This window comes from Marinobacter sp. DY40_1A1 (assembly GCF_016597815.1).
Taxonomy (GTDB): domain Bacteria; phylum Pseudomonadota; class Gammaproteobacteria; order Pseudomonadales; family Oleiphilaceae; genus Marinobacter; species Marinobacter xiaoshiensis.
Genome location: NZ_VCHA01000001.1, coordinates 1,094,202 through 1,151,872 on the forward strand (window position 1 = coordinate 1,094,202; position 57,671 = coordinate 1,151,872).

The window sequence follows — 57,671 nt, forward strand, 5'->3', positions numbered from 1 at the left end:
GACCAGTTTACTCAGGAGCTGTGGTCTTTATTGGCTTTTGAGCTTTGGTGGCAGCAGTACCAGGTGAGTGCATGACAGTCGAAGAGAGCAAGACAGCAACAAAATCAGCCAGAAAACCGCTGAGGGTACTGCACATTACCTTCAATATGGGGATTGGCGGTACAGAACAGGTTATACGCCAGCTTGTTCAAGGAATGGCCAGTGAAAGCGTCAAGTCTGAAATTCTATGTATCGATGGCCACATAGGGCCGATAGGCGAAGCACTTCAGCAGTCTGGTGTTCCGGTTCATAAACTTGCACGCAAGCAGGGGTTTGACTGGGCGTTGATAAAAGCCATCCGCAATCGCTTGAGGGAAGGCCGGTTTGATGTGGTGCATTGCCATCAATACACGCCCTGGATGTATGGATGGTTAGCGGCACTACCTACACGCGCCAAAGTGGTATTTACCGAGCACGGTCGGTTTTATCCCGACAGGTACCGCTATAAAGCCATGCTAATTAACCCGGTAATGGCACTGTTCACTCCATCTATTGTCGCAATTTCGGAAGCTACCAAGGATGCGCTCGTAAAGTATGAGTTTATTCCGAGGTATAAGATCCAAGTAATCTACAACGGTATTGCCCCGTTGGTGCGAGACGATGAACAATCTGAAAAGGTTAGGGATAGTTTGGGTATCCCAAAAGATGCCTTTGTCGTTGGCACTGTCTCCAGGTTAGACCCTGTTAAAAACCAAGTCATGATGCTTAGAGCGTTTAAGCAGTTCTGTGAGAAACAGCCAGGCAGCTATTTGTTGATGGTTGGAGATGGCCCAGACAAGGAGAAATTGGTGTCATTGGCGGGTGATTACGGGATCAGCGAGAGTGTGATATTCACGGGTTTCATTAATAGCCCCGTACACTATCTAGCTGCTATGGATATCTTCCTCTTGTCATCTCACACAGAAGGCACGTCGATGACATTGCTGGAAGCGATGAGTTTGGGGATACCTGCGGTTGCAACTCAGGTGGGGGGCAACCCTGAAATTATTCAGGATAACGTAACCGGGATTTTGGTAGAGCCAGACATGGCGCACTCTTTTGCAGAAGGTATTGAGCATCTTCATCAAAATTCGATGCTCAGACAGAGTATGGGAAAGGCCGCAAGGCTGAGCTTTGATAAGCGGTTTAGTGCAGACGCGATGGTCTATCAGTACAGTAAAATTTACGGGGATCCTGATCCAACTTCATATTTGCTACACGGCAGTACGGATGAAATAAAGAATGGGTAAGTTTGCACTACTTTTCCTTTTTTTGTTTTTTGCGGGTATCTTCGGAGCCCTATTTTACGCCCCTGTCTTATCCGTGCTCGCTTACCAGTTGGTCTATTTTGTAAACCCGGATAATAGCTGGTGGGCAGCAAGCATTCCTGGCCTGAAATACTCTTTTATAGCAGCCCTATTGATGCTGTTTATGTTAATGATGCGCTACAAAGAACTATCTGAAATTTCTCCGTGGGGAAAGCAACCTGTATTCAAGTGGATGTTTGCGCTGTTAGCGATTTATGGGTTGATGATATTTTTTGCCATCGTTCCAGAAGTCCATAAACCATTCACTTATGATTTCGCAAAATTAATAATTATTATGCTTGCCGTGTACAAACTTGTTAACTCAGAAGAGGCTTTGGATGCGTGCCTTTGGACTTATGTGCTGGGTGTAACATATATTGGCTATGTCGCGTACTCAGTAGGCCGTGATGGGCAAGGGCGAGTAGAAGGTATTGGTATGATAGATACTGGCGGTGATGGCAATATGACCGCTGCAGCAATGGCGCCCGCATTGATTATTTTGACCTACATGGCTTGGCTGGGAAGCAAAAAAATCAAATTCCTTGCGATCCTTTGTGGCGCCTTTATTGCGAATGGCATTGTCCTAATTAACAGTCGAGGAGCATTTCTTGGAGTAGTCTCTGGCGCACTTTTTTTCCTTTGCTTTATGATCTTCTCGAGACACCAGCGCGCAGGCCAGCGCGGTATGGCAATACTAATCATAGTCGTCGGTTTGGTTGGTACAGTCTACGTTACCGACGAAGCTTTTTGGTCTCGAATGGAAACGCTCGAAAATATCGATGATGGTTCTAAAAGCGGCTCCCATCGAATCGATTTCTGGATCGCAACAATTGATGTGTTAGAAGACTATCCAATGGGCGTAGGCATTCAAGGTTATATTGAGCTAAGCCCTAACTACCTCCCCGAACACTATTTCGAAGGTCGAAAAACTGGAAAAGCAGTTCACTCGACATGGTTTCAAGCTCTCGGCGAAGTTGGCTGGTTTGGATTTGCACTTCTATTAATGCTTCTTATTTCGACGTTCAGGCTGTCCAGAAACACAAAAACTTATCTAATAGCGAATAAGAGCTATAACGCGTACTTCAAAATGTTGGCGCTAGAAGGCGCGTTACTAAGCTTCTTGGTTGCGGCGAGTTTTATAAATCGTGCAAGAGCTGAGATGCTTTACTGGCTAATTCTTTTTATAGCAATCGCTTCTAATATTTATTATTTAAGATTCACGGAACCAAAGCGAAAAATCATGAAATCTCGCAGTGCGGTTGGAGGCGGTGAAGATGAATAACTTAGTGTCCGTTATTGTGCCGGTCTATAACCGGGCACACCTCGTGCAAGAAACCATTCAAAGCATTCTTGACCAAACCTACCAATTTTTTGAAATTATTCTGATCAACGACGGCTCTACAGATGGGTCTTTAGCTATCCTAAAGGACTTTGAGCGAAAATTTCCTGAGAAAATACGTGTGATTGATCAGGTAAATCAGGGACAAATCGTTGCTAGGAACAACGGAATAAAAATTGCCAAAGGTAGCTATATTGCGTTTCTCGATAGCGATGATCTTTGGCTAAGGGAGAAGTTGGAACGTCAAATACCTCTATTTGAGCCTGGCGTAGGGTTAGTGTACTCCGGAACAGAAATAATTGACGAAGGCGGCCAAACCACTCGGATCGAGCCTGCGGATGAAAACATGTCAGGTGATATTTACCCCCAGTTATTGGTGAAAAACCGCATGACAGGTGGAACGGTTGTGGTTACAGCAGAAGTCCTGGATCGAGTAGGGGTGTTTTCAACTGAATTTAAAGCTGCTGAAAATTGGGATCTGTGGTTGCGCATATGCAAGATTTCCCAAGCTCGCGTGGTGGCGGAACCATTAGTCAAGTACAGAATTCACAGTGACAACATGTCAGGTGACACACAGCTAATGATTAACGCAAAGCTAAAGATTATTGAGAAACACTGTGACCTGGACTCAAAAGACCCTGTAATTGCCCGCTATTCTCGCTTGGCGCTTGCAGACTATCACTACCGTGAGGGTTTGCATTATTTTTCGGGTGAGGAATTTCGTCGAGCCAGAAAGGAGTTTTTATCTGTCCTGAAGTTTTCATTTGTGTATCGAGATACTTGGATGCGCCTTGCACGTAGCCTACTAGGTCAACGAGGCAACCGGTTACTGCGCGGTCTCAAGTAAGGATTATAAATGTCTAATATCAGGCGTGCTGTGATTTTGTCGTCTCTTGGGCGGTATCTCCTGATGTTTATCGGGCTCGTTAGTTCGATGGTTATTGCTCGTCTATTGACGCCCTCTGAGATTGGCGTTTTTGCCGTTGCCAGTTCTCTAGTTATGATAATGGCAGAGTTCAGGGTGCTGGGAGCAAACGCTTATCTTGTTAGGGAGAAGGAGCTAACTAACGATAAGATCCGGTCATCTTATGGGCTTACCCTGCTCGTTTCATGTTTTATGGGTATTTCGATTGTTGTTGCAGCCTTCCCTCTGTCAGATTTTTTCGAAATAGATGAGTTGGGCGGACTTTTTATGTTGCTTTCTGTGAGTTTTTTTATAGCACCCTATATAAGTATTCCCCACGCTATTTTAAGCCGAAAATATAAGTTCGGTTTAATTTCCAATGTATATATCGCTGCATCGATTTCACAGTTTGCCATAACGGTAATATTGATTTCATTTGGATTTAGCTTTTACTCTTTGGCGATTGGTAACTTGGTGGCAGTGTTTATTCAAGCTGTCTTGTTTCTATACGCTAGTCGTAATGTGAGTGTCTATCGACCAAAGTTCAATAACATGAGAGTTATTGCCAAAGTGGGTGTGTATACATCGTTAGGGCATGTGATTCGAAAAGCCCAGCAAACAGCCCCGGATATGGTTTTGGGGAAAATGGGAACTCCAGCAGAGGTCGGAATGTTTTCGCGAGGACTTGGGCTGATGGTTTTTGTGACGGAAACGATTATGTCTGGTATACATCCTGTGGCGGCGCCTTATTTGGCGGACATCAATAATCGCGGTGACGATGTTGTGAAGGCGTATCTTAATGCTTCACAGCTTATTACCGGTGTTCTATGGCCTGTACTCGCCGTTGGGAGTGTTGCCAGCCTCCCAGCGATAAGGCTGATGTTTGGCGATCAGTGGGACGCTGCGGCACCGATTGCGTCAGTAGTAGCGGTATGGGCGATGCTGAGGGCTCCGCACATTCTTGCACCACAGGCGCTTATTACACTTGGCTATGAAAGCTCAATGTTTGCTAAAGAGCTTATCGTTTTTATTGTGTTTTTAGCAGCAATTATTTTAGGCTACTACAAGGAGGGAATGCAGGGAGCTGCCTATGGTTTTGTAGTAGGTGGTGCTACTGATCTGGTTGTTTCCGCACAGTTTGTAAAAGCTCGAATAAATATTAAATTTTTTAAACACTTTCTTTGTCTGGTTCCTAGTTTGATGGTGACTGTATGCTGTTGGGCTGCTGTTCAGGGAATTGCGCATGCTTGGCCCTTTGAGGAAGTAGCGCCATTTTATTCATTCCTTCAGATAATTATTTTATTACCTCTTGCATGGTTTATTTCTTTGTTTGTTTTCAGGCACCCGTTACGGGCTGAGCTTATAAAGGTGTTCCCTGATCATCTTTTTAAAAAGCAATGATGATATAATGTTAACCCAAGATATATGAGAAACTTTAGGTGAGGTTAATAATTATTAAGCTAAATTGTTTTCTTAATATCCGAGTGAGGTAAGGTATGTCGAACATTAATGTTGATAAACACGAAAACATTTTTCAAAAAATGTATCGTGTGTTTTTGGTTGAAAGACGGCTTCCGATATCTATCGAGCATCGTTACCAAAAACTTTTATACGCTAATCGGCTACAAAAAATCTTACGTGAAATTTCTGACGGACCACCTATAGCGTGTGCTAAGAACGCAGATGCCGAATTACATATGCTAACCTGTGAAAGAGATTTATATATGGCGATAGCTGCCTGTAAATCTTTTTTAAAGTTTTTCCCCGATATATCAGTAGTATTTCACGGTGATGAGTCTTTAGATGAGAGTATGTCTGATTTACTACAATCCGCAATCCCTTCATCAAGGTTCATCAGCTATCAAGGCGCAGAGGATATAATAAAATCAAGCATTGATGTCTTCCAATTAAGGCAAAAGGTTGCTGGAAGATTTGAGCTGCCTCCAGGATATGAGAAGCAGCGCAGAGCTTGGGCATTAAAGGTTTTTGACTTTCATATTCTATCAGATGCAAAAAAAGTAATTGTTATGGATTCTGATACCTTATTTGTTAAGCGGCCGGATGAACTAATTGATTGGATAGAGCCTGAGAAAAGCACTGCATTTTACTCTATTCCACAATTTCCAAACCTGAAGGTAGATCCCAAAAATTTCAGCAGCATTTTCCCAAACGGAACACCTGTTAATAGCTTTAATGGCGGGTTGTATGGGTACAACAAGGAAGATGTCGGTTCTGAATTCTTGATGGATGTTGTGAGAAAGTTGATTTCAGAGAAAGATTATCCAATTCTTGGTGATGAGTGCTTTTGGAGGGCTGTATACTCATTAATTCCATCTGAGCCACTTTCATTTGATGTTTATCCTTTAATTACTCCGTATTATCAGAAAAATAATTTGATGCCCGACTTGAATAAGGCAAAATATATCCATTTTATTTGTAAGCACAGAGGTGGGCTATACGGAAAGATCGCTAAGGAAGTGTTTCGATAAGCGATCTTTAAATCCAATTGCGAACACCAAAGCCTGAATTTTTTTCTGGGTTGGCCGTAGATATTGACGCGCTTCTAAAGCTCGTTGGTCAAGTCATTTTTCTCATATTTTTGATTGAAGAGAAAGCTTTCTAGTACCTGTATAAGCCATATGCGATAAGACTTTCTTTTTACCCCTGTACTCCATGGACCTAGTCTCAGCAGAAGGTGGTGAAGGAAATGCCATTTTATAGTGTTCTCTGGAATATCAATAAGCTGCGCATTGTCGACCAGATTTCTGTTTGTGATAACTTGAGCAGCACTAAAAGGCGATGGTCCGCATGAGGGAAGCGAGAGAGCCAGGGTAAAGTGGTCGTACATTGGCATTGCCGTAATGGCAAAATCCTCGAAATCAATCACAGTGATGTGATCAGTGTCGATAATCAGATTGTTCAGACAAAAATCGCCATGTTGAGGTATCGATGAGCAATCGGGAGTTTGTGAGAGATCATTAATCGCAAGTTCGACGAGCTTTTCGAGTTCGGTATTCCCCGTCTCGCCCGTGCTCTGATATTCCAAAAAGGCTTTACGTAGTTCTTCATGAGGCTTGAGCTTGTTGGTTTTGTTCTCGATCTTCTCTTTCGCCCTAATCGCCGCGTGAAAGTTCGTTAGTGTTTGCCATATTCTCGTTTCGATGCGTTTCCTTTCTTCCTCAGAACGGATTTTTGATTTTACTTGAAACCAGGGGGCACCTTTGACTCCGCGTTGCACATCATACTTTTCCCTGGCATGTTCATAAATCCCCACTGGCTCGGGAACTAGGTTGCCCACTAGGCTATAGAGTTCGTTGTGAATATGGTTGGAGTGGAAAGCATGGGCGTCGTCAAGTTTACGAACTACGTAGGCTGGGTAGTCAGAATTTTTATTGAAGACCAGATAAATTGGCCGACTGGTGCTTACGCACGCAATTGAGTATTTATCCACATGGTCATCCAGCAAGGCAGCGGTGGACAGCAGCTGTTTAATGAAATACATGGCTATTTTATTCCCTGCTCAAAATGAGGCCTAAGCCGCCAATTGCTGGATTGGCTCCGAGAAGCTTCGCAACGACATATCTGATCATTCTTGCCAAGTTAGACTGATCGTACGGCAAAATGTTGGCTGAAACATACAGATCTGCGCTGGTGTGAAGCTCATAAACGCATGCTGGGTAATCCAGTGAGGGATAAATACCAACAAGGTTTGCATTCGTCAGGGGATCTTCGTGAGAAAACTCCTGTTGTATCTTTTTGAGCGCCGCCATGCTGTGGTAAAGCGTTTTGATGGTTTTTAATTTCTGGTTGCTGGTGCTGGTATTAGCAATGATGCAGCAGCGCTCGGAAGTTTTAAGGAGTTGTCGGGCCTTGAGAATAGTTGACTCAGAGTCAGCGAGTTGTAGCATTACAACAGGGCTTTGTAATACATCCTCAAGCTGGGAAAACTGCTCTTCCTTGGCAGTAAAGTCAGGCATAGAAAACTCGAATTAGTGAGGTTTTGAAAAGGGGTAGAATATACAAACTGTTGCTGTCTCGCTGATTCTAGAGATTTATTCACTGTACCCCAGTTCCAGCGGCCGAGTTATAGAAAATCTAAGGAAGGTCTGATTAACGCCTGATTTCTCGCAGAATCGCTTTTCAACTCGAAAAAAAGCCATTCAAAGGCAAATTAGGCACAATCAGCCCCTCTGTTTGTTTGTTTTTTGCCCATTTCCCGCCGTTTTGGCGGAAAACAGGCGCACTGGCCCTACGCCAGCAGGTATTTTTCACCCATCAGCAGGTTGCTGAACGCAGCCAGCAAGTGCAATCGGTTACTGTTTTTGGCCAAGCCGCGATAGCGGACTTTGTTGTAGCCAAAGACCTCTTTAATGTACCGGAACGGATGTTCGACTTTGGCCCGGGCGCTGGCTTTGAGCTTCTCGGCTTTCAGTTTACGGGCGTCCAGTTTCTTCCGACTGCCGGGGCGTTTGGCAATGAACCAGGATACATTTTGGCGATCTCTATGCTCATCCCGCTTTTGAATGCCAAGATAACCGGCATCACCGAACACGCGCTGCTCGTCGCCGTGGAGAAGGTTGCCAGCGGGCACGATGTCGTGGACGTTGGCTGCTGTGGTATCGATGCTGTGGATCAGGCCGAGCGTGTCATCGACGCCGATGTGCATCTTCATGCCAAAGTAATATTGTTTTCCTTTCCTGGTCTGGTGCATTTCCGGCGGTCCGACGACTCGGTCGCGCTGGCCGCTCTCATTCTTGGTGGAGCTTGGGGCAGAAATGATCGTGGCATCCACAATGCTGCCTTCACGCAGCATCAAACCATTTTTCTCCAGGTGCTTGTTCACCTCTTTGAACAACACCTTGCCAAGGCCATGGCGCTCCAAGAAGTGACGGAACTTGAGAATGGTGGTTTCGTCCGGCAAGCGGTCCAGCTTCAGGCCAGCGAAGTGGCGCATGGATTCTATCTCGTACAGGGCGTCTTCCATGGCCGGGTCGCTGAGGTTATAAAACAACTGCATGCAGTGGACTCGCAGCATGGTGGGCAACGGATAGGGTGGCCGGCCAGTCTGGCCCTGCGGGTAATATCGGGCTACCTTCTTCTCCAGCTGCTTCCAGGGAATCAACGTGTCCATCCGTTCCAGAAAGATCTCGCGACGAGTTTTGCGCTTCTTGTTCTGGTACTCGGCTTCGGAGAAGGTGATCTGATCCATGGTGGCAACGAATCCTGTGCGGTTGACGATGGCCGTATTATCGCTGATTTTGAGACTTATTCAGAGTCTCCCTAAAGCCACGCTGGCGCAAGAGAATAGATAACTTCAGTAATATGATGGCAGTACTACCAACTACGTTGGTGTTTGGAATTATTGAACCATTGTATCACATTCATAAATGCATCAAAGTGCCCTATCGAGACGTGCGGGGGGCCGGGCATTCGTCCTTGTCTTTGGGGCACCAGATCGCCTCGGCTTTTTTTGGACAGCGTCAGCAATTCTGCTGTTTCTGCCAAAGCCTTTACCTTCCGCCGCAGCTCGGCTTCGAGTTTTTTGACTCGTTTTTTCTCAGCCTTGGCCGCTTGCCGATGCTGCTTGGCCTGTTCATCAGGCTGGGCGTTGGCGCCCATGCAGGCGGCTTTCCAAGCTTCGATTTGTTCCGGGTAAAGGCCGTGCCTACGGCAATATTCACTGAGTTCCGCTTCCGTCATTGGGGCGGTTTCCAGAACAATGCGGAATTTTTCTTCGCCAGTCCACTTGTCGGGATGAGCTGAATTCGATGGTAAAACGGCACCTCGTCCTCTGGCGGCTTTACGCCAATTGTACAAAGTCGCGGTACTGATGCCTTCCTGGCTGGCCAACTCGGCAACAGTCAGACTGTGAGGTGGGGCCATCTTCTGGAGAATGGCTTCCTTACCTTCCGGTGAATAATGGGGCATGGTTGTCCTCTGAAATATTCAGGCGGGTGAGTCAGCCGAGGGAACTGCCCCCTCAGCTGCTTTCAGAACCCGGCGTGAACCTCTCAGCTCACCGGGCTCCCATTGCTTCAACCGCAAACGCACCACGTCCACTCCAGTGGACAAATAAATTCGGGTGTTTGCGCTTTATACGATCAAGCCATGAGACTGCTCTCATCTTCTTGCCGCGCAAGCGCTTGTATTTCCGCATCGCCCATCGAATGATGGCTCGATCGATGTGATCTGCTACCGGCTGAAATTCAGACCCTCTAAAGCGACAATAATACCGGATCCAACCCCGGACTCGTGGAGCCAAGGCTTTGGCGATCTGGTCTATGGATAACTCGCTTCGAAGATTCAGGTGCCATCGCCTTACCGCCTGCCTCATAGACGTCATCGATTGACGACTTACTGCTGGCGTGAAACCAAGCGAGCTTCTCCCGCTCCGGTTGACGATGCGCCTCGGCCTGAACGTATATCCAAGAAAATCGAACTTAATGTTTTCATGATTTCCTTGTCGCCGACTATCCTTGCAGTACACAACTTTCGTTTTATCGGGATGCATTTCGAGACCGCATTGTCTTAGCCGCATATCTAACTGCGAATGCAGATACTGAGCCTCACGCTCACTTCGACAATGCAGTATTCCGTCATCTGCATATCGGCAGAATGGGATATCCGGATGATGAACCGTCAGCCAACGATCCAATGCATAATGCAGAAACAGGTTCGCTAGAACTGGCGATAACGGGCCACCTTGTGGTGTGCCAACGTTCCGTCCTTCCTGCTTACCATCTTTCGTCTGCATCGGTGCCGTTAGCCAGCGCTTCACATACAGCAGCACCCAGGGTTCAGAACAATGGTGGTCAAGAGCCTTGAGCAATAGCTCATGATCAATATGATCAAACAAGCCACGGATGTCATACTCCAGCACCCAGTCCCTTTCCCAGCACCGCTTTCGCGTGATCGCAAGCGCATCATGCGCGGACTTCCCGCGCCGATACCCGTACGAGTCCACATGAAAGACAGGTTCCAGGATAGGTTCCAGCGTCATCGTAACCACAGTTTGCGCTATACGATCGCTAACTGTGGGTACCCCGAGCAATCTTTCCCCTCCACTTTTCTTCGGAATTGGAACTGCTTTGACGGCCGGTGGGAAATAGCTGCCGGACGACATTCGATTCCAAATTAGATAGAGGTTCTTGCTCAAGTCTCGATCAAAGTCCTGAATCGTCTGGCCATCTACACCGGCCGCACCTCGATTCGATTTAACGCGCTGATACGCTTCCCATACCAGGCGCTTGGAAATATCAAACGGTTTTGCTGAGTTCACAGGCTCATCCTAAAATAAAGTTGGCCATGGAATCAGCCGAAGCAACTCGGCTCCTTCGCTCCGAGCCCATTACAGGCCCATCATCGCTACTACGAACCAATCCGTCCTCGAACCATGCATCGGTACTCTGCATCTTGCTTTTCTTCACTTGATGCTCTCCCTTGGCATCATGGATTCGAGTTCCCACAGTTCCGTTGAAACGCCTGAACCGAGCTCGCGCCATCTCTATGCCGGACACCACCCATCCAGTAAGCAGGTTTCCGATGGATTTATCCCGGGGATAGTTGTGGCCCCCGGTTTTGATGTCAGTTTTCAATTTCGACACCTGAACGATGATTTGCTTGTGCTCGCCTTCTCGATTCCTACCTGACACACCCCATGGGTGAGCCTTTTCTCCTGACGCTTACGACAACGGTCTTCAGCCAATGCCGCTCAGGATGGTTTGAAGCCAGCCCCTGCAGGCAGACTCCGGAGGGTCGGTTCCTCCATCATTTCAACAGCTTCTCATGCTACACATATGACTCCTGTCTTATACTGTGCGCATCGATTGCTGTGGCACACACAACTACTCTGACAGATAGATTACACAATGGCACTATTACAATCTGTGCCGGTCTCTGGATTCATTGAACCACGTCAGACTTATGAACCCCAAGCATTAAGAGACCATATGTTTTGAAAAGGTATCCTTACGCCAGTAACAGCGAGCTCACATCCGGGATGCATCGGAGTGTCCAATCGAGACCACTTCTCCTTGGAGGTGATCCTTTAACAAAATGTTACCAAATCGCGTGGTTCACCATCTCAATGAAATAGTTTTCCGCAATTTGACGCTATTTTACAATATGCTTGCCTGTGAGTTCTCTGTTAGCATTGGTGGTATATTCGCTGGGCACGGCGGCGTCTGATTTTTCTGTGCCCAATACTACATCGTTTGTTGAGTTTTCGGAATCGGGCAAGAATTGGATGAGATAACTCCAATCAAGAGTTCGGCTGAAAGCTTGTTAAAGGAAATAGCTATGTTCGTATTGAAAAAGCACTTCGTTCCGAGGCTTTTAACGTTAGGTTTAATACTGGCATCTCCAGTACTACACTCAGAGGTGGTTTTTGAAGAGAATTTCGATGATCAGCCAGATTGGACGAGTGCGATGCATAGTACGGACACAGAACAACGTGCTGTAACGCACATTATACCGCATGGCTGGAGCGCTATAAGGCAAGATCCTACTTGGGCACCCTCTAAGGGACATCCTTATAAGCACGAGAGTATCGAGGTTTTGGCATCAAATTCAAAAAAATGCCGAGACGGTACTGGTAAGTGTATGGTGAGTTGGAGGGATTCTTATAACCCAGGGTGGAAGCGTTGGACTTCAGAATCAATCATGCTTAAGTATTTACCTGAAGGGTATTCACAGTTATATGTCGAGTTTTGGATACGCTTTGGACCTAACTGGACAAGAACAAATGTAGATGGGGTGCCGTCAGCGGCGTCTAAGCTATTTCGAATTTCTAGTTGGCGAGGGAATGGTAGTGAGTTTCAAGCCTTTCCTGATGGAGATATTGGGCCAATAGCATTATGGGACTACAGCTTAAATAAATACGGTGTGCGTAATACAATTAGCTGGAGAGGCGGCCCTCATGGGGACAATTATAATTATAGGGACGGCGAAATTCCGGGCCTGCCCGCACCACTAATAAATACGGGTGATCTTAATTTAAATTTCTCGGGTCATTTAAAAGGAATGGGTCCCGGCGGTTCAGATCCCAAAGTGTCGGACAGGTTAAATGGGGGGCTCATCGATTTGAATTCGCCCTCCATAGTAAAGCACGATCAAGTTTTCGGCCCTGGTGATTCTTGGACCAAAATAGGGATATTTGTGAAAATGAACTCTGCACCTGGGCTTAAAGACGGCGTTTTCCAGCAGTGGTTGAATGACGAGCAGGTCTTCATATCGACCACAATCCCTTGGATTCGACCATCAGTCACAGAAACTGAAAATGCGCAGTGGAACCTTGTGGCAATTGGTGGTAATGATTTTTTTCAAATATACCCAAATGAAGCTCAACATGAGGAGTGGTATGCGATCGATGATCTCATCATAAGGGATGATGTTCCTCATTATTTAAATACTACCGCTGTTGCTCCCAATCCACCCATCGGGCTTGATGTAAAATGAATCTCTTGTTTTTACAGACCTCTATTGTTGAGCTCGGATTAACTCGTCTTCTAGCCATTAGGCAATATAATTGAGAAAAAAATAGTTTTTCAAGCCCAGAATGGGTTATTGGGCCTATTCTGGGCCTATTCTGGGTCTATTATACTGCGTTCCGTCTTACCTTACAGGCTCGATACACTATCTTTCTGATAGATCAAGGTTTGCACAGTAAAAATACCCTCGAAGTCCGTGAGGTATCTATCGAGACATTTTTTGGATGGCTGCTTTGATTCGTCGTTGCCTTATAGAAAATTAACAATTTCCTGAATTTCTTTGAATCTATTATTCCAATCCTTAATTAATTCAGGGATGAAAGTCTCTATTTCTTCGGTGAGTTCAGCTTTCCTTCTAATGACTTCTTCAATGCTATCTTTTATAGAAGTTGAAGATATCTCTGTGTAAATGCAACCCTTCCTAAAGTACTGACGAAGTGTTTCTGTATTGGATACAACAAAGGGCTTTTTTAGTGCCAAAGCCTCATAGGCTCCACAATTAAGTATAAATTCTTCCTTCGTTAAAACTACAATAGCATCTGAACAATGCATAAGAGATTGATATTCTGATTCAGCTATATATCCTGTTAAGATCACACCTTGTTTTTTAAGTTGATCTCGATCCACCTCGCTGAGTTTTTTAAGGTAGTTTCCCGTAATATAAATCCGATAAAGTGAAGAGAGGTTGATACCTGCTTCTACTATTTCATCTATAGGTTCATCGTCATCAAATGTCGCCACCACCATGATTTTATGAACTTTGTCGTCGAAATTAAACTGCGTGTTTCGATTTTTCATATAATTCATTACAGGAAGCTTGTCCTGTAATATAACTGCTTGGCTCCCGACACTTTCACATAATTTTTTTAAGAATTCATTTGTAACAATAGTTAAGTCGGAGTTTTTAATAGTAAAATTGCTTAACAAATGAAATATTTTCCATTTTAAATGTTTAGACTCTGTGGTGTTCAGTTTAAAGTTTGAATGTCGATCTACCACTAATTTAAAGCCGGTAATTTTTTTTAAAATAACAAGGAGAGTTGTTAGAACTATTGATGGGTTCTGGCAGAAAATCAGTTTTGGTTTTCTAGTTAGAACTAGACGGGCGGTTTTAAAAGATAAAGTTGGATAGCGCAACCATCTGCGATGCTTGTTAGTATGGATAATTAGCTCTGCATTGAATGCGTCTGCTAGCTCTCGAGATCTCCGGTGATTTTCCCAGCTTATCCATATTCGGCTACCTAAAGTTTCCATTGTGTTGGGACTCATTTTAATTATGTGAATTTACTTCGTATTAAATCAAAAATATTCAAAGTTCTAAGGTCTAGCTAATATATAAAGTGGTTTTGAACAACCATCCTATATTTCCCGTTTTTTTCTGGTGGTATTTCATTTACGTATTCTACCGAGATCTCGAGCCCCTCGCCGAGCATTCCTCTTAACTGCCAGAGCATATAGTCTTCAGTTTCTGGATTAAAATCAGATTTTTTTACCAGCTTTACAATTGCGCTTGATGGCTGGTTTTGAATAATTTGTGCATTTTTAATACCTTCCAGATATTCAAAGGCTATAGCAATAGCTGCGGTTGGCACACGTTTGTCACCATTTACAATAACGGCCCCCACCTTTCCATCCAAGTTTTTTAAAATCGCCGTGTTTCTACCACAGTCACAATCTTCGTAGGCTAACTGGCCCAGATCACCTATTCTGTACCTAATCAGGGGCATAGCATCGTTTAGAAGAGTGGTTACAACTAGTTCCCCAGTACCTTCTGAATGAATCGATCCCTCTGAAGTAAGAATCTCAACGATTCCATACTCTGGTTCAATATGCATCTTGCCATGCACGCATTCTGAAGCAAATACGACAGATTCTGCGGAGCCGTACTGATCGAATACCTTACATTGGAACGCAGTTTCCATGGTGCATCGCTGTGCATTGGTGAAATTCTCAGAGCTTGTGCTTATGCCAGTTGGTTTGAACTCCAGCTTTGAGTTATTTCGCAATATGTATTCTGCTAATCGATAGATCGATAGAGGGTAGCCTTCAATCACACGAGGTTTGAATTTATTAAGTTTTTCCAGGTAGTGAGGGAGGTTCTGTTCACTCATATGGTAGGAAGAAAATAGTAGCTGCCTGTCTTTCAGGTTATACCGCCAAAATGGCGGTGTATCATCATCAGGCCTTTGGAGCTTTCTGCCAACGAACGAAGCCTTTTTGTCGCCAATCTCAAACCCCATTCGTGCGTAAAATGCTGACCAGAATGCATAGCTCCGCTGGCGAATCGCCTTAGACACATAAACTTTTAGCGGATTTCCTGTGCTTCCTCCGGTGTATAGGGCGATCAGCTCACTTTCTTTGTAAGATCGGTTTACAAAGTCTTCGGTATTATCTGCTACTGTCTGGCGATCCAAGAGCGGAAATTCACTTAGTTCCAGTTTTTGGATATTAAGCTTCTGATAATAGGGAACCTTATTGATAGCGGTGCTAATTATTTGGTCAAGCTTTCTTTTTTTTATTAGCTCAAGCTCTTCAGTGCGTTTATACTCATTATTTTTTAACTGAAGCTTAAGTGCTTCGTGTTCACCGGTATAGCGTCGTTGGTGCTCCAGATAACCGTATATACTCACCAATACGTTTTGAACCCAGGTAGGGCTCTTGAGATAAATTTGCTCAGGTGAATAGCTTTTCATTATCAACGCTCCCTGCCAATCGGTTCTTGATAACTCGTGCCGGATTACCTGCGACTATATCACCTTTATTTGGAATACTTTTTGCACTGACACTGCCAGCCGCAATTACACATTGGTCTGATACATCTGCAAGCACTGTGGCGTTGTTACCTATCCAACAGTCTCTTCCAATTCTGATTTTCTCAAATTTACCACCCTGCTTTTGAATAGATGTGGTTATGTCATCGAAATTGTGTTGGTTTTTTCCGCTTAATATATGGACGGCACTTCCTAATAAGGTGTCGGCGCAGATGGTGCATTTCCCAATATTACACTGCGGCCCAATATAAACCCCTTTCTCAATCGTCGTATCAGCATGAGAAAATATCGTAAGAAAGCCCACAGAAATCTCATCCGAAGTGTCTGTACAAACAAGGCGGTAAAAGGCTGCACGTATGTAGATGCCAGTTTTCCCAGGGATTAGGCTGATTGCCTGGGAAAATGACATAAATACTGCGTCCGTGTTGCCAGCCAGCCGAAACAATAAATACAGAACGTAAATCGGGAATACCAGTACAAGGAATCCCGTTTTGATGGTTCGCTTTATCAAATGACGGAAGCTCATTGCCGGTTTAGCCTCGCGTCAAGCCAGGCCTTTTCGCGCCCAGGGCTGAATGTGATGATGCCTCTGCCCAAACGCATCAGAATTCTGCTCATCAGACTGGCCCAGTTCAATTGAGTGCTTTTGTTGAAAGTGTCGTTGAGCTGTTGGAGTGTTGAATGGTGTATTGATGGGGCGTTGATATGGGGCCCGTAATTTTGCATGAGAATAACAAGAATTCTTGAATATTCGCACTCGTCGCTGTGTTTAAGGGTTTCGCAGGTTTCTGTAAGCCAGTTCTCTCCGGTGTTTTGAAAGGCTTTTGCCTGGTCTTCTGTAGCAAATTCTGCGGCCTGGAACATAAGCATCGCCTTGCGGATATCTTGCGCTACCCATGTGTGGTTGGGGAATTCCAGTTGCTCTGGGTCAACCAGAAACAGTGACTCATGATTGCGCATCCATTCAGCGTAGGCCATAAAACAATCGGCCGCATGCTGGTAGGAATCGTCCAGCTCATCGTTTGTGCGCTTTACGTAAAGGTAGCGAACAATGGCCGAAAGCAGAATGAGATAAGACCAGCCAGTTTCCACATTCAACAAATTGCGATCAACAATATTGTCTTTTGGGTGAATGGTTGCACGGATCACCGTGTCTGCTTTTGAAAGCCAGCTTTTATTGGGCTCCAGAATTGATGCATCTATAAGGGCTGTCAGGTAATTGCCAGTGCCACGTGTGAAGGGGTAGCGGTGCCTGGTGGGTGATTGCCCCTTTACCAAGGCTTTAAGTTTGGGCAAGTCCTGGTTCTTTATGGTTAGCAGGGCTTCAAGAATGCCACCGGTGCCTTCATGGCTGGCTACCATCCATCCAGCCAGCTTCAAAGCAGCTTCTTTTGAAGAGGCTGCGCCCGTTAGTAAGTAATGATAGAGCAGGCCGGTAGTGTAGCAGTGTTCCGCAGCGGGGCCGCCACCGGTTTGGCCCGGTGTTGAGCTTGTGTCATTGTGTTTCGAAAAGGTTCGGTGGGTAGCCGTATGGGCATCAAGATAATGATCGGTATGCCAGAACAGGCCGTTGTTGTATTCCGCTCGGTCTTCCTCAGTATGATAGATGTCTATGTCTGCAACATGGCTGGCCAGATCATCCATCAGCTCGAACCAGCGCCTGTCGCCGGTTAGCGCGAACTGTCGTGCGAAGCCGTATATGGCATCGTACTGATTGTTGTAATGGGAGATAAAAGGCTCTTCACCCTTGGCTTGGTAGAGCGTTTCATGGTCTGCAAAGATATCCCCAAAATTGCGCCATCCGAACTCATCGATCACTTCTCTTTTAGCGAAGAAGTTAGATTCCCCTTCAAGGCCTTCGGCAATAAGATGGTCTAATGGGCCGGGCTGTGTATTGGCCTTGAACCAGGGGAAAGCTTCAGCTCGCTCGTAGCACTCTGGGGCGATTATTGGTGCCAGAGGTGTGTAGGCCATTGCAGATAGACTGGTGCCTCCCTGGTAGCTCATGAGACAGCGCAGTGTCTTCCTTTCGCCGCCTTGTAGCTCGTAGACCTTCTTGGATTCTTTCGGGAAGAGTCCCACGGTTACTTTGTTCCCTTCTTTTCGCAGGCTTGTTGGGAAGCTCTGCCAGAAGTGCGGTACTGCAAGCTCTAGCTGTCCAGAATCGTGCTGAATGCTCACTAGTGGATTGGCGCGTTTACCTTCGTGTTCGAGTTTGCCTGCGTTGGTGAGACGGTAACCACAAAATTGGGCAGTGACTTCGCCGTTCGCGTCTACGTGATTTCGGCTTTGCCAGTTTTCGCCGCCGCTAGAATCCTGGTAAAGGTTGAAGTCAGCTAGATTTAAAACGCTTGGGCTTTCATCGGTTGCCTGCGGTGTGACCTTGGCGGTACTGGAGCCTGGAATTGTTGTTTCTACAGCGAGTTCCCGGAAGTGCACGGAGCCTGGATCCCCCAAATCCCACAAACCGCCCGGGTGCCGTGCACGCTTGGGGTTGTGTGTTACCAGCTCAACTTGCACCAACCCGGTTTCCAGAAAAATACGCAGTTCGCATTCGAATCTTGCAAGTGGTTCGTTGGTTTGCTTTATCCACTGGCCCTTCAAGGTCGCTGCTACAAAAACGGGGCCTTTGTGGGTGATTTCCCAGTTGGACTCCGCTTTTGCTGTGCAGGGCGCTCCTGCGTCGTCACTGAGGATGACCGCAGAGGGCACGACTTCATTGTTTGGGTTACGAACCTGCCAAGCCAAGCTGTCCGGTTTCAGAATAACGCAGCCGGTTGCTGTAGTAATCTGAAGGCCACCTGCTGTTTGGCTGGCCGCTGCTTTAGTTGTGCTGGGGGAGGGTGTTTTCAGGTTGGCGAGCACCAAGTCCTTCTGGTCGTTTGGAGCCAAATCTACCAAAGTGCTGGCATGGACCCAGCGTATGCTGCCGTCCGGCCAGTGTGCAAGGGGCTGTAGCTGCACAGTAAGAGGCTTATCACCATCCATCAGTGCGAGTTGCTGTGCATTTCTCACGGTGCCTTTAGGCACAGGGATGCCTAGGCCAACGGGCTCTTTAATACGAGCTGTACCGTTTGGTTCCCTTATTTGAATGGCTACTTTTTCCATAAGCTTGTCTACTGCTTAACTCCCTGTTTGATGCCTAGAATAATCTGCCCGCGAAGTAACATAAAGCCCCATTTTACTGGTGCAGGAACTTGTTTCCACTTATTTACCGCGGGCCTGATTCAGAAGATAGCGGAGTTGGCCCCACTCTTCGGTTCCTCTGAGTAAAACCAGTCCGGTAATACCTGTAACGAGTGCCGCGATTGTGACATGCAGGGTGCCTAGCGCTAAAAACTGCACCAGGAAATGACTGCCGGAAAGGCCTATCGATTGAACTGCCAAAATCGCTAGCGATGTTCCTGCAAGAGTGGGAATGCACAGGAACAAAAGTTTAGCGGACGAGAACCCGGTTTGCTGTTCCAGAATCAGTAGCAGTGCAATAGTGGTTGCGACTGCGAGCCAACCCCGAGCCCATGCCATGATTTCCAGGCCACCTGTGGCAGTTAGCCAGAGAACAGCGACAATAATGGCAGTTGAGGCCACATCAAACCAAAAGAGCAGTTTTACTCGCCCTTGGGCGATGATGGCATCGCTGATCAGCGCAAAAAGACAGAAGGTGAAGAAAAATAATCCGAAGGGTTCCAGCAAAGGAGCAAATTCCGACCAGTCTGGCCCCAGCAGAACTCGAATGATGAGTTCAGGGTACAGCATTATAAAGGCGGTGATTGGGGTGAGCACGGTTATCATCAGTGCAAGGCTTAACCGTATACGGTAGGCAAGTGCCTGCTTGTCCGCTTTGCTTTCTGAAATGGCAGCGAGCAAAGGTTCGCTCATAGGGATTATGGCTGACAGCGCTGGCAGTAGGCTTACCTCGCGCACCAAGTTGTACCCTCCTAGTTGGGCTGTGCCAAACAGACGTGAAATCATTAGGTTATCTATTTGGGATCTTGTGAAACCAACAATTCCGCGCAGAAGCAACCATTGGGAAAACTGCCACTGCTGGCGAAAGTGAATGAGAGTCCAGCGGGGGCGGAAGTCGTGAACGCGATACGACCCTATGGTGAAGATTAGTCCGGATACAACGGTGCCAGCTATGATCGCCCAGTGGCTTGGGCTGGTGAAAGCCCAGCCGATCACAACGATAAACGAAAGTCCTTTTTGCCAAAGTGTGAGCTTAAAGATTGGACGGTAGTTTATTTCCCGCGCTAGAAGCATCATGTCAGGGCTTTTCAGGGCTCTGAGTGGTAGCGTGACTGCTGCAACGGCTAATGCCGTTGTGAGTTCCGGGGTTTCAAAGAAGTCGGCCAGAGAGGGTGCGAGAAGCAGGATCAACACGAACATGCCGGACTTGATAACTATGTCCATGCTCCATGCGGTGTTGAGGTCTGCTTCGGTGACGTCGGTTTTTTGAATGATGTACTGCTGGTTCCCGATCTCAACCAGCAGCTCAAAGAACTGCAGTGCAATGATAACGAGGGCAACAACACCGAAGTGTTCGGGTAGCAGCAGGCGGGCGAGAATCAGGGTGCTGATAATGCCTAGGCCGCGCTGTACGAGCTGCATGCCTAGCAACAGGCCCGCGCTTTTAAGCACTCTCAAGCTGGTTGTCATTGCTTGCTGGGTGTCAGGCGACTATTGATAAGCGGCATTTGGTGATCCAGTTTTGCAATCGCTCTGTCACACTCTGTTTGTCCGCATTCAGTCTGTAGCGTCACAAGGGCAAATCGCTGTTCTCCTTTCAGCATTGCTAAAACCTGTAATAGCTTTGCCTCGCTGTATGTCCAAGCTCGATATGAACCAACCTGATACCACTGCCCAACAATAACTTGCTTCCTGTTGAGGATATTCCGAACGCGCACTAGCCCTGGGCCGTAGGTTTCCTGAATCTGCCAGAGTGAGTGGTCGAATGGTGGCCGCAAGTAGGGCACAAGCTTTTCTTCAGCGGTGGTTTTCTGGCTTTGGGCGAGGGATATCCAAGCTCCATCGAAATTCCACACCTGCTGGGTAAGCGTGCTTGGCAGTGTGAGCGGTATTGGCATGTTGTCAGCACTTGCCGGTGTGGTGCTGGCTAGTTCAAGGATCCAGGGGGAAACTGCTTTATTTGAAGGCTGAATGATGGTTAGGGCGATGGGGCCGAATACTATGGCGATAATGACGGCGGCGATGCCAGTCTTTTGAAAGCCGAGCTTTGTATGGGTCTCAGCCGATTCTGAATTTCTTTTACGGACGGGTGAGAAGTACAGTGCCGGCAAAACGAATAATCCGTACACAACCCAGCCCATGGTTTCATGGTCGGTAAGCATGTCGCTTTGCATGTCGGTTTCGTAGGCAACCACCACTAGAATCGTAATGCGTACCCAGTTCGCGATCAGGGCGAGTGTCATGGCTATCAGCAGGGTGATGAGCCAGTCGCGCCAGCGATAATCGTTAAGAATGGAGGTCATCATTGCCAGCAATATGGAAATTGCAAAATACCGTATGCCGGAACAGCCATCGGCAATGAGGAGGCGGCCGTAGGGTAGGGTGATGCTGTTGCCTTCAATAAGGGCTGTCATCCCAAACCAGCTAACCCAAGTTCCTACTACTATGCTGGCGAGGTCTACCAGTGCGGGAACCATGTCTGCCCATACAGGCAGTGATAGCGACAAAAGCAAAACGTAGGGGAGGAAGCTAAGGGTTCGTGCGAGCCCAAGCAGTGCCCAGGCAGCTGCTATTACGCCAGCTGGGAGCATCAGGTAGGCAAGGGTGTCGATGCGAACGAGTTCGAGCAGTGCCCACGCTAGTGTTGTTACAACCAGCAGAATGGCCCCTATAAGATGATAGGGCTTGATCTGTGTGTGGTTGGTTGCGCTTTTGGGCGGGTGGACTAGTAGTAGCCCGATAAAAATCAGGGCAGTAGCCAAACCATGGGCGAGAACTTGCTCGAATTCCAGCCATGCTTGTGCGAGCCGGATCCAGGTCGGATAAAAAACAAGCACCGCAATAGCGGTAACGACCAGGTAAGGCCTGGAAAGAGGTAGGTTGTCTAATGTCTTCCTTAACATCGTTTCTCCGCCGCACTACTAACCAATCGACAGGATACTGTGTATAGCAGTTACATAAAACTCAAATTCAAAACAAAAAAAAAGCCAGCCGAAGCTGGCTTTTCATTACTCAACCGAAATCAGGCTTTCTGACGACGGCGAGCTGCACCAAGTCCTGCAAGGCCAAGGCCGAGGAGGGCCAGGGTGCCGGGCTCTGGTACTGGCAGAACTGACTCTACCATAACTACCAAGTCGTTAAAGTCCTTGTCGGAGTTGGCATAGAGAGTATCTTCCCATGCCAGTACGAACTCTTTATTGGTCCACAATCCAGCCTGAAAACCTGCTAGCTGAACGGTATCGGTGTCTGTACCTTGGAATGCCACCATCTGATCGCTGCCATTAGTGTTAAGGCTGCTGTCTGAGTAAAACGTAGGTGCATTATTGGGGTTGTTCTCTGATCCGAGATAAAATCCAAAGTCGGACGAGCTGAAGTTGCCTACCGCCACACCATTTAACCGAACAGTACCGTCAAGCAGCATCGACAGCGTCAGTTGGCTGTTAATTGCATTGCTGTCGGAGCCAGAAAAGATTTCTATGTAGTTGCTGGAGTTATTCCGGTCGTAAACACCGAACGTATTCGTTCCAGCGTTGCCGGCAATCTCCATTACAAATGTGCTAACACTGCCGCCAGTGCCTGTGATGTTCCAGTAGCTGTCTAAACCATCATCAAGTTGATCAGTGTTCACGTTAACTGATGAAGGGCCACCAACAGTTACAGTGTCAAGAACGTTCTGAATACCTGTACCTACGCCGTCAAGGCCGTCGTTGGTAACGAATATATTGGCTTGTGCTGAGACTGACAGTGCTGAAGCGGCAATGGCAGCTGCTAAGAGTTTGAGTTTCATAATATTTCTCCGGTTGTCTAGCTCTAATTCCATATAGTTTGCTTGCAACCAGGCTGTCTCTTATTGCTTTAGAGATCCTTGGCTTTCCGTCCCACCCTCACAGGTGGTTTGGCATACGACCGGTAGTACCCGATCCTATGGGTAATACAAAGCGATTCGCGTGCCAAGTTTTCAATACGCTGATATATATAGATATTTATTGGGCTCTGGATGTGACATGTAAAAAAAATCGACGAGCGTATAAAAAAAGGCCTGAGACGCTAATGCCTCAGGCCTTTTGTGTATTCGAACCCGACAGGGCTTGTCGAGGTTCTTTACATGGCTTTTTTAACAGCCTCTAGATGCTCTTCAATCTCGGCATTACCTGGTGCGAGATCCAGTGCTTTTTCTATCACTGCTTTCGCTTCTGTCTGTTGACCAGACAGGTGCAGGATCCAGCCATAGGTGTCCAATACAGCAGGGCTGTTCGGTGCGAGCTCGCTTGCTTGTTTCGCCAGATTGAGTGCACGCTTGGGGTTTTCTTCGCGAAGCGTCCAGGCAAGGTTGTTGAGAGCAGTTACGCTGTTCGGTTGTTTGGCTATCACCTGTTCATAGTGACTTACAGCAGCCGTCTCCTGACCATTGGTCAATAGCCAGTCGGCTCTTGCCATGTGTGCGGCAAGGCTTTGTGGTGCTTCCTGTACCCAGTTTCGGGTTAAGCCATCCATTGAGTCTGGTGCGCTCGCTTGGGCAAGCACAATGAGGGAGGGCATCAGGCTTGGATTTTTGGTGGCCTGCCATCTTTCTGAAAGATAGGCGTACGCACCTTCAGGGCCCTTTTGTTGTTGCAAGAGCCTGGTACGCGACAGGATGGTTGCGGGTAGTTCGCCGTGAATTTTTTCGACGCCATCCAGAGCACTAAAGGCATCGTCTAGTTTGCCTTCCATCTGTGCGATGCCTGCGGGCAAGAGTGCAAAACCGATGTTTTCCGGCTCAAGGGCTATGGCTTCGGCAGCTTTTGCCCGGGCTTTTGTCCAGTCCTTTTTGTCGGCTGCAGCCTTTGCTTCGGCCAGTAGCAGTTGGCCGTGGGCGCGTTTTACAGTTATGGAATCGCTGTCTTTCCATTGCGACAGCGTGGCTCTGGCGGATGCCAGTTCGCCTTGGGTGATGGCGATCAGTGCGGTGAGTGTGTCTGTGTTCTGTTTAAGCTCAGGGTGCGCTTTGGCGACATCGGCTAACCAGCTTTTCGCCTCGGGTACTGTGTGGTCTTGCATGTAGATCTGGCCGGCTTGCTGCAGCGGGCGGATGGCGTCTGGCGTGATGGTGGCAGCATCTACCAGTAAATCAACGGCATCACTGCGTTTGCCGGTTTGGGCATAGAGGCTTGCAAGTGCAACTTTTGGAGCCTGTAGCTCGGGGCTTTCTTTTGTTAGCTTTTTGAGGCGTGCTATTGCTGCATCGGGGTTTCCAAGCCGTGCGTCGGCAAGGCTTGCCAGCAGAATTGCCCGGGGTTGGTCTCCATAGCCGTTAAGCAGTGAGTCGCGGATTTCTGCGGCTTCCTGCTGTTCACCCTGCTGGATCAATACGTTCAGGTAGGTGCTGGTAGTAGACCAATCTGAGGGGTCGGAGGTGAATGCCATGCGCAATTGGCCAAGGGCCTGCTCGGGTTGGTCGTTTTGCAGGTAATGCCTTGCGAGGGCCAACCGCAACCTTACGCGCCCGGGCTCGTTTCCAACAGCTTTACTGAGGCTTGCGATACCAGCGTTCTCGTGGCCGGGCAGGCTGAGAGCAAGAATACCGTGCATGGCCAGCAGCTCGTTATCATTCGGGCGAGCCTCTATGGCACGGGTTAAGGTTGCAAGTGCATCTTCTCTATCGCCGGTATCAATCTGGGCCATGGTGGCCGCCCGTATGAATTGTACGGGGGTTGTTTCCGGGTCGAGGTTTTCTTTAAGTAGCTGGGCGCCTTCATCAAGATCGCCGGTGCCAGCGGATATGGCACCTAACATCAGGGCGACCTGCTCATTTTCAGGATCAAGCTTCAGGGTATCGCGAAGTATGGCTTTGGCTTCCTCAAAATTGCCTTCTTTGAGGGCAGCAACAGCGGCTTCGGCTTGTTCACGTGCGCCAGTGTTGATGTTTTCTGCCAGTATCCGGTTATAAATCTGGGCTTCGGTTATCTTGCCTTGCTCGGTAAGCACTCGAGACAGGGTGGTGAGTACATTGCGCCGAATGGGCAGGAAAATATCGGATGTGGGCAGCTCGCCAACCGCATCTGTGAGTGTCGCAGCGGCCAGATCAAGTTGATTCAGCCGGTACTGGGCCTGGCCTTTCCAGTAAAGAACTTCTGGGGCCGCCTGGTTTTTTGCAAGCCAGTTGTCGGCACTTTCTACTGCTTGCTCGTTTTTGCCGAGATTGATCTGGGCTTGCAGAACACCGGTGATCGCCGGGATGTTAGAGCCATTGCTTGTGGCCAAGCTGGAGTACAGGGCAAGGGCTTCGGCTACTTCGCCGGATCTGCGCAAAGCTTCTGCCCGAATCAGTGAGGCTTCAAGTTGGTCATCTGGAGAGCTTGGGGTTTGCAGTGCCAGCGTTTCGGTTGCTGAAAGGTGCTTACCCTGTTCTACATAGGCGCGGGCCAAAGTCAGGGCCACGGCGTTTGGTTGTTCTTTCACCCAGGGAGCCAGGAGTTCTGCGGCTTCTTTGGAGGCGCCCAGCTCTAAATACATATCCGCCAGGCGAACGATGTGCTCAACATTGTTCGGGTCTTTCTGGATGGCATTTTTGATTTCCAGCAGGGCCGAGCGGTATTGTCCCTGGTCAGAATATGTCTCTGCACGTGTAATGTGAGAGAGCGCCTCCGAGGTATCTGGACCGCTGTTGCAGCCGGATAATAGCAGCGGTGCTGCAAGCATAAGGCTGCTCACCAGAACCAGCCCGGGAAGTGTTTTCTTTTTTGTATGCCTTGTGATCATGTAAAACTGCTCCTTGAGCTGTGCGCTGCCATCGTGTGCCGGAGGGTTGCTTATACTTCCGGAGCCACTGCCGATGTGTCGATTTTATATTTGTCGGTGAGGTTGTACAGGGTAGGGCGTGTAATGCCCAAAAGCCGGGAGGCCTGAGTCATATTGAAGCCGCTGGTCTGAAGCGCCTGCATTATTGCTTTGCTTTCGGCCTGCTCCCGTACCTGGCGCAGGTTCAGGTGGCTTACTGCAGGCTCATCGCACCCTGGCAGTTCCAGGTCTTCGGCGGTTATTCGCTTGCCATCCGCCATGATGGTGGCTCGCTTCACTTTGTTGATCATTTCCCGAACGTTGCCTGGCCAGGAGTAGCTGTTAATGGCGTTTACGGCGTCGTCTGAAAAGGTAAGGTTTTGTCTGTCCATTTGCTTGCCAAGGGACTTCAGCAATGATTGGGCGATAACCAGTGCGTCACCGTCTCGCTCCCTTACAGCGGGAACGTCGAGGGTTATTTCGCTGATCCGGTAATATAGATCCTCACGGAAATCACCTTTCTCAATAAGCTGGGAAAGCTTTTGGTGTGTGGCGCACACTACTCTTACGTCTACGGGAATGGGTTTAACAGAACCCACCCTGTCTACAACACGCTCTTGCAGGAAGCGCAGCAGCTTGGATTGAAGCGACATAGGCATGTCGCCGATCTCATCGAGAAAGAGAGTGCCGCCGTTGGCGCTTTCGATCTTGCCTTTTTTGGCTTGCGTAGCTCCAGTGAAGGCGCCTTTTTCGAAGCCGAACAGCTCGCTTTCCAGAAGGTTTTCTGGAATGGCGGCACAGTTAATGGCGGCAAAGGCATTGCCTGCACGAGGGCTGAGGTCGTGCAGTGCGCGGGCAAGAACTTCTTTGCCTGTACCTGTTTCACCGATGATGAGGGTGGTTACATCTGTAGGTGCAACTTTCTCCAGCGTGCGGCATACGGCCATCATTTGCGGGCTGGCTGCGATGATACCTTTGATGCTGGTACCGTTGTTTTGCTGAGAAAGATCCTGATTTTCCCGCTCCAGCTCGGCCAGGCGAAACGCGCGGTTAACTACAAAGGTGAGGATGTCGGCTTCCAAAGGCTTCTGGTAGAAGTCGGATGCGCCCATGCCGATTGCTTTGACGGCATTTTCCTTGTCCTCCCGACCGGTTACGACAATGACCTTGGTTAAAGGCGCAAGCCGCAGAATTTCCTCCAGCAGGGCAAAGCCTTCCGTTGCGCCGCCTGGATCTGGCGGCAGGCCAAGGTCCAGCGTTACCACGTGGGGTTCTTCGCGCCGCAGCGCGGTGAGGGCAGCTTCCCTGTCTGAGGCGACAGTCACTTCCAAGTCGTCGCTGAAACACCAGCGCATCTGGCTTTGCAGGCCCGGATCGTCTTCTACAATCAGTAGTCGTCTAGTCACAACAGCAACAAGTCCTTTGTTTTAATGTTCCAATATATCTGATTCTCAACTGAACATTGACACTTTGCAATGATCGATTCATCTGTTGTGCTTGCTCGCCATTTAATTGACAAACTCCGGCGGGCTCGGCAGGTCGATAATCGGCTGTTTATTCGTCTGATTTCCGTGTTCCGAGCGTTCTGCCAGGGGTATTCGCACTGAAAAACATGACCCTACGCCAGGTTCGCTGGTGGCATCTATTGTTCCGCCCAGCTTTTGTATGTATTCCCGGGCCTGGTAGGCGCCAATTCCCATGCCGGTTAGCCCTTTGGTACTTTCAAAGGCTTTGAACAGCCGATCATTAATAAAGTCATCACTCATTCCACAGCCGGTGTCTTGAATAAACAGCACAACATTGCCTTTGGCAATCTTTAGCGACAGGCTGACCTCGCCATCGGGGGGAGTGGCATCCTGGGCGTTTTGTATCAGGTGGCCGAGTACGCTTTTTAGCTGTTCGGGGTCGGCTTTCACGAGTATGTGCGGTTGACCACCGTCGAGTTTCGGTGCCGGTTGTTGCCTGCTGTAGTGATCAACGAGTTCGCTTACGAGTTCTGTCAGGTCCAGCTTTATGCACTTTTCCATGTCATCTGCTGCAGGTTTGCGAATGTGGGCTAGCAGGTTGGACATTTTTCGAACCGCATGGTCTGTGGTGTTGATCATGTCTTCAATAAATGCAGGGTTGTTTTTGTGTTTCTGCGCGTTGTTTACCAGTAGTGTCAGTTGCGCAACGACTGTTTTGAGGTCGTGCACCATGAAGGCAGATGCTTTGCTGACGGCTTCAAATTGCATGGCGCGGGATAGCCGGTTCTGTGCGTCAGCCTGTGCCAACAGGTTACAGGTTTGCCGGGCAACCACCTTAATAAGGTCGAAGTTCTCCCAGTTCAGGTCGACACGGGCGTAGGGTTGGCCAATCATTGCTATACCGTAGAGTTCATTGCTCAGGTACAGGGGGATAATCAGCCAGGCATCCGGGGTTTTGGCAATGGCATCGGGAATCTCCAGCAGGTCGTAGCTCACCGGGTCGGCTCTGTATTCGTCTAGATTGACTATCCATTCTTTTTCATTGAATAAGCGCACCAGTTCGGCATCTTCATCTATAACTGTGTATCTGGGTGTGGCGAGATTGGCAGATTCTCTCAGGGTGTAGGCCCCTTGATCGCTTTTGAGCCAGATGGCGCCTGCGTTGCTCTCCACCAGCCCCGCCAGAATGCGGATTACTCGTTGTGTGAGGGGCGGTTCATCGGTCAGGTATGCCAGCTCTTTGGTGAGTTTTAGCCATTCATCCCGGTAATCGTATTTGTAGTCGAAGAAGTTCTGGCTGATCAGAACCATGAGTTTTGCTCGTATCCGGCGAGAGAGTACCAGGGTTGCCAGAAACACCAGAGCAACCGCAGACAGGAGTACCTGTAAGGCTTCGCCCCAATCGCCACCAAGAATTCGAACGTAATATCCACTCACAGAGAGGAGTAGCAGGTAAGCGCCGGCTATGATGAGCGTGCTGGCATGAAATACTGCTGAACGGGACAGTTGGAAATCAATAGGTTGTTTGCGAGTGTTGACTACGTTTATTGCAAACAGAGGGACCAGTGCTGCGTTAACGAAGCCCCGTGCGTTCCAGAATGAATCTGCAATTGAGCCAAACAGCAATGCGTCGGCGTACATCAGGAAATCAAAAATAAATATGGTAGCAGTGCCTATGCACAGATATTTCATGCTGGACCGGCCGAGCGCGGGTGCATTGCGCCAGATCTGTTCTACCAGAGAGAGCCCGAGAAGTGACAGGGCAATCTGGCCGATGAGTTTGGTTTTGCCGTCCACCAAGGCGATGCCGAATATGAATTCAAGACTACCAATGACGAGTAGTGTGATGAGCAGAATGCTTGTCGCGCCACCAAGGAACTTTTTTAGTTGCCCGCTAAGCCGCCCATGGCGAAAGGTGTCTCGCAGCATTGCAAACAGAAGGAGAATCCAGGAGGTGTCGCGGAGCAATTCCAAAAGGTAGCGAATAAAAAAGCCGGGATGGCCCCATAGGCTTTGGGTAACGAGGGTTGAAGCCCACAGGGTGGTAACCAGGGCAGCAAGGAAAAGAGCCCGATCTATGTCGCGACGCAGGTAACGAGTGCCTACAAGCACTGAAAGTATTGCAAATACCACAGCCGCTGCGCCGTGACTTATCACGCTCAAATCTGGAAGCATGCAATCTACCTATTCCATGGATAGGTGTAGTTTGAGGTTGCCGGCGGTTCTGTGCAACTCCCATGAGTTATTACTGAACATGCAAGCAGGTTGTATATGTCGGTAAATTTTACATGACAACTGACTGTTAGGCAGTTTCCCGTGTCGGGCTCTTTCTATGTGTATGAAAAATAGTCAATTGCGTATTGCTGGTGTGACTATTGCTGTTTTGGGGATGGTACAAACCGAACAGGATGCAAAAGGATCGCGCTATGAATACAAAAATGAAACTCCTTGCTATTGCTTCGCTATCTGGTGCCATGTTTGCCGGGAATGTCGCTGCTGGCCCAACTATTGATTTGGATTATCAGGGGGCCACCCACGGCTTCAACAGTGGAAATCTGTCGAACACAGCTACAAGCAGTAATTACAACAACTACAATGCTGGCATGTTCAATTTCACTACAAGTAACGCTGTTGGAACTTCGCCAATTGCCTGGACTGGCGCTCTCGACGCATTCTGCATTGACCTTGATGTGGTTCTGGATGAGAGCAACAGAACGTATGAGCTGAAAACGGCGGATAGCTATTTCAACAACGCAAATTTGGTGTCATCCATTAGCAAGCTTTACACCGGATACCAAAGCAGCGTAGCTGGTGTAGGTTCATCTGCTGCTTTCCAGCTTGCTTTGTGGGAAGTTATCTATGAGACAGGCGGTTCTTATGGCCTTCAGAGCGGTAACTTCCAGGCTGATACCGGTTTTAGTGGCTCCCGCACACTCGCTGATGGGTGGCTAGCTGGATTGGCTGGCCAATCTGAGGATTACGTTATGTATGTTCTGGACGCCGTCACTGTTCCAGGCGGTGCAGACTCTCAGGACCTTTTAGTGTTCACGCCCAAGCCTCCGGTAAGTGTGCCTGAGCCAGGTACTCTTGCGCTTCTGGGTCTGGGCCTGGCCGGACTGGCAGCCCGGCGTAAAAAAGCCTGACACTCGTCAGTTAATGCAAAAAGCCACCGTAATTCGGTGGCTTTTTGCATTCTGCTTCATCTCTACAAAGGCTTTTTGTTGTCCCTGTAAAACCGGAATATTTCCTTAAGTGACCGTTTCGGTGTAAAGCCATACTCATTCTCAAAGGCTCTGCCATCAATTACCACCGGATACTTGAAGAAATCCATCAAGTACGCAGGAAAGCGCTTTAGCCCGATGGTGCGCAGTATCAATCGTGGCAGTGCGGGTGGCACGGAGGGTATTGGAACTCGTGTGCAACCGCAGAGTTCCAGTGCTCGTTGGTAGGCTACCCAATCGTTTGGTGCCACGTTGAAAATTCCCCGTGTTGGCTTTTGGCTGGCGAGCACTATGGCGTCTGCCATGTCATCTATGTGTATAAATTGCATCATCGGGGAAAAGCCGGCCATTACAGGCGCCAGAGGGCTGGCGAGTAGTTTGGCTATTGTGTTGCGAACGCTGGGGCCCACTATGTTGCATGGGCGCAGGACGCTGATGTTCAGCTCCGGGTAGCGCCACAAATAGATGCTTGCAAGGTTCTCCAGCTCTACTGAATCAATTAGATCGGCACTCAGGCCAGCACTCTTGAGAGGTGCCGATTCGTCGATCAGGGCCGGGTTGTAGGCCATGGCGCCGTATACATGGTAGGTGGAAAGCACGACAACTCGGCGAATACCGTACTTGTGGCTGAGGTCCAACAATTTTTGCGTGCCTAGCACGTTGGCGTTGTAGCGACGCATGCGGGAGAGTTGGCTGGATCGGATTCGGCCCATGTGTATCACGGTGTCGAACTGATAGCGGCGAAACAGGTCTTCGAAGGTGCGCTTGTTAAAATCGATGCAGTAGCTGGGGATCTGGTCGCCAAGTTCTACCCGTACGCGAGCGTCTACTGCCACAAGGTTGCAGGTTTCTCGCAGGCGCTGAATCACTTGTTGCGCGAGCGCGCCTGCGGCGCCTGTGATCAGAATGCTGGGCTTGGGTTGCTTGTTTTTGTGAGCGGGCATCAGAACAACCTTTTTCTTTCTGTCAGGCCTTTTTCAATGAGGCGGTTTATTTCCGTCTTTACTTGATCAACCCGTTCATCTATCTCTGCGTCTGAAAAGTCTCCCCCCTTAAAGTACATTGGCGGGCCGAAGTTAAGGTGAACCTTGGCGGGGAAGACAATCGGCAGTGCAAGCGGGACGTAGGGCACGCTGAGTGCTTTTGCCAAGGGTTTGATGTTGGCGATGGAGGGGACGGTTTCTTCACACCCCACTATGCCAACAGGCACGACAGCCGCATTGTATTTCATGGCCAGATGCATGAATCCGGCGCCAAAACGCTGGAGTTTGTAACGGTCCCGGTAGAGCTTGCCGGAACCACGCACACCCTCCGGAAACACTATTATTGCTTCGTTGTTGGCCAGCATTCTGGCGCAATTCACCGGATCTCCCAGCACAGCGCCTACTTCATTCAACAGATTGCCGAGCCAGGGTACCGTGGGGAAGAAGCGTTCGATCATTGCGCGGGGAATGCGGGGGTTTTTCTTGCGGGAGGCCAGGGCATAACCAACAAGTATGCCGTCAATCGGGAGTTGGCCGCTGTGGTTCCCTATAATCAGGACGGGCCCTTCCGCCGGAATGTGGTCAACACCATGGGCCTCGGTGCGAAAGTATTTCTCATAAATCGGCTTAACCAGCGAGAACCCGAATTTGACGGCCTCGTTATTATAACCCCAGGGGTCGTAGCCCAGTGTGCCTATGGGTTTTCGGATGTGGTTGATTTGTTCATCCAGTTCCGATGAGACCAGCAGGGATTTCACAAAGGATACCAAGCTCATGTGCACTCCCTATATAGAGCCATGCTGTAGCCGCTATCTGCTGCCACTGATTGTTGTCAGTTTTAGCCACGCCCGATGAGAACACCAAGAGTGTGGCTCTGACCACTATTAAGCACTCTATAATCGCTGGCTGCATTGGCAGTTTCGACACATAGCATTGTCTGCCAGGCAGTGTCCGGGAAATCGCTTAGTTTTAGGGCTTTCTCCGGCCCCGGGTTCCATACCACGGTGGAGTCACTACCAATGGCTGTAAGTTTGCGGCTTGTAGCGGGTGTCACTACCGTGAGAGGGTCGCCATTTTCGTAAATTCGGTCGGTTTCCCCATCAAAATAGACAGGGCCGTCCTGGGTGCAGTATTCCCAGTTTTTCAAGGTATCTATGTAGTGGGCAAACCCTAAGCCCAGAATCCTTGTACCTTTGATATCACTTGTTGGTAGATAGGTGTGTAATGCCTGGCTGAAGGCGAGGGGCTCGCTACCGAGGTTTGTAGTGGTGAGGGCTAGTTGGCAACCGCGTACCGAAAAATTGAAGGTGAGCAGGGCCAAGGCATGGCCATGCCAGACATTGTCAAAATCCTGGTTGGCGTCAAGCGACAGGGATATTTCCACTTCATGGGCGCTTTCGCATACATCTTCAAGCTTCCACACAGCGGTGCGGCCAAGCCCATGTGGGCCTTGGGTTTTGATACGTTTTTGCACCTCGGGCGCATTGCGGGCGGGGTCGCCGAACCATGGCCAGCAGATGGGAATGCCGCCGCGAATTGCTCGGCCCGGTTCGAATCGAGCGGTTGGGCTCATCCATAGCCAGTCTTCATCGCTCTTGGGAATAAACCGGGTGAGATGCGCACCCTGCAGAAACAGCGTGGCTTCGAACAGGGGGTGGTGAATTTCCAGTGCTTCCAGTTGCCCGATTGTATTCCAGCGGATAAAGGACCATTGGCCCGGAGAAAGGGATAAAGGCGGTTTGCTGCTTTCAGGCATAGGGCTCTGTTCCGTACTTAAGTGCATCTGCTTGCTTCAAGAGTAAGTCAAAACCGTGTTTTGGGCGACTCCTGTCATACAATAGCTATCGGCACTATTTAATAGCAATTCGACGGTGTTGGGGATTTGCCGTTGTAGTCCGCAAACCCTTTTGTTAAGATTCGCGCCGCTTTCAGAGAGTTTGTTCTGAAACGCCGATATGGTGGCTCCATTGGTGCCTCCGCAACATGAAACCGCGAACCCGGTCAGGCCCGGAAGGGAGCAGCCGCAGCGGTGGAATTGTGTGCCGGAGTGTCGCTGGTGGGGCCACCCCCAGTTTTGCCTTGGTTTTTCTGTCGAAATCCCCCTCAAGCTTTCATTCCCGCACCCTTATAACTTCTTATAAATCCGTGTCCATGCTAAAGTTGCAGGCGTTTTTCTCAGCATTTGGCGGATCATGAGCTATCAGGTACTTGCCCGTAAATGGCGCCCTCGCACCTTTGAAGATATGGTGGGCCAGGAACACGTTCTCCAGGCGTTAATTCACGCATTGGAAAACCAGCGCCTGCACCATGCTTATCTGTTTACCGGCACTCGAGGCGTTGGTAAGACTACCATTGGGCGTTTGCTCGCTCGCTGCCTTAACTGCGAAACCGGGATAACACCTCGCCCTTGCGGTACCTGCTCCAGTTGTGTGGAGATTCAGGAGGGCCGGTTTGTTGACCTGATTGAAATTGATGCCGCATCCCGCACCGGCGTGGACGATATGCGGGAGCTGACGGATAACGTTCAGTACGCGCCCAGCCGCGGGCGCTATAAGGTGTACCTCATCGACGAGGTGCACATGCTTACCAATCAGTCGTTTAATGCGTTTCTCAAAACCCTTGAGGAACCGCCTGAGCATGTCAAGTTCCTGTTGGCGACCACCGATCCTCAAAAGTTGCCCGTAACGGTTCTCTCGCGTTGCTTGCAATTTAATTTGAAGCGCATGACACCGGAACATATTGCCGGGCATCTCACAAACGTTCTTACGGCCGAGCAGATACCCTTTGAAGAGCCTGCACTTTGGCTGTTGGCCCGTGCAGCTGACGGCAGTATGCGGGATGCGTTGAGCCTTACGGACCAAGCCATTGCATTCGGTAACCAGAAGCTTTCTGCCAGCGATGTCAGCAGCATGCTGGGGACCATTGACCAGCGGGATATCGAGCGGATTGTAAATGCGCTGGTAGAGCGGGACGGCCCGGCCTTGCTGGCGGAAATCAACCGCATCTCGGACTTTGCCCCGGATTACAGCATTATACTCGCGGATCTTCTGTCGCTGTTCCATCGGGTAACCATGGAGCAAGTGGTTCCGGGAAGTGCCGATAACGCGCTGGGCGATGCCGCGCAAGTGCAATCCCTGGCCCGCAAGCTCAGTGCAGAAGACGCTCAGCTGTTTTATCAGGCTGCGCTGATCGGCCGAAAAGACCTGGCAATTACTCCTGATGCCCGCATGGGTTTCGAGATGACATTGCTCCGTATGCTGGCCTTCCGTCCTGGCTCTGATCGCCGCGCGCCACCGGCTGCGAGCAATGCGGGCTCTGCAGTTGAAGGGGAGTCCAGGGATGAACCTGAGCCTGCCGCTGCTGCACCCGCACCCGCACCAAAGGCAATCGAGCAGCCAGTGCCTGAACCTGAACCGGCGCCAGCGCCCGATCAGGAAGTTGAGCCACAGGGCTACACCGATGCACCTGCCGACGATGCCTGGCTAGCCAGCCTTGATGCTCAAGCGGAATCTCAGGCAGATTATCCTGAGCCTGAGCCTGAGCCTGAGCCTGAGCCTGAGCCTGAGCCTGAGCCTGAGCCTGAGCTGGCGCGCGAAACAGAAGTTGCGCCACAGGCTGAGATGGCTAGGCCACCAGTTCCAGCAGAGACCTCGACAACGCCTATTGAAGACATGCCAGCGCCAATGGCAGAGGGGGAGTTTGTCTGGGAGCGGGATTTTCGCAGCCTCGGCATTGTCGGGATGCCTGGCAATCTGGCCAGCAATGGCGCTATGTCACGCAGTGGTAACACCATCACGCTGCTGATTGATGATGGCCACGCCAGATTACTGAATGACAGGCACGAAGAAAAAATTCTGGCAGCCTTGAGAAATCACTTTGGCGACGCTATTCAATTGAAGATAGAGCAGGGTGACCCAGGCCCGAACACGCCAGCGGCTTTTGAAGAGCGCCAGCGAGTTCTGCGCCAGAGCGCTGCCGTAGAATCCATTCGTAACGACCCGCTGGTGCAGTCCATTGTGGAGCGGTTTGAGGCGCGGGTTGTTGAAGATAGTATCAGGCCAGTAGCAGCAGACGACCGGCCAATAGAAACAAGCAGGAGATAAACCATGCTGAATGATATGGGTGGCCTGATGAAAAAGGCCCAGAAGATGCAAGAACAAATGCAAAAGGCTCAGGAGGAGGCAGCCAAAGCTGAAATTACCGGCGAATCTGGCGCTGGCCTGGTAAAAGTAACCATGAATGGCCGCCACGATGTTCGCAAGGTGGAAATCGACCCCTCCCTGATGTCGGAAGAAAAGGACATTCTGGAAGACCTGCTGGCCGCGGCTGTTAACGATGCCGTGCGTCGGGTAGAAGCCAACCAGAAAGATGCAATGTCTGGCATGATGTCTGGAATGGGTATGCCCCCCGGCTTCAAAATGCCGTTTTAAAGACTCTATTCTGATCTGCAGTTTGAGGATGTTTCATGGCGTTCAGCCCGCTGGTTGATGAACTTGTCGAATCCCTTAGGTGTTTGCCCGGCGTTGGCCAGAAAACCGCCCAGCGCATGGCCTTCCACTTGCTTGAGCGTGCGCGCTCCGGTGGTACCCGGTTATCTGATGCTTTGAGCAACGCTATGGAGAAGGTTCGCCGCTGCGAAAGTTGCCAGAACTTTTCGGATACTGAAGTGTGCGGGATTTGTGAAAACCCGGTTCGTAGCAATGGCACACTCTGCGTGGTAGAAAGCCCATCGGATTTATTAGCCATTGAGCAGGCGGGGGATTACAAGGGCAGCTACTTTGTTCTTATGGGGCATTTGTCTCCCATAGACGGTGTCGGCCCTGATGAAATCGGCATTGAGCGCCTTTTGCGCCGGGTACGCTCCGAAGGCGTTACCGAGCTCATTCTTGCCACTAACCCTACGGTGGAGGGTGAAGCCACTGCCCACTACATCTCTGATCGACTTGATGGTTCCAATATCCTCATCACGCGCCTTGCCCATGGTATACCGGTAGGTGGTGAGCTTGGTTACGTTGACGGTTTTACTCTCACACATGCGTTTCGCGGCAGAAAACCCCTGCTGGACTGATTCCGCACTGGCGCCTGTATGGCGCTTTTTGACTGGCCTTTTTTATGACACTTCCTGAATCCGCTATTGCCGTTCCTCCGGCACCTGAAACCATCACCTGGATTGCAAAACCGGAGGAGTTAAATGAATGGCTGGACAGTGCACCGGGGCTACCCCTTGTTCTGGACACTGAATTTGAGCGGGTAAGTACCTTTTATCCCATTCCCGGGCTGGTTCAACTTGGTCTTGGAGACAGTTTTTGTCTGGTAGATCCGGATGTGGCAGAGCGGTCCACCCGTTTCCGGGAAATTCTGGCTGAACCTTCGGTGACCAAGCTACTCTACGCGATGAGTGAAGATCTTGAGCTCTTTCGTGATTGGCTGGGGATTAACCCAAAGGGTGTCGTGGACCTGCAAATTGGGGCGGCAATGGCTGGCGCCGGCTTTTCACTGGGTTATGCGCGGTTGGTTGAAACATTGTTTGGCGAAGCGCTGGATAAATCTGTTACCCGGTCTGATTGGGTCTCTCGCCCCTTGAGCGAGGCCCAGCAGCGCTATGCCATTGAGGATATACGCTTTCTGGCACCTATGTACGAGTGGGTTAGCGCACATCTGAGGGAGCGGGGCCTGGAGGCGGCGTTGGTGGAAGAATCTGCCCGCTTTGCAGAGGAACTCGCCGGGCAAGACGACCCGCACCATCATTATCTGCGTTTGCGAGGAGGCTGGGCTCTCACAGCCGAACAACAGTTTGTGCTGAAGGAATTGGTTATTTGGCGGGAACTGGAGAGCAGAGAGCGCAATCGCCCACGGGGTCGAGTGTTGGCAGACCCTCTGCTTATTGCAATTGCCGAGCGAATGCCCGGCAGCCTTAACGAGCTTTCGGATATCCAGGGTGTGCCCGGTGGCGTGGTTCGGCGCTATGGCGAAGCGTTGCTCAAGCTTGTTGACGAGGGGCGTGGTGCTGATACCACCGGGCTCGATCGTATAGCGCCGCCGCTAACCAGGGAGCAACAGGATTACTTTAAAGGCCTTAAGCGGTTTTTCAGGAAGGCGGCGGAAGCTGCTGATATTCCTATTGAATTGCTTGCGCCCAGGAAGCGGCTTGAGAAAGTTGTACAGGAAAGCAGCCTGGCTGGAAGCCCCTTTTTCCATGGCTGGCGCACAAGAATCCTTGCGCCGGTAATGAATGATATTGAGGATTACCTGCAATCATGAAAGATCGGGAGTTTGTGTCTGTTTTCCGGAGCAGCAAAAAAAGCGATACCTATATGTTTGTTCGTCGCGGGCAGAAGTGGGAAGAGTTGCCTGAGAGCTTGAGATCCATTTTTGGCGCGCCTGTGCATTCAATGGATCTGATCATGACACCCGAGCGCAAATTAGCCAGAACCAGTGGTGAGCAGGTACTTAAGGCTATCGAAGAAAAAGACTTTTTTTTGCAGATGCCTGAAGAACAGGATTCTTACGTTGTGGATTTCCGCACTAAGCCGGGAATGAAACATTCATGATTGCGCAAATCCCGTTCTGGCAACGCAAACGCCTGAATGAGATGACGCAGCAGGAATGGGAATCTCTGTGCGATGGCTGCGGAAAGTGCTGCCTGAACAAGCTTGAAGATGAAGATACGGGTGAGGTGTACCACACGGATCTTGTTTGCCGATTCATGGATGAAGATACCTGCCGGTGCACGGTTTACCCCGACCGGCTTGAAAAAGTACCAGGCTGTACAGTGCTGACACCGGACAGTGTAAGCGATTACCATTGGTTGCCCCATACCTGTGCTTACCGCACTTTGGCTGAGGGCAGGCCGCTTGCCGATTGGCATCCGCTACGTAGTGGGAGCCCGGATAGGGTACACGAAGCCGGTGTTTCCATACGCCACAAGGTAATCCGAGAGGATAAAGTGGCAGAAGAAAACTGGGAAGAACATATCATTCACTGGGTTCTGTAATGATCGATACTGACGCACAAACTGCTTACGCCGTCTTCTGGGCGGCTTATGTCATAGCATTCGCCGTGTTCTTTTACATGATGAAAAAGCTGTTCCGTTTTTTACCCTTGTACGGTTTGCGCACGCTGCTTCTAGCAGCTTTGGTTGCTGTGCTGCTGACGCCTGTAGAATCCCCGGAACTGGCCGGTTGGTGGATACCCGCGTGGCTTTTCGGTGGGTATGAGCTGATTCTCGGTGATGCAGATAACGCAGGCCGGGCTTGGCTTAACCTGGGTATCGGGGGGCTGGCAATGCTGCTTGTCTGGATTCTGGACTTGGTTCGCTATCGCTTATCCCGGCGCTGAGAAACCCCACTCATTCCTCCGAGAACAACAATGCCAAGATTCCTTTCGCTGATTTTGTTTACTGCTTTGTGGTTGCCTGCAGCTTTGTGGGGACAAGAGGCCACAAAGCTGACTCTGCCAGAAAGCCCGGATGTCCGGATTATTGTCGACATCTCAGGCTCCATGAAAGAGACCGACCCAAATAACCTGCGCCAACCTGCCGTAAGGTTGCTGGCCAGGATTATCCCTGAAGGCAGTACCGCCGGTGTGTGGACCTTTGGTCAGTATGTCAACATGCTCGTTCCCCATGGCGAAGTGGACGATACCTGGCGCCAGCTGGCAATTGATCGTACGCAACAAATAAACTCTGTAGCCTTGCGTACTAATCTTGGTAAGGCTATTGAAGTTGCCAGCGACGATTATGTAACGGGTGGCACCCTCCAAAATACCCACTTCATCTTACTGACAGACGGTAAAGTGGATATTTCAGACACTGCCGAAGTAAATCAGGCTGAAGAGAAACGTATCCTTGGGAAACTGCTGGACAGCCTTGTGGCGAAAGGTGCTACCTTTCATCCGGTTGGCCTGTCGAATCAGGCTGATGCGGCATTCCTGAAAACCCTTGCAGAGAAATCAAACGGCAGTTTCCGCATTGTAGAATCAGCTGAATCCCTTAATCTGGCTTTTCTTGACGCCCTGAATACAGCCGCCCCCCAAGAGCAGATACCGATTGAAGGTAATGCGTTTACCATCGATGCCGGGGTAAAAGAGTTCACCGCGCTGATCTTTCGTGGTGAAACGGCGTATTCGGAAGAGCGGGGTGAGAACGCGCCAGCTGTTCTGGAGTTGGTCAAGCCTGACGGTGAAACTCTTCTCTACTCTGCACAACCGGATAACGTACGTTGGGCCCGGGAAGCTGCATACGACTTGGTGACCATTACCGAACCGGACGCTGGTGAGTGGCGCGTAACCGGTGAACTGGGTGAGGGCAGTCGCGTTACCGTGGTCAGTGATCTGAGAATGGTGGTCAGCCCCATACCGGCAACCTTTACTGCCGAATCGCCTGTGGATATCCGGGTGGCATTCTTTGAAGAAGCAAAAAAATTAACCAATGCAGAATTTCTCAACGTATTGAGTGTAACGCTCAGCTTGACCTCTGAAGACGGCCGAAGCGGCAGAAAATCACTCTCAGCTGATCAGCCGCCTGCGGATGGTGAATACACGGATACCATCAGTAAGCTGCCGACCGAAGGCTTGTACCGCATAGATGTGGTTGCAGATGGCAAAACCTTCGCACGCAAATTTAGCGCTACAACTGAATTTATAGTGCCCACGGGAATGGTTGAATCCTCCATTGGGGCCCCGATAGATACAAGCATGGTTGAAGAGGTGGAAAATTTACCACCCGCGCCGGTGGCGGAACAGGCTGTCGAACCCGAGCCGGCTGTGGAGCCTGAGGTTGCTGCTGAGCCGTCAGCACAAACAGACCCAGAACCTTTGGCTGAAGCTGAGCCTGAGGATGAGTCAGGTGAACTGCCAGTGCCGTTATGGATGATCGGCGCGGGCGCCGGAGCTCTAGTGGTTCTCGCGCTGTTGATTTTCCTGCTGATGCGCAAGCGCCGCAGTGGATCGTCGGCTGATATGACAACCGATGAAGAAGCAGAAGGCTTGAATGAATTGCAACAGGAAATGGCCGATATCGAAGCAGAAACTCCGATAATAATGCCTGAGCCTGAGCCTGAGCCTGAGCCTGAGCCTGAGCCTGAGCCTGAGCCTGAGCCAGTGCTTGAGCCGGAGCCTGTGCTTGAGCCAGAGGAAGAGGATATACCGGTTGCGGATACGTTAGTGGAGCCCGAAGAGGCAATTCCCGAGTTGACGGAACCGGCAGACGACGATGATGACGAAGAGTTCGGTCTGGATGATTTTGACCTGTCCGAATTTGACGATTTACCCGATTACGAATTACCTGATGATCTGGACGAAAAGCCAGATGATGAACAGAAAAAGTAACTAACAGGAACTCTACGCATGAAGTTTACCGGTACCGAAAATTACGTAGCCACTGCTGACCTTCAAATGGCCGTAAACGCGGCTATTACGCTGCAACGCCCGCTGCTGATCAAAGGCGAGCCCGGCACCGGCAAAACCCTGCTGGCCGAAGAAATGGCCAGCTCGCTGGGCATGAAGTTGATTCCCTGGCATATCAAATCAACCACCAAGGCTCAGCAGGGCTTGTATGAATATGATGCGGTATCTCGTTTGCGGGATTCCCAGTTGGGTGATGAGAAGGTTAAAGACATCAGCAACTACATCGTCAAGGGTAAGCTTTGGGAGGCTTTCGAAGCTGACGAACAGGTCGTTCTGCTGATTGATGAGATCGATAAGGCAGATATCGAGTTCCCCAACGATCTATTGCTGGAACTCGATCGCATGGAGTTCTACGTATACGAAACCCAGCAGTTCGTAAGAGCAAAGAAGCGTCCTATCATCGTAATCACCAGCAACAACGAAAAAGAACTGCCCGACGCCTTCCTGCGCCGTTGTTTCTTCCATTACATCAGCTTCCCGGATCATGACACCATGAAGAGTATCGTGGATGTTCACTTCCCGGGTATTCAGCAGCAGGTAGTGAAAGACGCACTGGAAGTCTTCTTTGATGTGCGCAAGGTACCGGGCCTGAAGAAAAAGCCCTCCACCTCTGAATTGATTGACTGGCTTAAGCTACTGATGGCAGACGAATTGACCGCCAAGATGTTACAGGAAAAGGACAGCAGCTCAGCGCTACCACCTCTGTACGGTGCTCTGGTTAAGAACGAACAAGACGTACACCTGCTGCAAAAGTTAGCATTTATGGCCCGCCGTCGCGGCTGAAATTCGGCAAGAGTGCGGTTTTATGTTGATTGATTTCTTTCTCGAAGTGCGGCGGGCCAAGGTGCCTGCCAGCCTGCGTGAATTCCTCGATCTGCTGGAGGCGTTACAACAGCGCCTGGCATTTGCGGATATGGAAGAGTTCTATTACCTCGCGCGTTTGTGCCTTGTGAAAGACGAGCGCCACTTCGACAAGTTTGATCTGGCCTTCAAATCCTATTTTGAAGGCATCGAGCATCTTGATCAGATGCTGGAAGCGCTGATTCCCGATGATTGGTTGCGTGCCGAGTTCGAGAAAAACCTGACAGAAGAGGAAAAGGCCAAGATTGATTCTCTGGGTGGCCTCGAAGAGCTGATTGAAACCTTCAAAAAACGCATGGAAGAGCAAAAAGAGCGCCATGCGGGCGGTAACAAGTGGATTGGTACCGGTGGTACATCACCCTTTGGTGCCGATGGATACAACCCTGAAGGTTTCCGTATTGGTCAGAAAAAAGGCCGTCACGGCCGTGCAGTCAAAGTTTGGGAAAAACGCGAATTCAAGGATCTGGACGACAGTGTCACCCTTGGTATCCGTAACATCAAGGTAGCGCTCAGACGCCTACGCAAGTTCGCCCGCCAAGGCGCAGCAGATAAGCTTGATCTGGACGATACCATTCGGTCAACGGCCAGAAACGCGGGGTATCTGGATCTGAAAATGGTTCCGGAGCGCCATAATGCGGTAAAGGTGCTGATATTTTTCGATGTGGGTGGTTCCATGGACCCCCACGTTCGGGTGTGTGAGGAGCTGTTCTCCGCTGCGCGCATGGAGTTCAAGCACATGGAGTATTTCTACTTTCACAACTTCGTTTATGAAAGTTTGTGGAAGAGCAATATACGGCGCATGAACGAGACAACCAGCACCTGGGACATCCTTCATAAGTATTCGCCAGACTACAAGGTTATCTTCGTGGGCGATGCCACCATGGCACCCTATGAAATTTCCCATGCTGGCGGTTCGATTGAGCACTGGAACGAAGAGGCTGGTGCGACCTGGTTTCAGCGCATCAGTGAGCATTTCCGCAAGGTGGTGTGGATCAACCCGTTACCCGAAGGCTATTGGGGAACCGGCGGTTCTCTGGGAATGACCAGGCAATTGGTAAATAACCATATGTATCCGCTCACTGTGGAGGGGCTGGAGTCAGCCATGAAGCATTTGAGCAAATAAAAAAGCCGATGCGGTTGAGACATCGGCAAAGCTCGGCATATCAAGCGGGGGCGTTAACAACGTATCCCCGCTTTTTATTAGCAGCAAATATAGGGCCAGAAATATAAATCTGAAAATATACAGATAGTTATCAATTGATTGAGCCCTTGCTTCGTTACGTTTCCCTCAATGGCCAAATGTCCTGTGTCAAATAACTCGACGCTTTCCACGCAAGCAATCCGATAGTTAGGCTGGGGCGCCGGGTTTCCGATTTGGTGATCTGCATACCGTTCTTGCCGGTTACCAAGTGTTACTCTTCCTGTCAGCTTGTAACTGAGACGGTGGGAGTAATAGGCTTATGTTCGGCCTGAACAAAACACAAGGATGCCGGCGCGGCCAGGGGAGTGGATTCGTTAAGGCAATGAGTGCAAGCCTCCTCGTGATGTTGCTGATTGGGTTGAACCCGGTTGCAGCTTCACCCCTCGATGATGAAATCGAAACACTCAAAGCCGAAACCTCCGCTACCGCAAAAGATATGGTCACGCTCGAGCAAAAAGTGCGACAGCTGGTTGATACCCGTGTTTCGGTGTTTCTGACGCTAGGCAGCCGGGACGGGCTGGATCTGGATTCGGTGGAGTTGTTTGTTAACGGAAAACCTGCGGTTTCTCATCTTTACACGCCCGCCGAAAGCAGGTCGCTGAAACAGGGCGGAATTCAGCAGTTGTTCATGGGTAATCTGGTCAATGGCGCTCACGAACTGCAGGCGGTGATTACGGCCCGGGCAGCCAATGACCGTTTTGTGCGCAGAGAATCCTCCCACAGTTTCAAGAAGCGGCCGGGTGAGCTCCGTTTGGAGATGGCTCTGGAAGCCAATGCGCCCGATTACGAACCTCGTGTTTCATTTATTGAGTGGAAGTAGCCAGTCATGAGGGTGTTCTTGCTGAGCTATGTCGTGCTTCCCACTTTCCTGTTCGGCATACTGCTGGCACCAGCCCACGCTGCCCAGCCGGATCCCTCGGCACTTAAGGCAGGCCTTGATCAGTTTGCTCAGGCCGCTACTAGCTGGAATGCAGGCTCTCAAACCGATACCGCCCCAAAATCAAATCAGCAAAAACTTTATGAAAAAGCCGAAGCTGCCCGGACCCGCGGCGATGCTGAAGGTGCAGGCAAAATCCTTGCGACAATGGATGAGGGTTACTGGTCAGCGGTTGGCTATCTTAACCTTTCGGCGGATTATGCCCGCAACGATCTGAAACCTTCACGGGCGCTTGTCGCGCTGCGTGTGGCCCTGGCGATGGCTGATAAAGACACGGATGTTCACAGAAAATCAGCACTGCGCAGCCGTATCCTTCTGCGCGCCGGGTACCTTGCCTACACAAGCGCGGATTATGAGAAGGCCATTGGCTTCCTTGAAAAAATACCACTCGATAGCCACAAAACGCCCCAGGCGCTTTATTTGCACGGTTTGGCACTGGCGGAGCAAGGCAATCACCGAGCCGCGATGCAGAGCTGGCACCGCGCTAAAAAATATCCATTGGCATACCCGGGGGTTGCTTACGCCTGGATAGGCATGGGGCGCGGTTATGACCTCTCAGGGTATCTTGGGCAGGCCGGCGAAGCCTACCTGGCAGCAAATGCAGCCTACGAGGGCGAGCGGGTTACTTTGCGTGCCTTGGCTACCCAGATTGAAGATCAGGGTGCTTACAAGGCACTGGTACTGGATGCGAGAAGTCAGAATACAGCTGCCGCAGGAGCCGGAAGGGCAGGGTCTGGTAAAACAACCTTGGGCAGCCCGAAGGTGGAATGGTTTCTTGCTGACAGTCGCACGCTAACCCAGCCACGCATGGCCTATTTACTGACCATGATGGAACAGCCGGCTGCACAGTTAGCGGTCGACCGGGTTGCAAAACTGGCACAAATAGCGGCTGATCTCGAACGCAACGCGCAGGATCTTGGTGTATTTATCAGCGCCTTAACTGAGGAGCTTGATAAACCCGGAAGTGTGACAGATAGGCGCTCTGACAACCTGCGAGGATTGCTCGCTGACAGCGATGAACTGCGTAACAAGACGCTTGCACACCTCGAATCCGTTTCGGCTTTACGTATTCAAGCTGAAAACTTGTTGGATCGCCTTGCACTGGATTTTGTTGCCGCGCAAGATCAAAAAATGGTGTATGCCCTGGATAAAACCGAGCAGCAGATTGCCCATCTTTATGAATACCTGGCATTGCAGGAACTGGATTCCGGGGAGCAAACGCGATGAAAGGTTTAAAGGCTTTGCTTCTGCCTTTTTGTTTGTTCTGTGGTGTGGCCAGCGGGCAGGAATCGTTTCGTGTAGAGCTGGGAAAAGACGGCGAAACCATTGCAGATATGCGTCCGGTGTTTCTGAAGTTCGAAACCAGGCCGCTTCCGGCGATTTCACCAGCCGAGGTTGCCAGGCGCTATCAGAAATTGTTCAGCACAACGGATGAGCCGTCTGTACGAGTGGATGCATTAAACCGCCTTACCAATATTCGCGATCGCTCCGGCCAGGACATAGGGTTCAGTCCCGCTGAAGAAGCGGTAGTGTATCAGCAGGCCATCGAAAGTTATGAATCCATTCTTGAGCGGGGAGCGTTTGGCGGTCGCCTGGACGAGCTTCTATATCAGATGGCCAAAGCCCATGCTCTGACCGGTCAAAACGAGGCGTCTGTCAAACGCCTTCAACAGTTGGTGGGTCTCTACCCGGATTCAGCTCTGGTACCTGAGGCTCGGTTCCGGGTTGCAGAATCGGCGTTTGCTGCAGGTAGCTATATAGAAGCTGAGTCGGGATACCGCAATCTCGTTGACGGCAAAGCTGATGCTGGCGACTTGAGAAATAAAGCTCGCTATATGCTCGGATGGTCGCTCTACAAGCAAGGGCCACATGCCTGGGAACGCGCTGGAAAGCGATTTGTGGCGGTTCTTGACGAGTCCTTGCCAAACACTGAAAGCCTGCATCAAGTGTCTGAATCCAGTGTGGATAGTATTGACGACACGCTTCGCATACTTGCGCTGATGGCCAGCCAGCGCAATGGCGCAGAAACCTTGATGGCTTGGTTACAGCCGACACCTTTGCGCTCATGGACTCCGCTGGCGTTTGATCGCCTTGCGGATCTCTATGCGGTGCAAGGTAACGCAGAGGAAAGTGTAGCCACTAACCGCGCTTTTGCGACTTACTTCCCCTCACACCCCCAGCGTGCCGGCTTCATGGCGCAGGTGGTTGATGTATGGAACCAGGCCAGCCAGCCGGTAAAAGCCAGAGCGGCCATGGCTGACTATGTTGCGCTGTTTGATAATCAAAGCGATTACGCCGCTCTTGAGGAACGCTACCGTACAAAATGGCGGGATTTCAGTCGGGTTCTCGCTGATTTTTACTACACGGAGGGCGGTGCAGGGAGTGGCAGTGTTGCTGCCCGTAACTATGCCTCAGCCGCTACCTACTATGAAGGTTTGGCAAGCCGCAGCCCGGCGGCCGGAGAGTTCTACCGACTTGCTGGCGATGCGTGGCTGCAGGCCGAAGCATATCCTGCCGCCCTTAAAAATTATCGGTTTGCTGCCTACGATGTACCGGGTTACGAACACACGGCAGATGCTGGGTGGGCAGCAGTTGCCCTGATCAGGGCAGGTGTTAGTGGTGAACTGGCGCCTTCGGAATACAGGCCGGACCTGAACGAACTCGCCGTCGAAACGGATCGGTTCACGGCGCAGCATGGTGCTGATCCTCGCGCACCAGAGTTGCTCGCCTATGTGGCCAACCGTTGGCTTGAGGCAGGCAATGATGAACAGGCTTTGAACTATGCTGTGCAAGCCGTTACCCACGAACAGTCCGGGCCCAAAGTGCGCTACGCCGGATGGCTGGTTACGGCACAGGTGCGTCAAAATATGTTGGAGTACGGCCTTGCCGAAAGAGCTTGGCGTGAGGCCTTGGCATTGGCTGCAGGTGAATCCGCAACCGCCGCCATGAAACAGGAAATGCCGGAACTGCAACAGCAACTTGCTACCGTGATCTATCGCCAGGGTGAGCAGGCTGCTGAAGCTGGTAAGCCTGCGATAGCAGTTGCGCACTTTCAGCGCATTGAGACGGTATTGCCTGGTTCTGAAATAGCTATAAAAGGGCGTTTTGATGCGGCGAATACGCTGCTCAGAGCATCAGAATGGCAGCCCGCAATCAACGAGCTAAACCGTTTTAGAGCAGATTACTCAAGCCACGCCCTGGCGTCAGATATCAGCGAGAAATTGGTGTTGGCCTACACGGCTTCAGGCCAACCCGTTCGCGCAGCCGGAGAACTGATGGATATGGCGGATGGGTATATTGATAACGGCCAGTCAATTGCCACGGGTGAAGGTGCTTTGTCCTACCGGCTTCGGGCTGCGGAATTGTTCCATGCGGCAGAAGCAAATGATCAGCGCGATGCCATATACATAGATTACCTTGCATCAAGCCCTGTAGCTGAAGATGCCGAGGAACACATTCGCCTGCAGACTATGCGTCAGCGCTTGATAGAGTCCGGTAGACGTACAACACAGTGGCGCGTTGACCTGGTTTCTGCGGAGCTGCAAAGCCGGTGGCACTCAGAGCAAACCTTGCAGTGGGCAGCACAGGGTGCACTGACTCTTGGTGCTGAAGCCGCTAGAGAGTTTGCTGGAATTGAACTCGATATACCGCTTGAGAAATCACTGGCCGATAAACAGGTGGCCATGGAAAGAGCGCAAACCTATTTCCGCAATGCAGAATCTCTTGGAGGTTCTGAGGTTTTACCTGAGTCCCTGTATCGCAGGGCCGAGCTTCACCGCATTATGGCTAGTGATCTCATGGCGTCAACGCCACCGCCTGAGTTGAATGAACTCGAGCAGATGCAATACGCCATGCTGCTGGAAGAAGAAGCCTACCCATTTGAAGAGCGTGCGATTGCATTGCACTCTGAAAACCACCAAGGGATTGCGACCAATGGTTTCAATGCCTGGGTGGAAAAGAGTCTGAATGTTCTTGCTGAGTTGCACCCTGGCCGTTATCAGCGGTCTATGCGTTGGATGAGTGTGTCAGTTGAGGGAGGCAATGATGGTGCGTGAAACTTTCCGTCGGCTTTGGGTTATGAGCTTTCTGGTTGGCTCAGCGGCTGCGCTATTCGGCTGTGCTTCAACACCTGTGGAACCAGTGAGCAAACCGCCTGTGCTATATCCTCAGCAGGCTCAGGTACATGTTCAGCAAGGCGCCATCGCCTACGAACAAGGAGATATTTCAGCGGCGATAGAGGCCTGGAATCTAGCGGTTGAACTTAATCCGGCCGATGCGGTGATCGTGAATAACCTGGCCCTGCTGCTGAAACAAAAAAACCGTTTCGATGAGGCCGCTGCATTGCTTGAGAATGGGCTTAAGCTCTCACCGGAGGTTGCGGAACTGCATTACAACCTGGCGGTCATTTCCGAACTCTATTTGCTGGATCTCGACAGAGCACTTGTCCATTACCAGCGCTATCAAGGGCTTTCTGCTGATGAAGATAAAAAAGTAACCGGATGGATTGCAGATCTGGAAAGGAGGCTGGATTAAATCATGATCAGTTTTTTCCCCCTGTTACGCCGGGTTGGCCCTATTTGTCTGTCCGGCATATTTGCCTTGATTACACCTGTTCTTTGGGCGGCCTCTGGGTCAGGCAGTGAGGCGCAGCTAAAAGGTGTCAAAAGTAATTCACCAGCACGCTTGAGCATCGAAGGTATTTCCGCAAATGTCGGAGAGGATGAGCCGCGGGTGTTGACCATACTGCCCTGGCGAGCCCCTACCTTGCCGCGCCGACCAAGGGCAGAACTGGAAAGCATCGCACCGGAACTGGTTGAGCCACTGGATGCCCTTGTGCTTGAGCGTCATCGGATATTTCGTCAGAACCTGGGTGTTGCTAACTCTGGCGGACAGCCCGGTGCACGGCGATGACAGCTATGAACTCAATGCCAGCCAGCAGTAGTATTGGCCTGACCAATACTTTGGGTAATGTGGCTTTGTCTTCGCTGTCCTGGAGTAAGGAAGAGGGCGAACGCTTGCGTCTTACCGTGATCACGGTGGTGGCGCTTTTGCTTTTCGTTCCATTGGCAGCCGTGATTACGACAACAGATGTACCTGAGCCCGCGCGGGAAAAAGCTGAAAGTGTGCCTCCCCAGCTTGCCAAGCTGCTTGTAAAGCCGGAGCCAATAACGAAGCCTGCGCCCAAACCTGTTGAAGAAATTGCGCAGCCAGAGCCAGTCCCTGAGCCGGTGAAGCCCGAAGCCCAGGTGGTAAAGCCCGTCGTGAAACCTATACCCGCACAACCTTCGCCAATCCCGGTAAGCCAGAGCGTGGAGCAGGCAAGGGAAAAAGCATCCCGATCCGGTTTGTTAAATATGAGAGATCGCCTGGCCTCTATGCGCCAGCCAGCAGCTGCAGCTGCCCCTGTAATTCAAGCCAACACAGGACATATGGCAAGCGCTGAAAGCGGCGTTAAGGCTGGGGCAATACCGGATAGCAATGCACTAAAAACCAGCGGTGGTGTAAGCGATGCACAGGCACCACAAGTTGAAGTTGCGGTTGCCGGGCACGAAGTAAGGAAGGTGGAGGCTGCTCGGGAACCAGCGCCGGTTGTGGCAAGCGCCCCAGCTCGCAAGCAGACGCCTGCGGTGGGTGAGCGGGCAATGAGTAACATCCGCCAGGTATTTGACTCAGGCAAAACAGCTCTGTACTCCCTTTATCAAAGAGAGTTGCGACAGGACCCAACCTTGGCCGGTAAAGTTTTGCTTGAGCTGGTAATACAGCCAGATGGCTCAGTGTCTGCCTGCAAGGTTGTAAGCTCAGAGCTTGATAACCCGGCCCTGGAGCACAAGCTTGCAATGCGGGTGCGCCTTTTTAACTTTGGCGCCGCTAATGTGGAAGCCCGAAAGGTTAGATTTCCGATTGATTTTCTTCCGGGCTGAGGTTGTATAAAGAGTAGTCAGTCGTAGCCATCTATGGTGATTTTTGGCAGTGTTGGCTTGTAAAGGTCAACCTTTTCCGTCGGGGCAATCACTTTGGCTTCACCGGTAACTACTTTTTGATCATTCTGGTTTATCACATCGCACTGAAAGACCACCCGGTTTTTGGGCTCTTTTCTTAGTACTGTAAGATTAACAGTAAGCGTGTCGTCCAGTTTTACCGGGCGTTTGAATGAAAGGCTCTGTTCCAGATACACCGTGCCCGGGCCAGGCATAACGGTGGCAAGCGCTGCAGAAATCAAGGATCCACTCCACATACCGTGGGCGATACGCTCTCCGAACATAGAGCTCGCAGCATATTCAGGGTCCAGGTGTACCGGGTTAAAATCTCCCGATACAGCGGCGAACAGCACCAGTTCTTTTTCTGTTAGTGATCGCGTAAACGTTGCTGTATCGCCCTCGTTGAGCTCGTTGTAGGTAATGTTTTCAAGCGTATCAAAGGTGTCGCTCATCATCTGCTCCATGATCAAGGCGTGTTAGTACTGGTCTTTGGGGTTGGCGTTTGAAACTACCTCAACGTTACCAAAACTGCTATTCTCTCCCAACTTTTTTAAGGCTGATACTTATGTCGAGTTGACCAGGCTGGCGCTCGATGTTCGTGAATCACTATAAACAGAAGCGCCAGACAGGAGATGGTGATGGATTTCGAGAAGTTCTATCAAGACAAATACCCTGCCAGTGTTCCCCGTGAGGTGGATCTGAACAAATACAGCAGCATGGTGGATGTATTTGAGCAGGCGGTTAAAAAATACGCTGACCGCCCAGCATTCAGTGCTGTTGGTGCAACTCTGACCTATCGCGATCTGGACACCCAAACACGTAACTTTGCTGCCTGGTTGCAAAATAACACCGATCTTAAACCTGGCGATCGTATTGCCGTACAAATGCCCAACCTGGCTCAGTATCCGGTTGTTGTGTTTGGTGCCATGCGTGCCGGCTTGATCGTGGTTAACACCAACCCGCTTTACACCACGCGCGAGATGGAACACCAGTTTAACGATTCTGGTGCCAAAGCACTGGTAGTGCTTGCCAACATGGCTGAAAGCGCTGAAAAAGTGCTGCCTCATACCAGTATTGAGCATGTAATCGTTACTGAAATTGCTGATATGCATTCGCCCATCAAGCGTACTCTGATGAACGCGGTTGTGAAGCATGTGAAGAAGATGGTGCCGCCTTTCAACATCCCTCAGGCCCACAAATTGCCGGCTGTACTCAGCGCTGGCGCCCGGGAGACGTTTACTCCGGTTCAGGTTAAATCTGACGATATTGCTGTGCTTCAGTACACCGGTGGCACAACTGGCGTGGCCAAGGGAGCCATGCTCACTCACGCTAATCTGGTGGCGAACCTTCTGCAGGTTCGCCCGATGATGGAAGACACGGTTATAGAAGGGCAGGAGGTCGTTATTGCACCGCTGCCCCTGTACCACATTTATTCGTTCACCCTGAACTGCGGCATTATGCTCGAGGCCGGTGGCCACAACATTCTGATCCCGAATCCCCGTGATATACCAGGCTTCGTGAAAGAGTTGAAGAACCACAAGTTCACCGCGTTCCTCGGGCTGAACACACTATTTGTTGCGCTGTGCAATAACGAGGAATTCCAGAGCCTCGATTTCAGCCATCTTAAACTCACATCTTCTGGCGGTATGGCACTTACCAGTGACACCGCAAAAATGTGGGAGCGTGTAACTGGCTGTCCTATCTCCGAAGGCTACGGTATGACAGAAACCTCGCCCGTCGTTACCTTTAACCCTCGTAGTGCCATTCAGTTGGGAACCATTGGCTTGCCGGTACCATCAACGTCGGTGAAAACCATTGATGATGAAGGCAAAGAAACAAAGCTGGGTGAGCCCGGCGAGCTTTGCGTGAAAGGCCCTCAGGTTATGCGTGGTTATTGGCAGCGCCCGGAGGATACCCGCAAATCTTTCACTGAAGACGGCTATATTCAGACTGGCGACGTTGCTGTGATCCAGGAAGATGGCTATATCCGTATCGTCGATCGCAAGAAAGACATGATTATCGTTTCCGGGTTTAACGTGTACCCGAACGAGATTGAAGATGTAGTAAGCAGCCACCCGAAGGTGGTTGAGTGTGCAGCAGTGGGTGTTCCCGATGCCAAGAGTGGCGAAGCGGTCAAGGTGTACCTGGTTGCTTCAGCTGAGGGTGTCACTGAAAACGAACTTAAAGAATTCTGCCGTGAGCGACTGACAGCCTATAAGGTGCCTCGCTTCTTTGAATTCCGCGATGAGCTTCCGAAAACAAACGTAGGTAAAATCCTGCGCCGTGAGCTGCGCGACGAACCAGGTAATAAGTAATAACGGTGACATCAAGAGCTGATATCCGGGCGGCCCTGCACAAACCGATCGGTTTTCCGGCAGGGTTGCCGGTTTCTGATCGTGTGGATGACATCCGCGAAGCGATTGAGAACCATCAGGTTGTCATCGTTGCAGGTGAGACCGGATCGGGTAAAACCACTCAAATACCCAAAATCTGCATGAATATGGGCCGCGGCATTCGCGGCCTTATTGGCCATACCCAGCCAAGACGTATTGCCGCCCGCAGTGTCGCAGCTCGAATTGCCGAAGAGCTTGGCGAGCAGGTAGGCAATCAGATTGGCTACCAGGTACGTTTTACCGATAACACCTCAGAGCAGACCCGTGTCAAAGTCATGACCGACGGGATTTTGCTGGCAGGGATTCAGCACGATCGCTTCCTCAAGCGCTACGACACGCTGATTATCGATGAGGCCCACGAACGTAGCCTGAACATCGACTTTCTGTTGGGTTATCTCAAACAGCTTCTGCCCAAACGTCCTGACCTCAAAGTTATTATCACCTCTGCCACCATTGAAGTGGAACGCTTCAGCGAATTCTTCAACAAGGCCCCGGTACTGGAAGTTAGCGGACGTACCTTTCCTGTGGATATCCAGTACCGTCCATTAACAGGTGATGAAGACGATCGGGACCAAGGCTGGAACGATGGCGTGCTGGCGGTAATGGACGAAATCGAACAGCATGAGCGCAGTGCCAAGCTGCCGCCGGGAGATGTGCTTATATTTCTGCCAGGCGAGCGCGAAATTCGTAACATGAGCAAGATGTTGCGACATGCGGAGCTCAGGCACACCGAAGTGCTTCCTCTGTATTCCCGGCTGAGCAATCAGGAACAAAACCGGGTATTCCAGAATCACAGTGGCCGCAGAATAGTGCTTTCCACCAACGTGGCAGAAACCTCACTTACAGTGCCGGGGATCCGCTATGTTATCGACGCCGGTGTGGCACGTCTTAGCCGGTATAGTGTTCGCTCCAAAATTCAGCGCCTCCCCATTGAGCCGGTTTCTCAAGCCAGTGCAAACCAGCGGGCAGGGCGCTGTGGCCGGGTTGCGCCGGGTATCTGTTTTCGGCTGTACGACGAAGCCGATTTTCTCAACAGGCCCGAACACACAGATCCTGAAATTCTTCGCACCAATCTGGCAGCGGTTATTCTGCAAATGGCCACTTCCGGCCTGGGTGAAATCCGCCACTTCCCGTTTATAGAAGCGCCTGATAAACGCCTGATTAATGATGGCTATAAGCTACTTGAAGAGCTTAGTGCGGTAGACGGCAAGCGCCGGGTCACAAAGCTTGGTCGCACTATGTCCAAGCTGCCGCTGGACCCGCGCCTTGCCAGAATGCTCGTAACTGCCGCAGACCACGGTAGTCTCGCAGAAACTCTGGTGATTATTGCCGGGCTAACGGTTCAGGACCCCAGAGAGCGGCCGCAGGACAAACAGCAAGCGGCCGATCAGGCCCATGCGCCTTTCAATGATAAAGAGTCCGACTTTGTTACCTTGCTGAATATCTGGAATTTCTACGAAGAGCAGCGCCAGGAATTGAGTCAGAATCAGCTGAAAAAGCTATGCCAGAAGAGTTTTCTGAGCTGGATGCGTATGCGGGAATGGCGAGATATTCACCGACAACTCACCCTGATTTGCCGAGAGCAAAAGCTGGCTCTCAACAAAGAAGCTGCCTCCTATGAAGCCATGCACAAGGCGATTCTGGCGGGACTTCTGGGCCAGGTAGCCACCAAGGTGGAGAAAAAAGAATACCTCGCCACTCGGAATCGCAAAGTGATGATCTTCCCGGGCTCAAAAGTTTCCAAAACCGGGCCCAAGTGGATTGTGGCCACTGAAATTGTGGAAACCAGCCGAGTATTTGCTCGTATGGTGGCGGCGATTCAGCCTGAGTGGATAGAGCCGCTCGCCGGCCACGTGGTGAAGCATCATTATTTTGAACCCCACTGGGAGCAGAAGAGAGCCCAGGTGATGGGGTATGAAAAAGTTACCCTTTATGGCCTTGATGTGGTGTCCAAGCGCAGCATCGCCTTCAGCAAAATAGACCCGGTTGAATGCCGCAACCTGTTTATTCGCCACGCCTTGGTGGAAGGCGATTACCGTTCGAAAGCGCCGTTCATTGCGCGCAACCGGGAGATGCTCACCAGTGTCGAAAACCTCGAGAGCAAAACCCGTCGGCGGGATCTGCTGGTAGACGATGAAGTGCTGGTCAGCTTTTATGACGAGCGCTTACCGGCAGAGATTGTTAGCGGTCGCCATTTTGAAAACTGGTGGAAAGGCCTGACGGCGGAAGAACTGCGTAACCTTGAACTGACCGAAGAAGACGTGTTGCAGCGCCCGGTAGATGCTCAGGCTGCCGAACTCTACCCGGATTTTCTGGAGTGGGAAGGGGTTCGTTACCCACTCAGTTATGAGTTTGAGCCTACCAGTGAGCGAGACGGCGTTACCCTCCACGTTCCGCTTATGGCACTCCGTCAGATTCCCTCCCGACGCCTGGAATGGCTGGTGCCCGGGCTTTTAAGGGAGAAATGCATAGCGCTGGTAAAAGGGCTTCCAAAAGCCCTGCGGCGCAATTTCGTGCCAGTGCCAGATTTTGTTGATGCCGCCGTTGCCAACTTACAGCCTTCCAATGAGCCTTTGGCTCTGCAATTGGGAGAGCAATTGCGCCGAATGACAGGTGTGCGTATTGATCCCGAAATCTGGCCTCGGGATGAACTTCCAAGGCACTTGCGAATGAATCTGAGGGTGCTCGGGGATGGTGGCAAGGTGATAGCTGAAAGCCGCGAAGCTACCACACTCCAGGATCAGCTTGAAGGGCGGGCCGAGGCGGCACTGGCATCAGCAACCAGCGAAGCTACTGATAAAAAGCCTGCCCTCGAATACACCGAGTGGGAATTTGGCGAGTTGCCCGCCAAAGTTCAAACTGAAAAGGGCGGTATGCAGATAACGGTGTATCCGGCGCTTGAGGATTTGGGCAAATCGGTGAAGGAAATTCGTTGCCTTGATCGGCTCACTGCAGAGGATACAACCCGTAAGGGTATTGCACGTCTTATTCTCAATCGGTTTGGCAATACGCTGGACGATCTGGAGCGCAAGCTCCCGCGGTTTAAACAATCGGCTTTGATGTTTGCGCCCATTGGCAAGGCAAAGTTGCTTCTCGACGACCTGCTTTTATCGACGGTAATGGCGCATTTTTTAAACGATCAGATGCCCGATTCCCGGGCGGCATTTGATGCGCTGTTTGACCGGCACAGGGGGGATTTTATACCGGCCCTTGAGCAAGCCGACGAGCGTCTGTTTCAGGCTATGACGGGCTACCAAAAAATAGCAAAGAAGCTGAAAGGCAAAATCAATCTCGCCTTGGCCAACAGCATGTCGGACTTGAAGTTTCAGCTGCAGAATCTTGTTTATCCGGGTTTTCTGGTTGCTACACCACCTGAGTGGTTAGCAGAGTTTGGCCGCTATTTTGAAGCTGCCCTGGCAAGGCTTGAAAAAATGCCGAGAGAAATGGGCCGTGAAAGAGAGTTCCTGCATGTTATGGAACCGCTTTGGGGCCGTTATGCGAGCAAGCGGGATGAACAGCAAAGGCAAGGAGTACGGGACCCGGAATTGGTTATTTACCGCTGGATGCTGGAGGAGTTTCGCGTATCGTTTTTTGCTCAGCAATTGGGCACTGTTATGACGGTATCCGCCAAGCGCCTTGATAAACAATGGCAGCTAACTCGCGTGTGACAAACGAATCCCCGCGTTTGCGAGTCCAGGCGGGGCGGGCAAATTCTGCGGACTGTGTTAGTATTTCTGATAGAGCAATTTACCTGTCTTCTTATTTTCATATTCATGACGTGGGGTTAGCGTGATTAAAGCCGTCATTAGCGGAACCGGCCTGTACACACCGCCGGCAACCATCGATAACGATGAACTGGTCGAAGCCTTTAACCAGTATGTCGAAATGTACAATTTGGAACATGCGGACGCCATTGAGCGCGGTGAAACAGAGGCTTTGCAGCCGTCGTCTTCAGCGTTTATAGAGAAAGCCTCGGGTATAAAGCGTCGGCATGTCATTGACAAAACGGGCATAATTGATCCGAAACGCATGGCTCCCTACATCCCGGAGCGCAGCAACGACGAGCAATCCGTTCAATGTGATATGGCGGTTGTGGCCTGCAACGAAGCACTGGCTCAGGCCGGCAAGACGGCTTCTGATGTAGATGCGGTTATCGTTGCCTGTTCCAACTTGCAGCGCGCCTATCCCGCTGTCTCTATTGAAGTCCAGGCTGCTTTGGGTATTGAAGGATTCGCCTACGACATGAACGTGGCATGCAGCTCAGCAACGTTTGGCTTGCAGGCTGCAGTCAACTCTGTAGAAAGTGGCTCAGCTCGGGCGGTGCTGGTTGTAAGCCCGGAAATCTGTTCTGGCCACCTTAATTTCCGTGAGCGGGACAGCCATTTCATTTTTGGTGATGCCTGCACGGCGATTTTGGTTGAGCGGGAAGAAGATACCCAGCCCGGGCATGGCTTCGAGATTCTTGGCACTCGCCTGAAAACGACCTTTTCCAATAATATCCGGAATAATTTTGGCTTCCTGAACCGGGCGGACGAATCCGGTATTGGTAAACCTGATAAACTGTTTATCCAACAGGGTCGTAAAGTATTCAAGGAAGTGTCGCCACTGGTAGCCGAAACCATCCAGAGCCATCTGGATAGTCTGTCACTTGCGCCAGGCGGTCTGCGCAGAATGTGGCTGCATCAAGCGAACCTGAACATGAATCAGCTTATCGCCCGCAGGGTGCTTGGCCGGGACGCAACGGAAGATGAAGCCCCGGTTATCCTTGATGAATACGCTAACACCAGTTCAGCAGGCTCCATCATTGCCTTCCATAAGCACAAAGACGACCTGATATCCGGTGATACGGGTGTTATATGCTCCTTCGGTGCAGGTTATTCCATTGGTAGTGTAGTAGTGCGCCGGCGCTGATGGCTTTTGCAGCAGCGCTTCGGGGCTGCTGTAAACGCAAAAGTCGACAATCCAAGAGTTGAGCATGACAAAATTTTCACCCCGGGGCTGGCTTGCTGCCATGCAACTCGCGGCAGCTTTCGCACTGGTGTTTTTCGCAGGCACCGCCACGGCACAGAGCGCGGCGGAGCCGGCACCTGAGGGCGCGCGTGCCGTCAACCCGCAGGACCCCTACGAGAACTGGAATCGCAAGGTTTATACATTCAACGACACCATTGACCGGTGGGCGTTGCGCCCTGTGGCACAAACCTACCGCACCTTTACGCCGGATATTGTTGATCGTGCTATCACCAACTTTTTCAACAACCTGTCCGAAATAAGGAATTTCACCAACAGCATTTTCCAGCTGAAGGGTGAATCAGCCATTGTTGCTGCCGGGCGCTTCACTTATAACACGGTGTTTGGTCTGGGTGGGTTGATTGATGTTGCAACGGCATTTGATCTGCCAGAACGTCCAGAAGACTTCGGCCAAACCCTGGGGTACTGGGGTGTTGGCTCTGGCCC

At 50.5% G+C, this 57,671-nt stretch carries 48 protein-coding genes, 1 other RNA gene and 1 riboswitch (2 of these 50 cut by a window edge); of the genes, 29 read left to right on the forward strand and 20 right to left on the reverse strand.

What is annotated here, in order from left to right; translation table 11 throughout:
* The 6 genes from asnB to FFI61_RS05070 all read left to right on the forward strand — a co-directional run.
* Positions 1-75 carry the final stretch of an asparagine synthase (glutamine-hydrolyzing) gene (gene asnB / locus FFI61_RS05045; RefSeq protein WP_200369459.1) on the forward strand. It extends 1,821 nt beyond the left edge of the window, so only the last 75 of its 1,896 coding nucleotides appear in the window; the start codon falls outside the window, past its left edge; the stop codon is at positions 73-75.
* Positions 72-1,268 carry a glycosyltransferase gene (locus tag FFI61_RS05050; RefSeq protein WP_200369460.1) on the forward strand — a complete coding sequence of 399 codons (1,197 nt, stop codon included), beginning with the start codon at positions 72-74 and terminating at the stop codon, positions 1,266-1,268. The genes asnB and FFI61_RS05050 overlap by 4 nt, the downstream gene beginning before the upstream one ends.
* Positions 1,261-2,607, forward strand: a complete 1,347-nt coding sequence (locus tag FFI61_RS05055) for an O-antigen ligase family protein (RefSeq protein WP_200369461.1) — start codon at positions 1,261-1,263, stop codon at positions 2,605-2,607. Before FFI61_RS05050 ends, FFI61_RS05055 begins: the two co-directional genes overlap by 8 nt.
* Positions 2,600-3,511, forward strand: coding sequence for a glycosyltransferase family 2 protein (locus FFI61_RS05060; protein WP_200369462.1), 912 nt, complete (start codon positions 2,600-2,602; stop codon positions 3,509-3,511). Before FFI61_RS05055 ends, FFI61_RS05060 begins: the two co-directional genes overlap by 8 nt.
* Before the next feature lie 9 nt (positions 3,512-3,520).
* The gene (locus FFI61_RS05065; RefSeq protein ID WP_200369463.1) at positions 3,521-4,969 is read left to right on the forward strand and encodes an oligosaccharide flippase family protein; all 1,449 of its coding nucleotides are present in this window, start codon (positions 3,521-3,523) and stop codon (positions 4,967-4,969) included.
* A gap of 95 nt (positions 4,970-5,064) precedes the next feature.
* Positions 5,065-6,057 (forward strand): hypothetical protein, encoded by a 993-nt coding sequence (locus tag FFI61_RS05070; protein WP_200369464.1) that lies wholly within the window; start codon positions 5,065-5,067, stop codon positions 6,055-6,057.
* A gap of 74 nt (positions 6,058-6,131) precedes the next feature.
* On the opposite strand, the gene FFI61_RS05075 is transcribed toward FFI61_RS05070, so the two are convergent.
* The 6 genes from FFI61_RS05075 to FFI61_RS05100 all read right to left on the reverse strand — a co-directional run bounded on the left by FFI61_RS05075 (position 6,132) and on the right by FFI61_RS05100 (position 11,163).
* Positions 6,132-7,070, reverse strand: coding sequence for an aminoglycoside phosphotransferase family protein (locus FFI61_RS05075; protein WP_200369465.1), 939 nt, complete (start codon positions 7,068-7,070; stop codon positions 6,132-6,134).
* A 7-nt stretch (positions 7,071-7,077) separates the two neighbouring features.
* Entirely contained in the window at positions 7,078-7,545 is a 468-nt protein-coding gene (locus tag FFI61_RS05080; protein WP_200369466.1) for a hypothetical protein, read from the reverse strand.
* A 272-nt stretch (positions 7,546-7,817) separates the two neighbouring features.
* Positions 7,818-8,777, reverse strand: coding sequence for an IS5 family transposase (locus tag FFI61_RS05085; protein ID WP_200369467.1), 960 nt, complete (start codon positions 8,775-8,777; stop codon positions 7,818-7,820).
* A 125-nt stretch (positions 8,778-8,902) separates the two neighbouring features.
* The gene (locus tag FFI61_RS05090; protein ID WP_200369468.1) at positions 8,903-9,496 is read right to left on the reverse strand and encodes a transposase; all 594 of its coding nucleotides are present in this window, start codon (positions 9,494-9,496) and stop codon (positions 8,903-8,905) included.
* 88 nt (positions 9,497-9,584) lie between these two features.
* A complete protein-coding gene (gene ltrA, locus FFI61_RS05095; RefSeq protein WP_200369469.1) occupies positions 9,585-10,847 on the reverse strand; it encodes a group II intron reverse transcriptase/maturase in 1,263 nt (420 codons plus the stop codon).
* Between the two features lie 4 nt (positions 10,848-10,851).
* The gene (locus FFI61_RS05100; protein WP_200369470.1) at positions 10,852-11,163 is read right to left on the reverse strand and encodes a hypothetical protein; all 312 of its coding nucleotides are present in this window, start codon (positions 11,161-11,163) and stop codon (positions 10,852-10,854) included.
* A gap of 703 nt (positions 11,164-11,866) precedes the next feature.
* Between FFI61_RS05100 and FFI61_RS05105 the strand changes: the two genes are divergently transcribed.
* Complete coding sequence (locus FFI61_RS05105; RefSeq protein WP_200369471.1) at positions 11,867-13,024, forward strand: hypothetical protein; 1,158 nt, start codon at positions 11,867-11,869, stop codon at positions 13,022-13,024.
* A 281-nt stretch (positions 13,025-13,305) separates the two neighbouring features.
* On the opposite strand, the gene FFI61_RS05110 is transcribed toward FFI61_RS05105, so the two are convergent.
* The 10 genes from FFI61_RS05110 to prsK all read right to left on the reverse strand — a co-directional run bounded on the left by FFI61_RS05110 (position 13,306) and on the right by prsK (position 29,413).
* On the reverse strand, positions 13,306-14,310 hold the full coding sequence (locus FFI61_RS05110) for a glycosyltransferase (protein ID WP_200369472.1): 1,005 nt from the start codon (positions 14,308-14,310) through the stop codon (positions 13,306-13,308).
* A 74-nt stretch (positions 14,311-14,384) separates the two neighbouring features.
* Positions 14,385-15,749 (reverse strand): phenylacetate--CoA ligase family protein, encoded by a 1,365-nt coding sequence (locus FFI61_RS05115; protein ID WP_200369473.1) that lies wholly within the window; start codon positions 15,747-15,749, stop codon positions 14,385-14,387.
* Positions 15,730-16,236, reverse strand: a complete 507-nt coding sequence (locus FFI61_RS05120) for an acyltransferase (RefSeq protein WP_227714600.1) — start codon at positions 16,234-16,236, stop codon at positions 15,730-15,732. Before FFI61_RS05120 ends, FFI61_RS05115 begins: the two co-directional genes overlap by 20 nt.
* Before the next feature lie 113 nt (positions 16,237-16,349).
* The gene (locus tag FFI61_RS05125) at positions 16,350-18,935 is read right to left on the reverse strand and encodes a hypothetical protein (protein ID WP_200369475.1); all 2,586 of its coding nucleotides are present in this window, start codon (positions 18,933-18,935) and stop codon (positions 16,350-16,352) included.
* Between the two features lie 99 nt (positions 18,936-19,034).
* Positions 19,035-20,483, reverse strand: coding sequence for a lipopolysaccharide biosynthesis protein (locus FFI61_RS05130; RefSeq protein WP_200369476.1), 1,449 nt, complete (start codon positions 20,481-20,483; stop codon positions 19,035-19,037).
* The gene (locus tag FFI61_RS05135; RefSeq protein WP_200369477.1) at positions 20,480-21,916 is read right to left on the reverse strand and encodes an exosortase/archaeosortase family protein; all 1,437 of its coding nucleotides are present in this window, start codon (positions 21,914-21,916) and stop codon (positions 20,480-20,482) included. The genes FFI61_RS05130 and FFI61_RS05135 overlap by 4 nt, the downstream gene beginning before the upstream one ends.
* 119 nt (positions 21,917-22,035) lie before the next feature.
* Positions 22,036-22,800 carry a DUF4114 domain-containing protein gene (locus FFI61_RS05140; protein ID WP_200369478.1) on the reverse strand — a complete coding sequence of 255 codons (765 nt, stop codon included), beginning with the start codon at positions 22,798-22,800 and terminating at the stop codon, positions 22,036-22,038.
* Between the two features lie 40 nt (positions 22,801-22,840).
* A riboswitch (cyclic di-GMP riboswitch) is annotated at positions 22,841-22,923 on the reverse strand.
* A 191-nt stretch (positions 22,924-23,114) separates the two neighbouring features.
* Complete coding sequence (locus FFI61_RS05145) at positions 23,115-25,754, reverse strand: tetratricopeptide repeat protein (RefSeq protein ID WP_200369479.1); 2,640 nt, start codon at positions 25,752-25,754, stop codon at positions 23,115-23,117.
* A gap of 50 nt (positions 25,755-25,804) precedes the next feature.
* On the reverse strand, positions 25,805-27,178 hold the full coding sequence (gene prsR, locus FFI61_RS05150) for a PEP-CTERM-box response regulator transcription factor (RefSeq protein ID WP_200369480.1): 1,374 nt from the start codon (positions 27,176-27,178) through the stop codon (positions 25,805-25,807).
* 102 nt (positions 27,179-27,280) lie between these two features.
* A complete protein-coding gene (prsK, locus tag FFI61_RS05155; RefSeq protein ID WP_200369481.1) occupies positions 27,281-29,413 on the reverse strand; it encodes an XrtA/PEP-CTERM system histidine kinase PrsK in 2,133 nt (710 codons plus the stop codon).
* A gap of 251 nt (positions 29,414-29,664) precedes the next feature.
* Here prsK and FFI61_RS17750 point away from each other — a divergent pair, with 251 nt between their 5' ends.
* The gene (locus FFI61_RS17750) at positions 29,665-30,381 is read left to right on the forward strand and encodes a PEP-CTERM sorting domain-containing protein (protein ID WP_227714601.1); all 717 of its coding nucleotides are present in this window, start codon (positions 29,665-29,667) and stop codon (positions 30,379-30,381) included.
* A gap of 62 nt (positions 30,382-30,443) precedes the next feature.
* On the opposite strand, the gene FFI61_RS05165 is transcribed toward FFI61_RS17750, so the two are convergent.
* The 3 genes from FFI61_RS05165 to FFI61_RS05175 form a co-directional block, all read right to left on the reverse strand.
* Positions 30,444-31,403 (reverse strand): SDR family oxidoreductase, encoded by a 960-nt coding sequence (locus FFI61_RS05165; RefSeq protein ID WP_200369482.1) that lies wholly within the window; start codon positions 31,401-31,403, stop codon positions 30,444-30,446.
* The gene (locus tag FFI61_RS05170) at positions 31,403-32,218 is read right to left on the reverse strand and encodes a lysophospholipid acyltransferase family protein (RefSeq protein WP_200369483.1); all 816 of its coding nucleotides are present in this window, start codon (positions 32,216-32,218) and stop codon (positions 31,403-31,405) included. Before FFI61_RS05170 ends, FFI61_RS05165 begins: the two co-directional genes overlap by 1 nt.
* A 62-nt stretch (positions 32,219-32,280) precedes the next feature.
* On the reverse strand, positions 32,281-33,198 hold the full coding sequence (locus FFI61_RS05175) for a D-hexose-6-phosphate mutarotase (RefSeq protein ID WP_200369484.1): 918 nt from the start codon (positions 33,196-33,198) through the stop codon (positions 32,281-32,283).
* A 209-nt stretch (positions 33,199-33,407) separates the two neighbouring features.
* Between FFI61_RS05175 and ffs the strand changes: the two genes are divergently transcribed.
* The 17 genes from ffs to FFI61_RS05260 all read left to right on the forward strand — a co-directional run bounded on the left by ffs (position 33,408) and on the right by FFI61_RS05260 (position 49,767).
* Positions 33,408-33,504, forward strand: an RNA gene (ffs, locus tag FFI61_RS05180) — signal recognition particle sRNA small type.
* Positions 33,505-33,634: 130 nt separating this feature from the next.
* A complete protein-coding gene (gene dnaX / locus FFI61_RS05185) occupies positions 33,635-35,545 on the forward strand; it encodes a DNA polymerase III subunit gamma/tau (RefSeq protein ID WP_200369485.1) in 1,911 nt (636 codons plus the stop codon).
* Positions 35,546-35,548: 3 nt separating this feature from the next.
* Positions 35,549-35,872: a YbaB/EbfC family nucleoid-associated protein gene (locus FFI61_RS05190; protein WP_200200816.1), complete on the forward strand. Its 324-nt coding sequence runs from the start codon at positions 35,549-35,551 to the stop codon at positions 35,870-35,872.
* 35 nt (positions 35,873-35,907) lie between these two features.
* Positions 35,908-36,510 carry a recombination mediator RecR gene (gene recR, locus FFI61_RS05195; RefSeq protein WP_200200815.1) on the forward strand — a complete coding sequence of 201 codons (603 nt, stop codon included), beginning with the start codon at positions 35,908-35,910 and terminating at the stop codon, positions 36,508-36,510.
* Between the two features lie 44 nt (positions 36,511-36,554).
* Positions 36,555-37,703, forward strand: coding sequence for a ribonuclease D (locus FFI61_RS05200; RefSeq protein WP_200369486.1), 1,149 nt, complete (start codon positions 36,555-36,557; stop codon positions 37,701-37,703).
* Positions 37,700-37,993 carry a YcgL domain-containing protein gene (locus tag FFI61_RS05205; RefSeq protein ID WP_200369487.1) on the forward strand — a complete coding sequence of 98 codons (294 nt, stop codon included), beginning with the start codon at positions 37,700-37,702 and terminating at the stop codon, positions 37,991-37,993. The genes FFI61_RS05200 and FFI61_RS05205 overlap by 4 nt, the downstream gene beginning before the upstream one ends.
* Positions 37,990-38,436: a YcgN family cysteine cluster protein gene (locus FFI61_RS05210; RefSeq protein WP_200369488.1), complete on the forward strand. Its 447-nt coding sequence runs from the start codon at positions 37,990-37,992 to the stop codon at positions 38,434-38,436. Before FFI61_RS05205 ends, FFI61_RS05210 begins: the two co-directional genes overlap by 4 nt.
* Positions 38,436-38,780: a hypothetical protein gene (locus FFI61_RS05215; protein WP_200200811.1), complete on the forward strand. Its 345-nt coding sequence runs from the start codon at positions 38,436-38,438 to the stop codon at positions 38,778-38,780. Before FFI61_RS05210 ends, FFI61_RS05215 begins: the two co-directional genes overlap by 1 nt.
* 30 nt (positions 38,781-38,810) lie before the next feature.
* Positions 38,811-40,769 carry a VWA domain-containing protein gene (locus FFI61_RS05220; RefSeq protein ID WP_200369489.1) on the forward strand — a complete coding sequence of 653 codons (1,959 nt, stop codon included), beginning with the start codon at positions 38,811-38,813 and terminating at the stop codon, positions 40,767-40,769.
* Positions 40,770-40,787: 18 nt separating this feature from the next.
* Complete coding sequence (locus FFI61_RS05225; protein WP_200369490.1) at positions 40,788-41,630, forward strand: AAA family ATPase; 843 nt, start codon at positions 40,788-40,790, stop codon at positions 41,628-41,630.
* Positions 41,631-41,652: 22 nt separating this feature from the next.
* On the forward strand, positions 41,653-42,831 hold the full coding sequence (locus tag FFI61_RS05230; protein WP_200200808.1) for a vWA domain-containing protein: 1,179 nt from the start codon (positions 41,653-41,655) through the stop codon (positions 42,829-42,831).
* 400 nt (positions 42,832-43,231) lie between these two features.
* Positions 43,232-43,729, forward strand: a complete 498-nt coding sequence (locus FFI61_RS05235) for a hypothetical protein (RefSeq protein WP_227714602.1) — start codon at positions 43,232-43,234, stop codon at positions 43,727-43,729.
* Between the two features lie 6 nt (positions 43,730-43,735).
* On the forward strand, positions 43,736-45,073 hold the full coding sequence (locus FFI61_RS05240) for a tetratricopeptide repeat protein (protein WP_200369491.1): 1,338 nt from the start codon (positions 43,736-43,738) through the stop codon (positions 45,071-45,073).
* Entirely contained in the window at positions 45,070-47,901 is a 2,832-nt protein-coding gene (locus FFI61_RS05245) for a tetratricopeptide repeat protein (RefSeq protein WP_200369492.1), read from the forward strand. The genes FFI61_RS05240 and FFI61_RS05245 overlap by 4 nt, the downstream gene beginning before the upstream one ends.
* Positions 47,891-48,379: a tetratricopeptide repeat protein gene (locus FFI61_RS05250; RefSeq protein WP_227714603.1), complete on the forward strand. Its 489-nt coding sequence runs from the start codon at positions 47,891-47,893 to the stop codon at positions 48,377-48,379. The genes FFI61_RS05245 and FFI61_RS05250 overlap by 11 nt, the downstream gene beginning before the upstream one ends.
* A gap of 3 nt (positions 48,380-48,382) precedes the next feature.
* Positions 48,383-48,757, forward strand: a complete 375-nt coding sequence (locus tag FFI61_RS05255) for a hypothetical protein (protein ID WP_200369493.1) — start codon at positions 48,383-48,385, stop codon at positions 48,755-48,757.
* Positions 48,754-49,767 (forward strand): AgmX/PglI C-terminal domain-containing protein, encoded by a 1,014-nt coding sequence (locus tag FFI61_RS05260; RefSeq protein ID WP_227714604.1) that lies wholly within the window; start codon positions 48,754-48,756, stop codon positions 49,765-49,767. Before FFI61_RS05255 ends, FFI61_RS05260 begins: the two co-directional genes overlap by 4 nt.
* Positions 49,768-49,784: 17 nt before the next feature.
* On the opposite strand, the gene FFI61_RS05265 is transcribed toward FFI61_RS05260, so the two are convergent.
* Positions 49,785-50,276 (reverse strand): MaoC/PaaZ C-terminal domain-containing protein, encoded by a 492-nt coding sequence (locus tag FFI61_RS05265; protein WP_200200804.1) that lies wholly within the window; start codon positions 50,274-50,276, stop codon positions 49,785-49,787.
* A 186-nt stretch (positions 50,277-50,462) separates the two neighbouring features.
* On the opposite strand from FFI61_RS05265, the gene FFI61_RS05270 reads away from it, so the two are divergent.
* The 4 genes from FFI61_RS05270 to FFI61_RS05285 form a co-directional block, all read left to right on the forward strand.
* Positions 50,463-52,139: an AMP-binding protein gene (locus FFI61_RS05270; protein ID WP_200369494.1), complete on the forward strand. Its 1,677-nt coding sequence runs from the start codon at positions 50,463-50,465 to the stop codon at positions 52,137-52,139.
* Between the two features lie 5 nt (positions 52,140-52,144).
* Positions 52,145-55,885 carry an ATP-dependent RNA helicase HrpA gene (gene hrpA / locus FFI61_RS05275; RefSeq protein ID WP_320159557.1) on the forward strand — a complete coding sequence of 1,247 codons (3,741 nt, stop codon included), beginning with the start codon at positions 52,145-52,147 and terminating at the stop codon, positions 55,883-55,885.
* 121 nt (positions 55,886-56,006) lie between these two features.
* Complete coding sequence (locus tag FFI61_RS05280) at positions 56,007-57,128, forward strand: beta-ketoacyl-ACP synthase III (RefSeq protein ID WP_200369495.1); 1,122 nt, start codon at positions 56,007-56,009, stop codon at positions 57,126-57,128.
* Between the two features lie 64 nt (positions 57,129-57,192).
* On the forward strand, positions 57,193-57,671 hold the 5' portion of the coding sequence (locus FFI61_RS05285; protein ID WP_227714605.1) for a VacJ family lipoprotein. It continues 310 nt past the right edge of the window; only the first 479 of its 789 coding nucleotides appear in the window; the start codon lies at positions 57,193-57,195; its stop codon lies beyond the right edge, outside the window.

Bases quoted from the DNA above. Each gene is read 5' to 3' on its own strand.
- FFI61_RS17750 (WP_227714601.1), top strand. From the start codon at position 29,665: ATGAATACAAAAATGAAACTCCTTGCTATTGCTTCGCTATCTGGTGCC.
- FFI61_RS05055 (WP_200369461.1), top strand. From the start codon at position 1,261: ATGGGTAAGTTTGCACTACTTTTCCTTTTTTTGTTTTTTGCGGGTATC.
- FFI61_RS05060 (WP_200369462.1), top strand. From the start codon at position 2,600: ATGAATAACTTAGTGTCCGTTATTGTGCCGGTCTATAACCGGGCACAC.
- FFI61_RS05090 (WP_200369468.1), bottom strand. From the start codon at position 9,496: ATGCCCCATTATTCACCGGAAGGTAAGGAAGCCATTCTCCAGAAGATG.
- FFI61_RS05255 (WP_200369493.1), top strand. From the start codon at position 48,383: ATGATCAGTTTTTTCCCCCTGTTACGCCGGGTTGGCCCTATTTGTCTG.
- FFI61_RS05120 (WP_227714600.1), bottom strand. From the start codon at position 16,236: ATGTCATTTTCCCAGGCAATCAGCCTAATCCCTGGGAAAACTGGCATC.
- FFI61_RS05210 (WP_200369488.1), top strand. From the start codon at position 37,990: ATGATTGCGCAAATCCCGTTCTGGCAACGCAAACGCCTGAATGAGATG.
- FFI61_RS05250 (WP_227714603.1), top strand. From the start codon at position 47,891: ATGGTGCGTGAAACTTTCCGTCGGCTTTGGGTTATGAGCTTTCTGGTT.
- prsK (WP_200369481.1), bottom strand. From the start codon at position 29,413: ATGCTTCCAGATTTGAGCGTGATAAGTCACGGCGCAGCGGCTGTGGTA.
- FFI61_RS05135 (WP_200369477.1), bottom strand. From the start codon at position 21,916: ATGTTAAGGAAGACATTAGACAACCTACCTCTTTCCAGGCCTTACCTG.
- FFI61_RS05225 (WP_200369490.1), top strand. From the start codon at position 40,788: ATGAAGTTTACCGGTACCGAAAATTACGTAGCCACTGCTGACCTTCAA.
- FFI61_RS05190 (WP_200200816.1), top strand. From the start codon at position 35,549: ATGCTGAATGATATGGGTGGCCTGATGAAAAAGGCCCAGAAGATGCAA.
- FFI61_RS05235 (WP_227714602.1), top strand. From the start codon at position 43,232: ATGAGTGCAAGCCTCCTCGTGATGTTGCTGATTGGGTTGAACCCGGTT.
- FFI61_RS05220 (WP_200369489.1), top strand. From the start codon at position 38,811: ATGCCAAGATTCCTTTCGCTGATTTTGTTTACTGCTTTGTGGTTGCCT.
- FFI61_RS05125 (WP_200369475.1), bottom strand. From the start codon at position 18,935: ATGGAAAAAGTAGCCATTCAAATAAGGGAACCAAACGGTACAGCTCGT.
- FFI61_RS05105 (WP_200369471.1), top strand. From the start codon at position 11,867: ATGTTCGTATTGAAAAAGCACTTCGTTCCGAGGCTTTTAACGTTAGGT.
- FFI61_RS05260 (WP_227714604.1), top strand. From the start codon at position 48,754: ATGACAGCTATGAACTCAATGCCAGCCAGCAGTAGTATTGGCCTGACC.
- FFI61_RS05165 (WP_200369482.1), bottom strand. From the start codon at position 31,403: ATGCCCGCTCACAAAAACAAGCAACCCAAGCCCAGCATTCTGATCACA.
- FFI61_RS05110 (WP_200369472.1), bottom strand. From the start codon at position 14,310: ATGGAAACTTTAGGTAGCCGAATATGGATAAGCTGGGAAAATCACCGG.
- FFI61_RS05070 (WP_200369464.1), top strand. From the start codon at position 5,065: ATGTCGAACATTAATGTTGATAAACACGAAAACATTTTTCAAAAAATG.
- recR (WP_200200815.1), top strand. From the start codon at position 35,908: ATGGCGTTCAGCCCGCTGGTTGATGAACTTGTCGAATCCCTTAGGTGT.
- FFI61_RS05075 (WP_200369465.1), bottom strand. From the start codon at position 7,070: ATGTATTTCATTAAACAGCTGCTGTCCACCGCTGCCTTGCTGGATGAC.
- FFI61_RS05200 (WP_200369486.1), top strand. From the start codon at position 36,555: ATGACACTTCCTGAATCCGCTATTGCCGTTCCTCCGGCACCTGAAACC.
- FFI61_RS05130 (WP_200369476.1), bottom strand. From the start codon at position 20,483: ATGACAACCAGCTTGAGAGTGCTTAAAAGCGCGGGCCTGTTGCTAGGC.
- dnaX (WP_200369485.1), top strand. From the start codon at position 33,635: ATGAGCTATCAGGTACTTGCCCGTAAATGGCGCCCTCGCACCTTTGAA.
- FFI61_RS05085 (WP_200369467.1), bottom strand. From the start codon at position 8,777: ATGGATCAGATCACCTTCTCCGAAGCCGAGTACCAGAACAAGAAGCGC.
- FFI61_RS05245 (WP_200369492.1), top strand. From the start codon at position 45,070: ATGAAAGGTTTAAAGGCTTTGCTTCTGCCTTTTTGTTTGTTCTGTGGT.
- FFI61_RS05145 (WP_200369479.1), bottom strand. From the start codon at position 25,754: ATGATCACAAGGCATACAAAAAAGAAAACACTTCCCGGGCTGGTTCTG.
- FFI61_RS05230 (WP_200200808.1), top strand. From the start codon at position 41,653: ATGTTGATTGATTTCTTTCTCGAAGTGCGGCGGGCCAAGGTGCCTGCC.
- FFI61_RS05115 (WP_200369473.1), bottom strand. From the start codon at position 15,749: ATGAAAAGCTATTCACCTGAGCAAATTTATCTCAAGAGCCCTACCTGG.
- FFI61_RS05140 (WP_200369478.1), bottom strand. From the start codon at position 22,800: ATGAAACTCAAACTCTTAGCAGCTGCCATTGCCGCTTCAGCACTGTCA.
- FFI61_RS05050 (WP_200369460.1), top strand. From the start codon at position 72: ATGACAGTCGAAGAGAGCAAGACAGCAACAAAATCAGCCAGAAAACCG.
- FFI61_RS05265 (WP_200200804.1), bottom strand. From the start codon at position 50,276: ATGAGCGACACCTTTGATACGCTTGAAAACATTACCTACAACGAGCTC.
- FFI61_RS05175 (WP_200369484.1), bottom strand. From the start codon at position 33,198: ATGCCTGAAAGCAGCAAACCGCCTTTATCCCTTTCTCCGGGCCAATGG.
- FFI61_RS05080 (WP_200369466.1), bottom strand. From the start codon at position 7,545: ATGCCTGACTTTACTGCCAAGGAAGAGCAGTTTTCCCAGCTTGAGGAT.
- FFI61_RS05170 (WP_200369483.1), bottom strand. From the start codon at position 32,218: ATGAGCTTGGTATCCTTTGTGAAATCCCTGCTGGTCTCATCGGAACTG.
- FFI61_RS05205 (WP_200369487.1), top strand. From the start codon at position 37,700: ATGAAAGATCGGGAGTTTGTGTCTGTTTTCCGGAGCAGCAAAAAAAGC.
- FFI61_RS05270 (WP_200369494.1), top strand. From the start codon at position 50,463: ATGGATTTCGAGAAGTTCTATCAAGACAAATACCCTGCCAGTGTTCCC.
- FFI61_RS05215 (WP_200200811.1), top strand. From the start codon at position 38,436: ATGATCGATACTGACGCACAAACTGCTTACGCCGTCTTCTGGGCGGCT.
- FFI61_RS05065 (WP_200369463.1), top strand. From the start codon at position 3,521: ATGTCTAATATCAGGCGTGCTGTGATTTTGTCGTCTCTTGGGCGGTAT.
- FFI61_RS05240 (WP_200369491.1), top strand. From the start codon at position 43,736: ATGAGGGTGTTCTTGCTGAGCTATGTCGTGCTTCCCACTTTCCTGTTC.